The sequence below is a fragment of the Microbacterium oleivorans genome, assembly GCF_001644225.1.
GTDB classification, from domain to species: domain Bacteria; phylum Actinomycetota; class Actinomycetes; order Actinomycetales; family Microbacteriaceae; genus Microbacterium; species Microbacterium gawkjiense.
The window spans coordinates 1-56,174 of sequence record NZ_LSTV01000002.1; the positions used below are offsets into that span (position 1 = coordinate 1).

The following is a 56,174-nucleotide window of genomic DNA, read 5'->3' on the forward strand; positions in this document are numbered from 1 at the left end:
GACGGAACCTACACCATCGGCCCCGCAGGATTCGCTGTCTTCCTCGTCCAGGGCGACACGATCGTCAACGACGTCACGGGAGACAAATACGCCCCAGCGGACTTGCGAGATTAGCCCTCCTCAGCCCGCCCACCAGGCCACCGAAAACGCCCGCCGAAACCAGGTTCTGATTCACCTTTTCGGCGGGCGTTCTCGCGCGTCCGCGACCACTCAGTCGAAAACGATCGTTTTCGGCGCGGCCCGGGTTTGCGCCAATGGGGGTTTGGTGCGACGTTCTGTCGCGGGTTGCACTGCTCAGGTCGCCCATAAACCCTCGTCGTAGGTTGGGCGCGTGTCACCCGCCCGAACTCGAGCCACTCACCGCTTCCGGGGTGTGCTGGGCGCGATGATTGCCGGCAGCCTTGCAGCCGGCCTAGCGGCATGTGCTGGAGAGAACGAGAACCTGGCGAACCAGTACCGCGAGGGCAACACTCAGGGCTTCATCTCTAGCGATGGCCGTGTCGAGGAGTTTGCTGACGATGAGCGAGGTGAGTCCTTATCCTTCTCAGGGACGGCGGTCGATGGTTCGACCATCTCAAGTCAGGATTTCGCTGGCGATGTTCTCGTCTTGAACTTCTGGTACGCCGCTTGCGGTCCTTGCCGCGCGGAGGCGCCTTTCCTAGACCAGGCATATGAGGAGACTGCCGACAGGGGAGCTCAGTTTCTGGGCGTGAACATTTACGACGGTCCTGAGCAGGCAACGGCCTTTGAGGAGACCTACGGCATTCCTTACCCGTCGATACTCGCCCGGGGCGACGTCGACCTGAAGCTGGCCTTCGCAGAATGGACCTCGCTGCAGGCAGCGCCCACAACGCTCGTCGTAGATCGCAAGGGTCGCGTGGCCGCGCGGTTGTTCGGTCAGTTGGAGGATGCATCGACGCTGCGCACCCTCGTCGAGGATGCGCTGGCCGAAAAAGGATGACCCTCCCGCTGAGGACGCCGTCTCCCTCGTAGCTGGTTCTCACTCTCAACTAGGGCGACTTCCTCAAACTGGGCGCCGGATCGCCCTATCATCGCTACGTGACGATGAATCAATTGCTGCCGGACAAGCTCCCAGGTGAAGCCAGCGACATCTACGCGCACCTTTTTCAGGCTCTGAGCGAACGGTCACGTCTCGCTGTGCTGCAACACCTCTCCCTCGGCGAGCACAAGGTTCGCGACCTCGTTGCGCACCTTGGATTGGCGCAGTCCACGGTGAGCCGGCACCTCGCCTTCCTCTTGGAGTGCGGTCTTGTCAGGGTGCGCCCTGACGGCCGTTCATCCTGGTATTCGATCGCTGAGCCAGCCGAGCTGGCCGGCTTGTTCGACGCTGCCGGGGCGCTCCTGCGAACCGTAGGCGATGACGCTGTCCTCAAGGGGCATCTCCACAGCCACTCGACGTCCACCGCCCCAGGCGGCGCGCTCTGATGGGCGCCGGTCACAACCACGCCCCGTCCGAGGCGGGCGCGGTGCCGGGTGATTTCCGGCGGAAGCTGTGGATCGCTTTTGCGATTACCGCAACTCTCGTCGCGGTTCAGGCTGTTGGCGCCTTCGTGACAGGCAGCCTTGCGCTGCTCACGGATACCGCGCATGCCGTGACGGACGCGTCAGGACTGCTTGTGGCGTTGATCGCAGCCAGTTTGATGCTGCGGCCCGCGACGGCGAAACGGACGTGGGGGTTCCGTCGCATCGAGGTGATCGCTGCCCTGGGGCAGGCATCACTGTTGCTGGTTGTGGGGACATATACCGCAGTTGAAGGTGTGCGGCGGTTGTTTGAGCCACCCGAGGTTCCTGCCGGTGAGCTCCTGATCTTTGGGGTCGTCGGGCTGGCGGCAAACATCGTCGCGATCGTCATCTTGTCCTCCAGCAGGGCGGCGAACTTCAACATGCGCGCGGCGTTCTTGGAAGTCCTCAATGATGCTCTCGGTTCTCTGGGGGTGATCGTCGCCGCCATCGTCATCGCGACCACAGGGTTCCTGCAGGCGGACGCAATCGCTGGCTTGTTCATCGCTGCACTGATCGTGCCCCGCGCTTTCAAGCTGATGCGCGAGACCGGCAGTGTGCTGATGGAGTTCACGCCTCAAGGTCTGGACCTCGACGCCGTGCGGGCGCACATCCTTGAGCTGGATCACGTGAAGGATGTGCACGATTTGCACGCGTCGACGGTCGCCACGGGCCTACCGACGATTACTGCTCACGTCGTCGTGGAGGACGAATGCTTCACCGATGGCCACGCCGCCGACGTTCTGAAGAGCGTCAAGGAATGTGTTGCTGACCACTTCCCCGTGTCGGTCCTGCATTCGACGTTCCAGATCGAGACCGCGCACATTCAGGACTCCGAACCGTCGTCGACGCGACACGCCTAGGCGAGTTCCGTCGTGATTACATCACTGCGAGAAGCGCCGCGCATGCCTCCTCGCAGTCGCGGCTAGCGGCTAACCGGCCGCGACATCGAGCGGTGACTGCTCTGCCCTTGCACTCTTGGACGTACGCGGCGCGCGTGACACGGCAGGCCATAAGAGCGGCTCGGATACGCTCTCGGTCGGATGACGATGGGCGTCCGAGGGCGACCGCCACCTCCCCACACGCCTCAGCCCACTCAATTCCTCTGTCCTCGCAAAGGTCACGGTCGTCGACGTTCTCGTCTTGGGGTTGAGTGCTCTCGGGCGCTCCCGCCGCGCGCGCGAATCTTAGGAACGCCTCGATGTACGCCGCTCGCTGCGCGATAGTCAATCGACCGTCGATGGGGCGCAGCTGCAAAACGTCGCCAATCTGGGTCATGCGAGGGCCCACCGGGTGCGGTTTTGCGCGCGCGACCTACACATTCCCGTCGCCCTTTCGCCGGAGCGATGTGAGGTATGAGTTGTACGCGTCGAGCTCAGGGTCGCCGTGCACGTCGGCATACCGTGCGTCAGCGGCGTCGCGTGCGGTGCTGACGCGGAACCACCGGTGCATTGCGAACATCAGCATCAGGAGGGTGGGAGCTTCCCCGTAGGACCAGGCCAGCCCACCCGCTACCTGCTGATCTGCGAGCGGATCGATTCCGAGCGTCAGCGAGGACGCCTCGAACGAACTGATGAGCAGGCTGGGCGCCACCATTAGGAAGACGCCGAAAAACGCGTGCAGTGCTGTTTCGACGAACACGTCTAACGCCCGCGCGCCTTCACTCATCCGCACGGGGAGCGGGTCGTCGGAGAGCACCGGGATGGTGAACACGATCCCCGCAATGAGGAACCCGATCTCCAGGGCGATGTGCCCGAGAGGGTTCGCGAGGATGGGGTCGGCAAGGTTGACGAGATAGAGACCGTAGAACGCAGACAGATAGACCGGCAGCGCAACCCACGGGCTGAGCACCCATTGTGCGGCGCGGCTGCGGAGGCCTCCATGCGCCGCCCGTAGCATCACACGTCCCACCCCGCGGTGAGGTGTCGCACGGAGCAGCAGTGTTCCCGGCGATCCGAGCACCAGAAGTGGCGGGATGGCCATCATGAGGGTGAGCTGCTGAAACATGAACACTGAGAACAGTGCGTAACCGTACGCCTCGACGCCTAGCCCGGTGACAGCCGCGAGGGCGATGCACCCAAGCAGAAAGCTCACCGATCGCCATACAGGCCAGCGTCGTCCCGCCTTCCACAGCCGTATCGCACCGGCAAGGTACCCCGCCGCGAGCAGTATCCCCACGGCGGGAAGTACCGGGAACTCGAGCGGGATGACACCGACGAAATCGCTTAACGTCGGCGGGCCGCTCAACGCCGACCCCCTCATGCGTATCGCAGCTGAGCCCTGCGACCCGCGCTGGCGGCATGAAGAGTCACGGGCGGCGCACCTTGATGAGTGCCCCGGCGATCAAGAAGAGGACGGCGGCGGCTGGCTGCGCCGCTGACCAGATCTCTCCCGAGAAGGGAAGGGGGTAGGCCGGGTTCCAGATGATGGCGACAGCAACAAAGGCCGGTATCCACCACCACTGCTTGGCTTGGAACGCGAACCACGCCACGATGAGCGCGAGGATCGCGACGATGAAGAGCACGAGCAGGAACCACGGTCCGCCAAGCAGGACGGGCGCCAGGAAGAGGATTGCGGCCGCTATGAGACTGGGAGCGAGCGCGTTGCGCTGATAGACGGACGGGGCGCGTTTTTTCGCCATCACTGGGCGTGTCCCACTGTTGGCGCTGCGCTGCCCGGGCTTGATCGTCTCGCCGCGTCTGCTTGGCGCACTCGGCTCTGAGACCACAGCGTGGCCATAAGGATGATCGCGCCCACGGCAAGGGCGAGGTCAGCGAGGTTGCCGATGAACAGGGTGCCGTAGGCAAGGAAGTCGGTGACGTGCCCCACCCCAAACCCAGGTGGCGAAAAGAGCCGGTCAACTGTATTGCCGATCGCTCCGCCGAGAATGATCCCGAGCCCCACCGCCCACGGTGTTGTGCGTGCACGGATCATGGCTGTCGCGATGAGAGCGATCGAGACGAGTCCCAAGGCGGTGAGCAGCCATGGAGCCTGAGCCCCGAAGGACAACACGCCGCCCGGGTTGAAGGCCAGCCGCAGCGTCACGAGATCTCCGAGCAGTGGGAGACCTTCAGTTGCACTCAACCCGGCGATAGCCGCCGCTTTGGTTGCTTGATCAGCCACCACCACGAGGCCAGCGGCAACGCACGCCAGCGCAAACCGCTTCTCCCGGCTGTCAGTCATCCCGTTCGCTTCCAGTAACCGTATTAGTCGTCGCGTTGGCGCGGTCGCGGCGTCGGCGTGCGCGGCCGACCATCATCACGGCGACCAGTGCGCCACCGATCAGACCTACACCCGCGATCACCATCATGATCGGCAGGAACTCGGTTCCCTCTCGAGGCCCGGAGTGAACGTCTGCGGGCTGTGTCGCCGTTGCCGTAGGGGCCGGGGTTGGGTCCTGGTCGGCCTCGGAGCTCGACGGCGATGATGGGGTCGATTCTTCAGTACCGGTGCTCTGCGCGAGAGTGTAGGTGTACTCGTCGCTGATGGGGTGGCCGTCGCTGGAGACAACCCGCCACTGCACGGTGAAGGTGCCGGGCGTCGCGGCCTCGGTGATCGGTTGGGTGACGGTGTTGCCGTCGATTGCAGGAGACCCGGCGACGATGTCCTCACCGTCTGGTGTGATCACTGCGATCTGGACCGCACTTCCTGCCGTGAAGACTTCATCGCTGAATGTCAAAGTGACCTCGGCGGGTGGCTCAGTCGTTGTGGAGTCCGCCTCGGGACTCGCGGAGAGGAGACTGTCGTGTGCGGTCGCAGAGGTCGCGCCGGCAGTCATCCCCCAGGTGAGAGCGGCTGCACTGGCGACAAGCAGTGTTACCAGGCGCACCGATCGTGGTTTCCGGCTGAGTCGGCTAATGGGCGTATGGGTCATGTTGTGCGGTTCCTTCACGTGCAGTTGATGATCAGGGGGAAGGGGGTTGGGTCTCGTCAGCGGGTTTCAGTGGGGTGGGACTGTAGGTGCCGAGTCGCCGATGGCCGCGTCAGCCGTGGGTCAGGCTTCTGCTGCGCGGCTGGGCTCACGGGCTTTTCAGCCGAGCGCGTCACACACGTACTCCCCGGTTTCGGAGGTGCGCTGCGGGATCCACTCGAACGCCGTCGCGATATACCTCGAAATGCAGATGGCATCCTGTGGAGGCTCCGGTAGTACCGGCGTAGGCGATGAGCTGGCCTGCGCGTACCCGTTGGCCATAGCTGACGTTGTAGCCCCCGTTGAGGATGTGCGCGTATGCCGTGGTCGATCCGTCGCTGTGGAGGATCTTGATGTAGTTCCCCCACGAGCCGCTCCACCCGGCGAAGGTCACTGTTCCTGATGCTGCCGCGTAGATGGGTGCACCGCAGCTCGCTGCGAAATCGAGCCCACGGTGCCCGCTAGCGGTGCAGTAGCCATTGCTGCAGATGGTGCCGCGTGATCCAAAGTAGGAAGTCACGCCGCCGTGCGCTGGACGGACCCAACCGGAGGGTTGTACTTGTCCGCCACCGCTGGCAGCGCCGCCGCCAGCGCTGTTCCCGCCAGTACCACCACCTCCTGCGTTTGCTGCCTGTTCACGCTCCTCTTGCCGTCGGCGCTCTTCTTCTCTTGCGCGCGCTGCGGCGGCTGCGCGTTCGCGGCGAATCCGCTCCGCTCGTTCCCTGCGGCGAACCTCAACACCCGTCTGGTAATCGGCCACCGTGATCGCGGTCGTATCTCGAAGGGCGGCGAGTTGTGCTTCGAGAACATCTCGGTGCTCGGATTGGGTTTCCAGCGCGACGAGGGCTGCTTGGGCTGCGGTTTGAGCCGCTTGCATCTTCTTCTCGGCGTCGTTCTTCCGCCGGTCACGCTCGGCGCGGGCGACTTCGGCCTGGGCGCTCAGGCTCTGGGCGTTGTCTCTGGCGCCGGCGGCATCGGCATACACCTCACGGTTCGCCTCGACGAGTCTGTCCATCGTGCCCAGGCGCGACAAGAGATCATCAGCACTACCGGGTTCTCCCGAGAAGAAGAGTTCCAGGGCGGGGTCGCGCTTGCCGGAACGGTATTGCTCCGTGATGAGGATGCCCAGTTTTTGCGCGGCAGCTTCTGCCCGGGCGGACTCCGCATCAGCTTGCGCCTGGAGCGCTTCTGCCCGATCGACAGCGTCCTCATATGCTTCGACGGCGAGCACGTGCTCCTGGCCGAGTCGCTCGGCTTCAGCTTGCTTGGCCTCCACATCGGATTGCAGCGACCGGATGAGCGTCTCGATGCGGGCGATCTCCGCGTTCTTCGACGCCTCGTTACGTCGTGCCCTTTCCACGTCGTCCCACGTCGGGTACTTGGCGGCAAAAGCCGGGTCGCCCGGTCCTGACGCGAACCCCGCGATAAGGGCCCCGAGAGCCCCAGCGACAACGACGGTGCGGCGGGTGACACCCCCGTGGAGGGCACGCAGTTCGGACGGGGTGGGCCCGCATCCGCAGTCTGACTCAACTGGACCGCTTCTCATCTCGGCTCCCGCACCGCTGTGCTGACAGGCTCAGGGAGTACACGAACCCGGCGATCGCGGCGCGTGGAATGCTTCCGCACGTACAGGAGGACTCCGAGGCCGAACCCCACGCCGATGAAAATGTCGGCCAGGTTGCCGATGAAGAGGTTGCCGTAGGCGAAAAAGTCGATGACGTGCCCGTTGCCTCCGCCCGGGGGCGCCAGGAAGCGATCGAGGAGGTTGCCTGACGCGCCTCCGAGCACGAAGCCGATCGCGGTCGACCACCCCTTTGAGCGGGCGCGGGTCGCGCCGATGAGGAGCGCTGCGCACGCGATCGCGGAGACCGTCGTCAAGACCCAGGTGGAGTCGGCGCCGAGCGACATGACAGTGCCCGGATTGAACGCCAGCTGCAGCCCGAAAAGGTCTCCCAGGAGAGGGACACGTCCGCGGGGGGCGAGCTCCATGATCGCGGTCGCTTTCGTTGCTTGATCGACTAACGCGGTGAGCGCGGCAACGGTGACGGTCAAAGAGAACAGCGAGACCCGCTGCGCTCCGGTGAGCGCCGTGGATGTGGATTTGGTGATCATCGGTCAGCTCAGTCCTGAGTACGAGTGGAGACCTTTGAAGAACATGTTCACGACTGTGAAGTTGAACAAGACTGCGGCGAAGCCCACGATCGACAGCCATGCTGACCGCACTCCTCGCCACCCTTTGGTGGCGCGAGCGTGAATGTAGCCCGCATACAGAACCCAAATCACGAAGGTCCACACCTCCTTCGTGTCAAAGCCCCAGTAGCGCCCCCACGAATCATTTGCCCAGATCGCGCCGGCGATGAGGGTGAATGTCCACGCAACGAATCCGACGATCGCGAAGCGGTACGCCAACGCTTCGAGAGTGTCCGCAGGAGGAAGGGTGTCGAGGTAGCTTCGCTTTCTCGCAGCCACGGAGGGTTCGAGCGGCGCGATTTGCCGACGGGTCGGTGCCGTGTGTCGTTCTCGTCTGGACTGCAGGAGCTGCGTGACCGATAGTCCGCAGGCGATGGCGAAAAGTGCCGTCGCGAGGGAAGCGACGAAGACGTGGATCACCAGCCAGACGCTCTTCAACGGATCCATCAAGGGAGTGACTTCGACGTAGAACGACAGCGCCGCGCCCCCGAGGAGCAGGACCACCATTCCGATCAAGAAAGCACCGAGGAATCGGAGATCGTACCGTCGCAACACGGCGAGGTAGACGGCAACGATGAGAAGCGTGCCCGTCAGAGCGAACTCATACATGTTCGCCCACGGCACACGGTCCGCGGCGACTCCTCGCGCGAGGGTACCGCCCAGATGGAGGACAAACCCGAGGGTGGTCAGCGTGGTGCCGATCCGTGCCCACACATAGCGAGATGCTTTGTCACTTGCGAGGCGATCACTGGCCGCCGCAGTACTGTGCGGATCGTCTTCTGGTGAGGGACCCGTCGCAGGCCCGGTTCGCGAACCTGCCAAGACCGGCATCCGATGAGGCGTCACCGTGGACGCTGAGCGGCGGGAAAGGTCGGTCGCGTACGCCAAGAACCCGAGGGCGTAGACCGCAATAGCCGTCCACACCAGGAGCAGCGAGATGTCATCAAGCGTCAGAGTCGTCGGATTAGCCATGAGGGACACGATCCAAGCCGTTGTGCGGTGTCGATGTGTCGACCATCAGTCAGAGACCGCCTCATCAAGCGCATCGGTGAGATCGCTCAGCTGCGTAAGTTCGAGCACCTCGCCGTCCAGGAAAAACGTGGGTGTTCCCTGCACGTCCCATGCAATGCCTTCGTTGTAGTCGAGCTCCACGCGCGCTCGTGTTTCCGGGTCTGCGACCGCCGCGTCGAACGCGGTCATGTCGAGCCCGAGTTCTTCAGCGAAGGTGCGGAACCGGGGCGCCTCTGAGCTTTGGCGCTCCCCCCACTCCGCTTGCGTTTCGAACATGCGGTGGTACATGTCCTCGACCTTTCCCTGCTGGGCGGCGGCTTCGACGGCGAGGGCAGCGTTCATCGAATTGGCGTGAGAAGGGATGGGGAAGTACCGGATGGCGTAGTTGATATCGCCGCGGTACTGCTCGCGGACCTGCTCAATCACGGGGTAGAGACCGCCACAGGCCTCGCACTCAAAATCGAGGAACTCGACAAGCGTGGGAGCGTCGGGGCCGGCCTCATCCAGGATGTGTGTGTTGGTCCGGGTGCCTGGAAGGGCACTTCCGCTGGGTTCAGGTTCGGGGGCTGCAGGCCGGTTCATCACCGCGATGAGGATCGCTCCGATGACCACCGCGATGAGACCGGCGAGGACGAGGATCGTCACTTTCGCGGGTGTTTTCATGATTCGTGTCCTTCTTCCGTCTGCGCAGATCGCGCGCGCCAATGAGAGCCATGGACGGCTCAGATGCGGTGACCTGTGAGCAGCGCGTGCCGCAGAGACCGCGTCGGCTAGTTATCGCGGACGGGACTTGGATGCCGCGATCGAAGAGGTAGCAGGACGGGTCAGAGCGAGGCGTACGGGAGGCGCGGTCAGGGTCTACGCGAGTGCCGTCAGCTACCAGTCACGTCCGCGAGATGCTCAACAGAGAAGGCGTCGGGGCTCGGGGCGGCGCCTGAACCCAAGGAATCAGCGACAGGGGCAGGGGGCGCAACCGAGCGTAAACGTGCACTCGTCGTCGCTGTACTCCGCCTTGGGGTGTCAAGAGGATGAGCAGTCCGCAGAACAGGCCGATCGCGCACAGGACAAGACCGAAGCCTTCTGCCTGCGTCGCGGTAGGAACGGTGACAGCGTTGTCGGACCGTGGTTCTTCCTGATCGGTCTGCACCGTACCCGAATACGGGGCACTCACGTCCGCGGCCTCCGCATGACCGATACCGGCGCCGGTGAGGAGGAGCAGTAACGACAGCGCGACACACGTCACGATTCTCGTTATCAACAAACGGTCACGGGTCGCATCCGGTGCGGACGTCGAGATGCGAAACATGTAGTTCAAAGTTATCTCAGGTACTCAGCGACCTCGGTGATTCAGTGGCCATGAGGATACGGAGGTAACAGCCCCAGCGGGGACCGTCACAGCGGAGTTCGCGGCGGTGATCCTTGCCCAGTAGCTTCCGATCCACCGGCCTGATCCTGGGATGCGTCGTTGTCGCACGAAGCGTCATGAGAGTGCCCGGGCGCCTGACGCTGGGTAGCAGCCAACCTCACGATGATGACGACGCCGACAATGAGGACGAGCGCAAGAAGTGCGGTCGACGACAGAGCGAAGATGAGGCTCGCGGAAGTCCAGCCTGACTGCACCGTACTCACGACCTGCGCAACATTCATTTCGCAACCAGTTCAGGTGGAGTCGGCGCTGACAACGTTGGCGTTCTGGATGAGATCGGTGCTGACAGTCCCCGGAGGGCGACGGGGCGGCGTGCTGCTCGGATGCCGTTGACGATCACGACCAGCTCCGCGATCTCGTGGACGAGGACGACCCCGGCGAGCCCGAGTACCCCGAACAGGGCCAGGGGGAACAAGACCACGATGATCGCTAGTGCGAGGCCGATGTTGGTGGTCATGATGCGTCGGCCGCGGCGTGCGTGGGCGAGCGCGCCCGGGATGAGGCGCAGGTCGTGCCCGGTGAATGCGACGTCGGCGGACTCGATCGCCGCAGCGGATCCCTTCACGCCCATCGCGATCCCGACTGTCGCGGTCGCGAGGGCGGGGGCGTCGTTGATGCCGTCGCCCACCATCGCGGTCGGACGGGAGCCGACGAGTTCGGTGATCGCGGCGGCTTTGTCTGCGGGGAGCTGCTCGGCGCGGATGTCGGTGATCCCGGCGTCGTGGGCGATCGCGTGTGCGGTGCGGGCGTTGTCGCCGGTGAGCATGACGGTCGAAATGCCCTGCGCGTTCAGGAGCCGGATCGTCTCGGCCGATTCGGGACGCAGCTCGTCACGCACACCGATCAGGCCCGCGGTCGTTCCGTCCGCTTCGACGACGACGACGGTCATTCCCTGCGCGGCCATATCGTCGGCCGCGTGCGAGAGGTTGCCGGGGGTGAGCCATCGGACGTTCCCCACGCGCACACGCCGTCCGTCGACGTGCCCGGTGATGCCATGCCCGGCGTCTTCCACCACGTCCACCGCCCGCGGCGCCGTCGGGGCGGCAGCGGTGATCGCCGCGGCGAGCGGGTGCGTGCTCGACGCTTCTACCGACGCAGCCCACGCCAGCACGTCCTCGCGGGTCACCCCGGACGCGGGGCGCACATCGACCACGGCAGGTTCGTTGCGCGTGAGCGTGCCCGTCTTATCCATTGCAACGGTGCGGATCGTGCCGAGCTGCTCGAACGCTTCACCAGATTTGATCACCACACCGAACTTCGATGCCGACCCGATCGCGCTGATCACGGTCACCGGCACCGCGATCGCCAGCGCACACGGCGACGCAGCCACCAGCACTACCAGCGCCCGCTCGATCCACGTACCAGGGTCGCCGATCACGACACCGAACAGCGCCACCAGCGCGGCGGCGATGAGGACGGTGGGGACCAGGGGCCTGGCAATCCGATCCGCCAGTCGCGCCCGCTCCCCTTTCCGAGCGTGTGCCTGCTCGACGAGCGCCACGATCTGCGTCAGAGAGTTGTCGCGACCGTCCGCGGTCGCCTCGATTCGAAGCGTGGCCGACCCGTTCACGGACCCCGCGGCGACGGCCGTGCCGGGACCAACCTCGACCGGGATCGACTCACCCGTGATCGCGGAGGTGTCTAGGCTCGAATGGCCTTCCACAACAATGCCGTCGGTTGCGACGCGTTCGCCGGCACCGACCACGAGCACATCGAGCTCACGGACCTCCGATGCGGGAATCGTCTCATCGCCGGACAGGCGGGAGACCCGCACGGTCTCGGGAATCAGAGACAGCAATGCGCGCAGTCCCTCTTTCGCGCGATCCATCGCGCGATCCTCGAGAGCTTCCGCCAGCGAGAACAGGAACGCCAATGTCGCGGCTTCACCGACATGCCCGAGGGCGACGGCGCCGACGGCGGCGATCGTCATCAGCAACCCCACACCCAACCGGCCACGGATCAGGCGACGGACCGCGCCGGGAACGAACGTCGACGCCCCTGCCAGGAGCGAGAGCCCCAACAGGATGAGGGCCGGGAGTTCGCCGCCTGACCACTCGAAGACGTACCCCACGAGCAACAGCACCCCGGCTACCGCGGAGGGAAGCAGGGCCGCATCTCGCCACCATGCAGGGCGCACCTCCAACTCCTCTCTATGAGGAGCCGTGTCATCGGGACCGCAGCACGCGTCGCCTTCCGCGCCGGCGGGCGAGACGCCGTGAGTCGCACCGGGCGCGCAGCAGGAGTCATCCGAACGGTGCGTGGGCGGGGCGGTCAGTTCGATCCGCCGGACTGTCGACTTCTGAGGCTCAGCGGGGCCGCAGCACTCTTCGCTCACTGCGCGACTTCCGCCGAGCCGGTGGGCGCGCAGCACTCGCACCCATCCGCCGTGCAAGCCACGCCCTTGTCCACCGCGACGACCGCCTCGAGCAACTGCCGCAAGCCCAACGCGAGATGCGGGTCCGCGACCTCATATCGCGTGCGTCTTCCCTCCGGGGAAGCGACAATCAGCCCACACCCCCGCAAGCACGCCAGGTGGTTCGACACATTCGTACGCGACAGGTCGAGCTCGCGCGCCAACTCCGCCGGATACCCAGGCGCATCCAGGAGTGACAGCAGGATCCGGGAACGCGTCGGATCAGCCATCGCCCGACCGAGACGGTTCATGACGTCCACACGCGAAGCAAGAGTCAGCATGCAATGACTATACATCCGGCGCTGACCTATTTTTGGGCAGAGTTCTCCCCTGGAAGTGGCGTATGAGCGATTTTCTGGTGTCTGCAGTTACTTCCGCTTGGCGCGCTGCAGCTGTCGGGCGCGCTTGTTCACGCGGTCCGACAGCAAGGGCAGGGCCTTGCAGATGAATACGGTCATCGACGTGATGACCGTCGCAGGCACCGAGATGATGTAGACCATGTGGTCCATCTCGCCACCTCCTTTTCGGAGTGTCCGGCCGTGGCCGAAGCGTGCCTAACCGTCGATGCGGGAAGGCATAGAAAAAGCCGGTCCCAGAGGGGGCCGGCTTGCTACGCCAAAAACGAAATCCCGGTGGGCTCACCGGGATTTTGGGCGCACTTCTCTAACACGTGACACATTACGCGACTCCACGTCCGCGAGCGGCGTTGGAGACCGGCGTGTCGAGACCTCGGCGCTTGCCGCTGGGCGCCGAAAACCCTTACCGAAACCAAGTTCTGGACCACGTTTACGGCGGGCGTTTCAGCGTCTTCCACGCGATGCGGCCGAAAACAATCGTTTTCGGCGCATCGCGTGGCTCGGTTCGGGTAATTGAGCCGGAAACCATGCCTCAACACCTGCATGCCACGATGAGACATGCGACCTTACGACGACATCTTGCGAAGCATCGATCGGCTGGTTGATGAGGAACGCCAGCGAATGATCGCGAAGTACTCGCAGCACTCGACCCTCGGCCCCGATGCCGAGGGCGACGGCTTCATCGCAGACATCCTCGTCGGCTACCGCGCAGGACTTCATAGAGCGCTGATGCCGCTGCTGAGCGAGCCGGGGTTGCAGCGCGCCATCGAAGGATACGAGCGCGGCTCAGACCCGGATAAGGCCGATCGCATGCGGCGGGCACTTGAAGCGGCGGTCGAAATTCCCGAGTGAGCGTCGGGCTCATGTGCCGGCGCCATTCCGCCGTAAACGATCGTTTTCGGCGGATGCACCCGAAACGCCGAACTCGGCGCGCCGTAAACGGCAACCGCTACCGCGTTTCGGCGGCCGTTTTCGGTTGGCCCGTAGTCGAGTGAGCGGGGCCGGCTGAAGACGATCGTTTCCGCAGGTCCGTTGAACTTTGGCTACCTGCCGAGGTGTCCGATCGCTCTCATCACGTCGGCTAGCCACACCAGTTCAAACGTTAACGTCGACTCGGGAACGCGGCTGTTGAGCCGCTCCCATTGCTCCTCTAGGGAGCCGATCGTGAGTTCTGGTTGCTTGGAACGGGTCGCCTGGTAGATCTCCGGGAACGGGACGGAGAAGAAGTAGTCCTCGTAGACCTTGATTGTGCCGCCATTCATCGACTCGACGTGGTCAAGAACTCGCGCAAAAACCTCGCGCAGTTGCGTTGTCGAGATCTCTAGCGGCGCAAACGAATCCATGAGAGCCATGGTAAGGAGAGCGCGCCGGGGCCAGACACTTGCTCGTACGTGACGGCTGCGTACTACCAAGGTTCAGGTGTAGCGGGTCTGCGTAAGCCGGTCATGGTCCGCCCTCAAGCTTCGACTCGCTCGCAGGCGTGTTTATGCCAAAGTCGAATGGTGCAGCTGAGTGACGAGGACCAGAAAAAGGAACTCCCAGAAGGTTTGCCACCTCTGGTGCGAGCTGCCGCCGTGGGCGATCTGGAGCAGGTGTGCGCCCTCCTTTCGGCCGGCGCCTCCGCGAATGAGGCCGACTCGACAGGATGGACTGCGTTGCATGCTGCAGCTGCACGCCGTCATCCCCGAATCGTTGACGCTTTACTCGCGAGTGGCGCCAGTCCCGAGGCCGCCGACTCGGCCGGTTTCACGCCCCTTCTCAACGCGTCGGGTCCAGGGGACGCCGATAGCGTGAAAGCGCTCCTGGATGCTGGGGCCAACGTCACGGTCATGGACTTCGACGTTGGTTGGACGCCACTCAGCCGTGCCGCTGAGTGGGACAATTTCGAGGTCCTCACCCTCCTTCTAGCCGCGGGTGCTGACCCCAACCGGGGCGCGCCGCTCGTCGACGCCATTGAGGCGGGCAGCTTGCGTTGCGTTCGCGCGCTTGTAACCGCGGGCGCGGATACGTCGATGCGAGTCGATGACCACAGTGCGGCACAACTCGCGCGGACTCACAGCCACCATGATGTGGCGGATTACCTCGAGAGTTTGGGCCCCACCGGAGGGTGAGGTGCGCTCGATCTTCCGCAGCGGATTTGACCTTACTTCTCGATCCAGCGCACCTCGCGGGCGGAAATGTTCAGCATCGGGAAGCGTGAGACCTCGCGCCAGGGGGTGCCGACGGACGGGTCGTACTCGATGAGCTCGTAGCTCCGACCGCATTCTCTCCAACTTGTGCATGGTGCGACGTTTGGACTCTCGTCCCACGGCATACCTGCCAGCCGGCTGAGCTCTGCCAGTGCGTCATCTCGAGACGCGAACTCCCAGAAGATGTCCTGATGGGTCTCGTCTCCGATGACAAAGACCGTTCGCTCCGCTCCGCTCATTCGAGCAATCTACGCCGCTGACACACGCGTCGCGCAGTCTGCCGAAAACGATCGTTTTCGGCGCGACCGGCCGGGCATCGCCAGCGAACGCGACACGCCGAAGATCGACCGACCGAAAACCCCCGCCGAAACCGGATCGCGCCGAAACCCCTGCGGCACGTTTTCGGTGCGGTCCTCAATCAGCGTGCGAACACCCCGAGCTCGGTGACGGTGGCGGATGCCGCATCCCACCGCCTCAGCCCGCGAGCGACACCGACGATCGGCTCACCGAGCAGCGGCAGCGCGCGCTCGAGGTCGGCGATCTTCAGCCTGCGCGCGAGGGTGACGTGCGGCATCCACTCGCCCGGAGCGGTGTGCGGAGCGTCGTCACCCGGACCGGCGGCCTCGTGCACCGCCGCGTGCAGGGCGAGCAGCTCGGCCGACGGCACGACCGATCGTGCGAGCACCCGCCGCTCCCCCGCGCCGAAGAGCACCACGGCACCGAGCGTCATCGGGAACGCCGCAGGCAGCGGCACCGACGCCAGCGATACCGACGAACGCACCAGCAGCGTCGCATGCGGCGCGTTCGAGGGCGACGTGTGCGCGGCGAGGCTCGAGAGCCCGGCGTCGGCGAGCGCCTGCCACTCCGCGCGCACGGCGCGCTCGGTCGCCGCATCGAGCTCGAGCTCGATGCTGACGACCGGCGCGCCGCGCATCGCGGTCACCAGATCGTGACGCGCTTGTCCTCGTCGAGCCAGAGCTCATCCGACGGGGTCACGTCGAACGCCGCGTAGAACTCGTCGATGTTGCGGACGATCTGGTTGCAGCGGAACTCGTTGGGCGAGTGCGGGTCGATCGTCAGCAGGCGGATCGTCTCGGCATCCCGTCCCTTCTGCTGCCAGATCTGCCCCCAGCTCAGCAGCAGACGCTGGATGCCGGTGAGCCCGTCGATCACGGGACCGTCGGCATCCGTCGAGCCCGAGGACTTCAGGTGCAGCCGGTACGCCTTGATCGCGATGCCGAGACCGCCGAGATCACCGATGTTCTCGCCGATCGTCAGAGAACCGTTGACGGTGTGATCCGCCGACAGCCCCTGCGGCACGAGCGCGTTGTACTGCTCGATGAGGGTCTTCGTGCGCTCGGTGAACGCCGCGCGGTCCTCGTCGGTCCACCAGTCGTTCAGGGCACCGGTGCCGTCGAACGCGCTGCCCTGGTCGTCGAAGCCGTGACCGATCTCGTGGCCGATGACCGCGCCGATGCCGCCGTAGTTCGCGGCCGGGTCGCGCTCCATGTCGAAGAACGGGTGCTGCAGGATCGCCGCCGGGAAGACGATCTCGTTCATCAGCGGGTTGTAGTACGCGTTGACCGTCTGCGGGGTCATGAACCACTCGTCGCGGTCGATCGGCGCCCCGAGCTTTGCGAGCTGCTGGTCGTGCTGCCACGCGTTCGAGCGGCGGACGTTGCCGATGAGGTCGGATGCGTCGATCTCGAGGTCCGAGTAGTCCTTCCACTTCACCGGGTAGCCGACCTTGGGCGTGAACGCCTCGAGCTTCTCGAGCGCGCGCTCGCGCGTGGCGGGCGTCATCCACTCGAGCGACGAGATCGACTGCCGGTACGCCTCGATGAGGTTGTCGACGAGGACGTCCATCTCCTCCTTCGCGCGCGGCGGGAAGTGACGCTCGACGTACACCTTGCCGACCGCTTCGCCGAGGGCCGCCTCGACGAGCGAGACGCCGCGCTTCCAGCGCTCGCGGTTGACGGGCACACCGGTCATCTCGGTGCCGTAGAACGCGAAGTTCGCGTCGACGAACGCCTGCGATAGGAACGGCGCCGACGAGCGGATGATCTGCAGGCGCAGCCACGCCTTCCAGTCCTCGAGCCGGTCCTCGACGAGCAGCGTGCCGAGGCCCTCGAAGAAGCTCGGCTGGTTGACGTCGACCTCCTCGATGACGCCCGCCTTGCCGGGGGCGACGGCGTCGCGCCAGGGCGCCAGGTCGACGCCGGTGAGCTGCACCGCGGCATCCCAGCTCATCAGGTTGTAGGTCGCGACGGCGTCACGGCTGCGGACGTTGTCCCAGTGGTGCGACGCGATCTCGGTCTCGAGCGCGAGCACACGGTCGGCCTGCCCCTCGGCGTCGGCGACACCGGCGAGCTCGAAGACGGTCGCGACGTACGCACGGAAGGCGGCGCGGGTCTTCTCGAAGTTGTCGAGGCGGTAGTAGCTCTCGTCGGGAAGCGACAGGCCACCCTGTACGAGGAAGAGGATGTACCGCTGCGGGTTGCCCGGGTCCGGCTCGATGTACGTGCTGAAGACGCCTGCGACGCCCTCACGCTCCAGCGTTCCGGAGGTCTGCAGCAGGCTCGGGATGCCGGTGACCTGGTCGACGTACGTCAGCTGCGGCGCGATCGCCTCGGCGCCCTTCGCCTCGATCGCGGCGGTGTCCATGAAGCTCGCGTAGAGGTCGCCGATCTTGCGGGTCTCGGAGCCGGGCTCGGCACCCGTCGACTCCTCGATGATCGTCTTGACGTCCTTCTCGGCCTGCTCCGCGATGAGGTGGAACGACCCCCAGCGCGCCTTGTCCTCGGGGATCTCTGTGCGCTCCAGCCACGCGCCGTTGACGTGACGGAAGAGGTCGTCCTGCGGCCGGATGCCGGGGCTCAGCTCGTCGAGCTCGATGCCGGAGGGAAGCGTGTTCTCGGTCATGCGTCCACCCTATGGGCGTGCTCCGACCGCCGGCTCATTCGCGGGTGGTCGAGCACTCCTCGGGTGCCGGCTCGCCCGCGAAGCGCGCGGCCGTCCAGTCGATGAGCTCCTCGAGAAGCGGGGACGGACGCTCGACGACCGCCGCATGCTCGTACCCGTCGTAGATGCGGTAGTCGACGACCTGGCCGGCCGCGCACATCCTCTCGACGTAGGCGGTCTGCGTCGTGACCGGGATGACGCCGTCGGCTCCGCCGTGGGCGACCAGCAGCGGCGCGTTCTGTCGCAGCGGCGCGGCGTTGGCCCGCAGGTGGATGCCGAGAGGGCCGGTCGCCGGTGGCGTCGAGAACAATCGCGGGTCGCCGCTCATCCCCAGCGCCGCCGCGACGGACACGACGATCGCGGGGTCGGACAGGCATCGCTCCGACATCTGCCGGAGAACGGTGTCGGCGCCGGGCCGGACGTAGTCGTCGTACGAGACGTCGTCGTAGATCGACGAGAACGAGGCGAACGCGTACGAGGCGAAGATGCTGCCGCCCGTGACGCTCGAGATGTTCTGCACGAGCGCGGGCGGGTCGCTGGCCGGTGCGAGCGCCGCGACCCCCTGCACGTACAGCTCGGGCGCGTACTCGCGCGCCATCGCGCCCGCCCACAGCGCGGCGCCGCCGCCCTGCGAGTGCCCCCAGATGACCGTGCGGACGCCGAGGTCGGCATCCTGCAACTCCCGGGCGGCGCGCACCGCGTCGAGCGACGCCGTCGCGCTGGGAGGGCCGATGAGGTACGGATGCGGGCCCTCGGTCCCCAGCCCGATGTAGTCCGTCGCCACCACGGCCCAGCCCTGCCGGATGATCGTCGGCAGGTTGTAGAGCGCGCCCGACCAGAGCCCCCGCGGCTGCAGCGACGGTGCGCAGTGCTCGGAGTAGCCGGTCGTGCCGTGGTTCCAGTCGATGATCGGCCACTGCCCGTCGCCCTCTTTCGGGACGACCACGACACCGCTCGCGACCCGCACCTCGCCGTCGACGCCGGTGGTCGTGTACAGGATGCGCCAGGCCGTCGCCGACACCGGGATGCCGTTCGTGAAGAGCTCCGCACGGATGAGGCGCCCCGGCTCCCCGGGCATGTCGCGGGGGGCCGCGTAGAAGTCGTCGACGACGGTCGATCCTTCGCGCAGCGGCACGGTGACGAGCGCGGTCGTGACGGCCAGCGCGACGGAGACGAGGGCGGTGACCGTGCGCCCCCAGCGGCGCAGGCGCTGCGGCTGGTGGCGGCGCTCCCGCTCGGTGTCGCGGCGCCGTCGCACGCGCGTCCACAGGTCGGCGACCCCGCTCATGATGAGGCGCGCGCCGAAGACGACCGCCACCACGAGCAGGGTGATGTCGGGCCAGAACAACGCGAGGACGCCGAAGATGACGCCCGAGACCGAGAAGGCGGCATCCGCGATGCGCGCATCGATCGTGCGCCCCTTCGCGAAGACCGCGATCACGCCGAGCGCGCCCGCGACGAGCAGCAGGATGCCGACGAGGGTCGCCACGACGCGCACGGTCAGTCCCGGGGTCAGCAGGACGACGAGCCCGCCGACGAGCCACGCGCCGCCCGTCAGCGTGCGCCAGCGAGGACGCACTCCCTCCGTGTCGCGGCCGGTCAGCTCGATGACGCCCGTGAGGACCATGCCGCCGCCGATCAGCCAGGCGAGGACGCCGAGCGCCGTCGTCGGCCGGATGACGATGACCACGCCGAGCACCACGGCCGAGGCCGCGACGACCAGGCGCACCCATTCGGGCAGGCGCGCGTAGAAGCGTCCGAGCGCGAGGCGCTGCAGCTGCCGCATCCGGTCCCTCCTCCGTGCGTCGGCGTCGATCCTCCACGTTATCCGCGGGGGCCGGATGCGCCCGAGTGCTCGACAGCGGGCGCATCGACGTGAGATGGCGCCCGCTACAGTGAGCGCCATGGGACGGGCCGGGACGACACGCGCCGGTGTGCGCGACGTCGCCGCGCGGGCAGGGGTGTCGACGCAGACCGTGTCGCGCGTCATCAACGACAGCCCGAACCTGCGCCCCGAGACCCGCGCCCGCGTCGAGGCCGCGATGGCCGAGCTCGGCTACCGCGTCAACAACGCCGCCCGCGCCCTCGGCACCTCGACGACCCGCACCGTCGGCGTCGTCGCCTCGGACGCGACCCTGTGGGGCCCGGGCGCCGGCATCGCCGCGCTCGACGCGGCGGCCCGCGAGGCGGACCGCTGGTTGGCGACGGCCTACGCGGATGCCGCGGACCCGGCATCCGTCACCGATGCCGCCCAGCGCCTGCTGTCGCAAGGGGTCGACGCGCTGATCGTCGTCGCCGCGCACACCGCGACGCTGCCCGCGCTGCGCGAGGTGGCGGGCGGGACCCCGCTCGCCGCGCTGCACACCGGCGCGGGCGCCGAGCGGCAGCGCGCCGGCGCGGCGCTCGCGATCGAGCACCTCGTCGCGCTCGGCCACCGCCGCATCGCGCTGCTGGCGGGACCGGCGGACTGGCTCGAGGCGACAGCCCGCGACGAGGGTGCCGCGGCAGCCCTGGCGACCGCCGGCATCCGTCCCGCGGCGATGTGGCGCGGGGACTGGAGCGCGGCGACGGGCGCGACCGCGGCGCGCGAGGTGGCCGAGGCGGTGCGCCGCGAGGACGGGCCGACCGCGGTCGCGGCGGCGAACGACCAGATGGCGCTCGGGCTCATCGCAGGCCTCGTCGCCGAAGGGCTGCGCGTGCCGCAGGACGTCTCGGTCACCGGATTCGACGACAACGCGGATGCCGCCTTCTACACGCCCGCGCTCACCACGGTGCACGTCGACACGGCCGGCGAGGCACGGCGCGTGGTCGCCGAGGCGCTGGGCCTGCCGGCCACGGCGGAGGTCGCCGAACCGGTGCTCGTCGCGCGCGCGTCGACCGCCGCGCCGCGCGGCTGACCCGCGGAACCCGAGCGTGGCGGAATGGGGATGTTACCGATAACATCGACCTCATGACCGATCTCGATGAGGCGATCGCCGCCGTCCGCGCGGACGTCGCCGCCCTCCACGCCGAACTCGTCCGCTACGGCCTCGTCATCTGGACCGGAGGCAACGTCTCGGGGCGCGTCCCCGGCGCGGACCTGTTCGTCATCAAGCCCTCCGGCGTCTCGTACGACGACCTCGCGCCCGAGAACATGATCCTCTGCGACCTCGACGGCAACGTCGTGCCCGGCAGCCCCGGCAGCGACCGCTCGCCCTCGAGCGACACCGCCGCGCACGCCTACGTCTACCGGAACATGCCCGAGGTCGGCGGTGTCGTGCACACGCACTCCCCCTACGCCGTGGCCTGGGCCGCGCGCGGCGAGGAGATCCCCTGCGTCATCACCGGTATGGCCGACGAGTTCGGCGGACCGATCCCGGTCGGACCGTTCGCGATCATCGGCGACGACTCGATCGGCCGCGGCATCGTCGAGACCCTGAAGGGCCACCGCTCGCGCGCCGTCCTGATGCAGAACCACGGGCCGTTCACGATCGGCGTCAGCGCGAAGGATGCCGTCAAGGCCGCCGTCATGTGCGAGGACGCCGCCCGCACCGTGCACTTCGCCCGGCAGGGCGGCGAGCTGATCCCCATTCCGCAGGACAAGATCGACGCCCTCTACAACCGTTACCAGAACGTGTACGGCCAGAGCTCGGACGACCGCCGATGAGCGCCGCATCCGTCATCTCCTCCGGTGGCGCGGTCTTGGGCATCGAGCTCGGCTCGACCCGCATCAAGGCGTGCCTCGTCGATGCGAGCGACCCGACCACCGTGCTCGCCGTCGGCAGCCACGAGTGGGAGAACGCGCTCGAGGACGGCGTGTGGACCTACGCCGAGAACGCGATCTGGTCGGGCCTGCAGGCCGCCTACGCCGACCTCATCGCCGACGTCCGCCGCCAGGGCGCCGAGCTGACCGACCTCGCCGGCATCGGCGTCTCGGCGATGATGCACGGCTACCTCGCATTCGACGCCGAGGGGAACCTGCTCGTGCCGTTCCGCACGTGGCGCAACACCTCGACCGGCGCCGCCGCGGCGGAGCTGACCGAGCTGCTGGGCGTCAACATCCCGCTGCGCTGGTCGATCGCCCACCTGCACCAGGCCGTCCTCGACGACGAGGCGCACCTCGCCTCGCTCGCGAAGATCAACACCCTCGCCGGCTGGGTGCACGAGAAGCTCACCGGTCGCTTCACGCTGGGTGTCGGCGACGCGTCGGGCATGTTCCCGATCGGTACCGACGGGCAGTACGACCGCGACCGCGTCGCCGCGTACGACGCGCACGCCGCCGCGTTCCTCGCCGGCCGCAGCCTCACGCACCTCCTGCCCGAGGTGCTCCCCGCGGGAGCGGATGCCGGGGCCCTCACCGCCGCCGGCGCCGCCCTGCTCGACCCGACCGGCACGCTCCGGCCCGGCGCGGTCGCCGCGCCCGCCGAGGGTGACGCCGGCACCGGCATGGTCGCCACGAACGCGGTCTCGCCGCGGACGGGCAACGTGAGCGCCGGCACGAGCATCTTCGCGATGGTCGTCCTCGAGCGCCCGCTCGCGCGCGTCCACACCGAGATCGACCTCGTCACGACGCCCGCCGGCGACCCCGTCGCGATGGTGCACTGCAACAACGGCGCGAGCGAGCTGGCATCGTTCGCGTCGCTGTTCGCGCGGTTCGCCGCGGCATCCGGTCAGTCGCTCTCGACGGATGCCGTCTACGAGACGCTCCTGCGCGAAGCGCTGCAGGGTGCTGCGGATGCCGGTGGGGTCCTCGCGTACAACCACCTGAGCGGCGAGCCGATCGCCGGACTCGACGAGGGCCGCCCGCTGGTCGTGCGCACGCCCGACGCGGAGTTCTCGCTCGCCAACGTCATGCGCGCGCAGGTCTACGGCGTGTTCGCGACGCTCGCGATCGGCATGCAGACCCTCGCCGAGGAGGGTGTCGCGCTCGACCAGATGTTCGCGCACGGCGGCGTCTTCCGGACGGCCGGCGTCGCGCAGCGGTTCCTCGCCGGGGCGCTCGACGCGCCCGTCACGGTCGGAGACACCGCGGGCGAAGGCGGCGCGTGGGGCATGGCCGTGCTCGCCGCGTACGCCGCCGCGAAGACTGGCTCCGACCTGTCGACGTACCTCACCGACCACGTGTTCGCGGGGGCGGCATCCGTCACCGCCGACCCCGACCCGGCCGACGTCGCCGGGTTCGCCGACTACCTCATCCGTTACCGCGCCGGACTCGCCGCCGAGGCCGCCGCCGTCACCGCACTGCCGCTGCGCGGCATCCGCTCATCGAACGAAGGAACAGCATGACCCTCTCCACCAGCCTCGAGCAGTACACCGTCTGGTTCGTCACCGGCAGCCAGAACCTCTACGGCGAGGAGACGCTGCGCCAGGTCGCCGAGCAGTCGCGGGCCGTCGCCGCGGGCCTCGCCGGCCTTCCGGTCAAGGTCGAGTGGAAGCCCGTCCTGAAGGACTCGGACTCGATCAAGCGCCTCGCCCTCGACGCGAACGCCGACGACTCGGTCATCGGCGTCATCGCGTGGATGCACACCTTCAGCCCCGCCAAGATGTGGATCTCGGGCCTCGACGCGCTGCGCAAGCCGCTGCTGCACCTGCACACGCAGGCCAACGTCGAGCTGCCGTGGAACGACATCGACTTCGACTTCATGAACCTCAACCAGGCCGCCCACGGCGACCGCGAGTTCGGGTATATCCAGACGCGCCTCGGCGTGCCGCGCAAGACCGTCGTCGGCCACGTCTCGAACCCCATCGTCGTGCAGCAGATCGAGGACTGGGAGCGCGCCGCCGCGGGCTGGCAGGCCGTCAAGACCCTCAAGCTCGCCCGCTTCGGCGACAACATGCGCTACGTCGCCGTCACCGAGGGCGACAAGACCGAGGCCGAGCTGCAGTTCGGCGTGCAGGTCAACACGTGGGGCGTGAACGAGCTGGCGGATGCCGTGGCCCAGGCATCCGAGGCGCAGATCGACGCCCTCGTCGAGGAGTACGTCGCCTCGTACGACGTGGCCGACGAGTTGCTGCCGGGCGCCGAGCGGCACCAGTCGCTGCGCGACGGCGCCGCGATCGAGATCGGGCTGCGCTCGTTCCTCGAGGCGGGCGGGTTCGGAGCGTTCACGACGTCGTTCGAGGACCTCGGCGCGCTGACGCAGCTGCCCGGCCTCGCGGTGCAGCGCCTGATGGCCGAGGGCTACGGCTTCGGTGCCGAGGGCGACTGGAAGACCGCCATCCTCGTGCGCGTCGCGAACGTCATGGGCTCGGGCCTGCCCGGCGGGGCGAGCCTCATGGAGGACTACACCTACGACCTGGTCCCCGGCAACGAGCGCATCCTCGGCGCGCACATGCTCGAGGTGTCGCCGTCGCTCTCGACGTCGAAGCCGCGCCTCGAGGTGCACGAGCTGGGCATCGGTGGCAAGGCCGACCCCGTGCGCCTGATCTTCACGGCCGATGCCGGCCCCGCCCTCGTCGTCGCGATGAGCGACATGCGCGACCGCTTCCGCCTCGTCGCGAACGTCGTCGAGAACGTCGACGCCCCTGACCTGCCCAAGCTGCCGGTCGGCCGCGCCGTGTGGAAGCCGTCGCCCGACTTCGCGACCTCGGCCGCGTGCTGGCTCGCGGCCGGTGCCGCGCACCACACCGTCATGACGACGGCCGTGGGCATCGAGGTCTTCCGTGACTTCGCCGAGATCGCCGGCACCGAACTGCTCGTCATCGACGAGGACACGACGGTGCGCGGCTTCCAGAAGGAGCTCCGCTGGAACCAGGCGTACTACCGCCTCGCCCGCGGGCTGTAACCCGCACGCGACGAACGCCCCGGTGCCGCTGTGCGCCGGGGCGTTTCGCGTGTCGGGGGTGTGGTCGGGTGTCGGGGTGTCGCGGGATGCAATGGATGCTGCGCGACACGCCGCGGCATCCGTCCGGGCATCGGCGTGTCGCGGCAGATCTCTTGCATCCGCGAACGCGAGCGAGGGTCAGTGCCCGCCGTGCCCGGGCATGAAGACCTCGTTGACCTCGGCGCCGGGCGCATCGCTGCCGATGGGGGTGGCGGCGAGGGCGGGGGTCACGAGTCCTGCCAGCAGGAAGGCACCGACGATCAGGCCGCCGACGCTCGTGCGGGCGGCCGTGCGAGCAGCGGGGTGCGACGGCCGACGACCGGCGCGACGCATCGCGATCGCCGAGACGACGCCGACGGAAAGACCCAGCACTGTGGAGACGACGACGGGATAGATGCTGGTCTGCGGCGGGCCGATCACCAGCAGCGCGGTGACGGCGACGAGACCGGCGAGCGAGACTCCGACGCCCGCGGGTGGAGCGACCACGCGCCCCCGCATCAGCGCCGTGACGCCCCAGGCGATGGTCGCCGCCCCGACGGCGGCGAGCAGGACGCCGATGCCGCGGTCCGCAGCATCGGCGCCCTTCACGATCGCGCCCGCGCCCAGTCCGAGCTGCAACAGCCCTGCGCCCCACGCGGCGAGCGCGGGCCACGAACGGACCAGGACGGACGGCGACATCAGACGGCCGCGCGGGGGGAGACCTGCTTGTCGGCGGCGATGCCGACGCCGAGCAGCACGAGCGCGCTGGCGAGGTGCAGGAAGTGGTCGGCCGTGTTCAGCGCCAGGATGTTCGCGGCGGTGCCCACGAGGAAGAAGCCGACGACGCCGAGCAGCAGGTAGGCGGCACCGACGACGATGTTCACGCCCTTGGCGGCGCGGACGTTCGACAGGCCGCCGATGAGCAGCGCCGCACCGATCAGGAGGTGCGCGACGTTGTGCAGCGGGTTGACCATGAAGATGCCGAGCAGCAGGCCGCCATCGGTGGCGATGAAGTCGACGCCGCCGGTCACGGCGAAGCCGAGCAGCCCGACGAGGATGTAGACGGCGCCGAAGATGACGGCGACGAGGCGGTTGGGTGAGCTGGTCATGGGATTGTCCCTCCGTGTGATGCGGCGGATGCCGCGACCTGCAGACATGTGGTGCTGCAAGACATTCGGTGCGACGCCTCGAACGGATTGCGCTCGATGCGTCGTCGCCGACTGTAGGGACAGGTCAGGGCGCTCACTCAGGGGTTGTGAGAAACCTGAGCGACTGCTAGGAGCGAGCTGAGAGGCGGTCGCGATCGGCGCTGCGCGCGTCGCTGTACACCATGGCCGTCGATCCGCCGACGGCGAGCACGATCGCCATGGCGCCGATCGGCGAGGGCAGCGCCGGGGAGACGACGAGCGCGATGAGGATCGCCAGCACCGGCGGCAGGGCGTTCGTCACCGGCGAGACGACCGACGCGCGTCCGCGACTGAGCGCCATCACCAGCAGCAGGGCGCCCACGGCGTTCAACAGCTGCGTCGCCGCCGTCAGCACCGGCGCCTGCCACGGCGCATCGACCGGGATGCCGCCCATCATCGCGATCGCGACGGGCACCAGCAGCAGCCCACCCACCGTCATCCAGAGGAACGTCGTCGCATCATTCACCCCGTCGACGGCGGCCGCGCGCATGAGGAACGCCTGGATCCCCCAGGCGAGGCAGACGCCGACCGCCAGCGGCATCCACGGTCCGGTCCCGGCGGCCTCCGACGGGCTCGTCACCCCGAACAGCACCAACGCCACGAGCACGGCACCGAGCCCCGCCAGCGCGAGCACCGACAGTCGCTCCCGCAGCAGCAGGACGGCCAGGACGACGGTCACCGCCGGCGAGACCGACACGATCGGGAAGACGAGGTAGGCCGGCCCGATCACGAGCGCGTGGAACAGCAGCAGCTGCCCGCCGGCACCCAGCAACCCGATGGTGAGACCTCGGACCGTCGCCGATATCCGGCGGTCGATCCGCTGCCCACGGGTGATGACGGCCGCCGGGACGAGCATCGTGACCGCCCAGATCACGTAGATCATCTCCTGCGGGTATCCGTAGAGCTCGCTCGGCGCCGCCGAGAACGCACCCCACACCCCCCACGTGACCACGAGCAGCGCGGCGTAGGGGATCCACGACCGCGGCGACGTCACGGCTGCGGTGTTCACACAGGGAGGACGTCGGGCACCACGACGCCGGCGCAGCGCATGGCGTACAGCGCGCTCCCGAGGTCGGGGCTGTAACGCGGCGCGACGACGGTGTAGGCGCCGGCACGGGTCAGCGCTTCGACGAACAGGTCGCGGTACAGCGGGGCCGAGAACATCCCGCCGGAGTACGACACGACCACCTCTTCGTCCTCCGCATACTCCAGCGCGGTGCGGGCGGCGGTCACGAGTTCGACGAGCGCATCAGCGCCGTCCACGAGAACGGCTCGCGCCGCGGGGTCGCCGGCCTCGGCGGCATCCATCACCGTCTTCGACAGGTCGGCGATCGCGGTGCGCTGCGCGCCCCACTCCCCCATCACCGTGCCGATCGCGTCGAGATCCTCCGTGACACCGAGTCGCGTGCGCATCGCGTCGTAGAGGTGCGTGCGCGGGCTGCGCCCGTCGGCCATCCGGCTGAACAGGGTGAGCCCGCGGATGCCGACCCAGTACCCCGATCCCTCGTCGCCGAAGATCTCGCTCCAGCCGCCGACCCGGTGGCCGACCCCGCCCCGCTCGCCGTAGGACATCGACCCGGTGCCCGCGATGACGTTGATGCCGTCGCGCCCGCCGAGGGACCCCGCCCAGCCACCGAGCATGTCGTTCCCGCAGGTGTAGCGCTCGTGGCCGAGGACCCTCCGGGCGATGTCCTGGACGCGCGGGACGTCGGCGCTCGCCTCACCGTACCCGGGCACCCCGAAGAAGGTGTGCGCGATGTCATCGGTGCGGATGCCGGCATCCGCCGTCACATCGGCGATGCCGTCGCGCAGCACCCGCTCGAGGACGCCGATACCGCCGCCGAAGTAGTACGAGGTGGGCTGGGTCGAGGTCGCGAGTGTCGCGCCGTGCTCGTCGATCAGACGGAAGGCGGTCTTGGTCCCGCCCCCGTCGACCCCGAGATAGGCGGTCATCGCGCGGCGTCCTCCGACCGGGGGTGCGGGTAGACGGTGACACCCTGGACGACGCGGTTGACCGTCCCGCCGGGGAACGGGTTGTCGGGCGTGCATCCGGCCTTCACCGACGCGTGGAGCGCCAGCAACTGCGCGAACACCACGGCGGTGAGACCGCGGTAGGCGTCGGGGAGGCCGTCGACGCCGGGGAGCGGGTAGTCGGTGGCCGACCCCTCGCCCGCACCGCCGACACGCACGACCCGTCCGGGGGCGACACCCTGCAGCTCGGTCACGATGTCGTCGTCGTAGCGCGCCGTGTAGGCGTCGGCGGAGCGGTACACGACGACGAGCGTCGTCTCGTCGACGACGGCCTTGGGTCCGTGGCGGAATCCGAGCGGCGAGTCGAAGAGACCGACGACGGTGCCCGCCGTCAGCTCGAGGAGCTTCAGCGCGGACTCCCGCGCGAGCCCGGTCAACGACCCGGCGCCGAGGTAGACGACGCGCTCGATCCGGCGGTCGAGGAGGGCCCCGATGCGGTCGTCGAGCGCGAAGAGCCGCTCGGCCTCGTCGGCGAGCGCGTCGACGACACCGTCGCGCTCCTCCTCGAAGAGGAGCAGGCAGGCGAGCACCATCGACGTGAAGCTCGACGTCATGGCAAATCCGGAGTCGTTGGTCTCCTCCGGCATCCCCACGACGAGCGAGGTCGCCGTGTCGGCGTGGGCCCGCGCGAGATCGCCCGACAGGTCGCACGTGATCACGACGTGCGACACGTCCGTCAGGAAGCGGTCGGCGAGCTCGGTCGCCGCGGCGCTCTCGGGGCTGTTGCCCGACCGCGCGAATGAGATGAGCAGAGTCGGGAGATCCTCGGCGAAGACGGTTTCGGGGCTGGCGACGATGTCTGTCGTCGCGACGGCGTCGACGCGGCGGGCGAGCACCGTCCGCAGTGCGGGGGCGATGACGTCGCCGGCGAAGGCCGACGTGCCCGCGCCCGTCAGCACGATGCGCAGCGACGGGTCCGCGAGCCGGGGCGCGAGGAAGGCGGCCACCTCGTCGCGGCGCGCGCGCAGCGCCGCCGCCGTCTCGTGCCACATGCGCGGCTGGCGGCGGATCTCGGCGTACGTCGCGGTGAGTTCCCGGACGACCTCGGCGTCGTTGTGGATGATGGTCATCAGCGTCTCACTTTCCGTCGTTGTCGTCTGCCGTCGCGGCCGCGTACACGCGCAGCACGTCGCGCACCCGGTCGATCGCCAGGTCGGCGGGGTCCGCGGTCAACTCGCCGGCGCGCACCCGCTCGAACTGGGCCGGCAGGTACTGGCTGAGCAGGGGTTCGGGGATGCCGCAGGCGCGCAGGTTCGTGAAGAGCCGCTGCACCGCGGCATCGATCGCAGGGACCGGCCAGTAGTACCGGACGCGGTCGCTGTAGCTGTAGGCCCGGGCGAGGGCCTGCTCGGTGTCGGTGCCCTCGTAGTAGGACTCCCACCACGAGGGGTCGGCGAGCATGGTGCTCTCGATCGTCTCGCGCAGCTGCGACTGCTCGCCGGTCGGCACGATCTCCCGCTCGATGGCGGCGAGGGCGAACAGCGCCTCGCGAAGGGCGAACGTCAGGCCCGGCCCGACCTTCAGGACGGCCCAGTGCGCCCGCACGAGTTCCCGCAGCAGCTCCTGCCGCTGGTAGTCAGTGGAGTGGGCTTCGAAGACCATGCCGGGCTCATCGTCGAGGACGTGACGGAGTTCGGTGGTCGCCTCGGGCTTGTAGTCGACGACGTCGAGGTGGTCGAACTCGACGGCGGGCTGCACGACGAGGGCGATGACCCGGGGCCACACGTCCGCGAGCCCGGCGTCGGCGATCGCCCGCCGGTGGATCTCGAGGGTGCGGCGCGCGAAGGCGGGCGTCGTGGGCTGCAGATCCTCGAGCTTCTCGGCGGCGCCGCCGGGCGTCGGGACCTCGGTGCCGATGACGTAGACCAGCGAGGCGGGGTCGACACCGGCATCCGCGGCCGCCTGCTCGGCCACGGCGAGAAGGCGGACGGCGCGTGCGGCGACCACCTCATCCGACAGCGGAGCGGTCTCGCCGGCGCAGGGCATGCTGCAGTCGAGGTGGATCTTCGAGTAGCCGGCCGTCACGTACGCCCGGACCAGGTCCTCGGCCTTGCCCATCGCGGACTCGGCGTCCTCTTTGCGCCACCGGTTCGGTCCGAGGTGGTCGCCGCCGAGGATCAGCCGGTGCTGCGGGAACCCCTCCTCCGCCGCGATGGCCTCCACGTCGGCTCGGAACTGGGCGGGCGTGCGGCCGGTGTACCCGCCGAACTGGTCGACCTGGTTCGAGGTCGCCTCCACGAGCAGCGGCGTGCCGTCGGCGACGCTCTGCCGCATCGCGGCGCGCAGCACGAGCGGGTGCGCCGAGCACACGGAGTAGATGCCTTCACTGGCGCCCGACTTGTGTCGCTCCACGAGGGAGATCAGTGGATTGCTCATACGCTCACTTACTTGTCCGGTGGTGGCCGACGATGGTGACGGTCGGCTTTGCCAGTATGAGCGAACGCGTAGGATGCCTGTCTGAGACCGCGTCAATCGCTCACAATTTCTGCTCGTCTGAGCGTCAGAGTGATCGAAATGTCCGTTCGGCTCCAGAACGCGCAGTCGCCGTGCGTGTTCGATCAGGACGCATGACCGAATCCTCCGGCACCCTCGCCGCCCGGATCGAGGCGGGTCTACCGTGACGCCCGACGCCCCGACCGTGGGCGCTGACAAGGAGAAGATCGTGCCTCATTCCCCCCGCACATCGACTCGGGAACGCCTCCGTTCCCGGGTGATCGTGGCATCGGTGGCCGCGCTGGCCACCGCCGCCGCCGGCCTGCTCGCCGCCGCGCCGGCATCGGCCGCCACCACCACGCTCGCCCCCACCTCGCTCACCACGACGGCGGGAGCCATCGGATCCGGTCAGACGGTGTCCGCCCTCGCCGTCAAGGACCACACCGGCACCCAGGACGTCTGGGACAAGTACGTCGAGTTCACCGGGGCCTACGCCGGGTACCGCACCTACACCGTGCCGTCCTCCGTCGCACCGTCGAGCGTCACCGGCATCCAGGTGTCGGCGAACTACCGCGGACCCGCGCCGGCGCAGCAGACGTGGACCTGGTCGCTCTACAACTGGTCGACCAGCAGCTGGACGAGTGTGGGGACGAACGCCGGTGCGCCCTCGTGGGGATCGTGGAAGACCCTCACGTTCGCCTCTCCCACCGCCGCATCCGCGTTCGTGAACAGCTCCGGATCGGTGCGCGTGCAGCTGAAGGCCGGCAACTCATCGGATGCCGCGAACCTCGACTGGGAGTCGCTCACCGTCACGTCCTCGGGCGGCTCGACGCCGACACCCACGCCCACGCCGACCCCCTCGACCGGCGTCACGCTGCCGCCCGCCAACGGCGGCTTCTCGTACCAGCTCGGCGGCGCCTACACGCCGGAGTCGGGGGTGAGCGTGGTCAGCCGTGACCGTCTCGTCGCCCCGGCCGGATCGAGCTTCTACAACATCTGCTACGTCAACCTGCTGCAGACCCAGCCCGACCAGGCCGGTCAGTCCACGACCAACCCCGGATACGGCACGACGCAGTGGTGGAAGAACAATCACCCCGACCTGCTGCTGCGCGACGGCAGCGGCAACCTCGTGATCGACGCCGGGTGGAACGAGGCGATCTTCGACGTGCGGACGGCCACCAAGCGCGCACAGCTGCTCGAGATCCAGAAGCCGTGGTTCGACGCGTGCAAGGCGTCGGGCTACCAGGCGATCGAGCCCGACAACCTCGACGTGTTCCTCCGCTCGAAGAACTACCTGACGTTCGCTCGGACGCGCGACTACCTGAAGCTCGTCATCCCGTACGTGCACTCCATCGGGCTCGCGATCGGCCAGAAGAACACCGCCGAGGCCGGCCAGGGGTACGGCGGCATCGGCAAGACGTTCGTCGACACCGTCTCGCCGGCGCAGGGCTTCGACTTCGCGATCGCCGAGGAGTGCGCCGCGTACTGGGAGTGCGCCTCTTACACCTCGGTCTACGGTCCGCTCGTGTTCGAGATCGAGTACACCGACAACAACCCCAACCGCGTCCACAACGGGACGACGAAGACCTCGTTCCAGGCGATCTGCGCCGATGACGGGGCGAGCCGCGGCATCATCCTCCGCGACCGAGACGTCGTCCCCGCCGGAACCGCGGGATACTCGTACCAGTCCTGCTGAGGGCACCAGCACGGGGGCGCCGCACGGATTCCGTGCGGCGCCCTCAGCGTGTGGTGTGGACGACGCGCACGAATCGGACGACGAGGTCGTCGGCTCCCTCGGCGAGGGCGACGCGCAGGCGCGTACCCGCCGCGAGCGCACCCTCGGGGAGGGCGATCGTCGCGGTGCGCCAGGCGCCCGAGTCGGTGCGGTCGACGGCCGCCGTCGCCCCGGCATCCGTCTCGAGCGAGAACGAGCCCGTGCCGCGATCCAGGAACGTCACCTTCACGACATCGCGACCGGCGGATGCCGCGGCGAACCGCTCGTCGACCTCGAAGACGAACCCCGTGTCGCCGTCCGCGACCGACGTCGACAACCCTTCGTACGCGGTGCCGTTGTCCTCCTCGAAGACGTGGACGTGCGCATCGACGTCGGTGCGGTGTGCGACCGACCCGGGCTCGTCGACCTGCACGAGCCAGCGTTCGAGGTTGCGGACCCAGGGGCGGGCGGGCCAGGCGGCGGGGTCGTCGAAGGGCGGCGGCGGGTCGTCGCCCGCCCAGTACCGGTCCTCCGCGTCGCGCAGGGCGGCCCAGGCGTCCGCCGACGTGTCGGCCTTCTGCCCGATCGACAGCCGCAGCCAGTCCCAGTGCTCGGGGTACTCGGCCATGTACGAGGGCCCGGGGACGACGTACATCCAGTTCACACGTAGCTGCAGGGCCTTCAGGTTCGACATGACGACCGCGTAGTACGGGTCGTCGGTCATGTAACCGCAGTCGGTGTAGCACTCGTTCTCGGTGCCCACGACGAACCGTCCCGAGTGGATCGGCAGCGACTCGTCCACGGTCATGTGCCCGTCGGGCTGGATGTGGGAACCGTAGGCGGGCGCCTCGCTGAGGTGGAAGTTGAAGAGTTCGGTGATGCCGGTCCGGATCCCCATGCCGGCCTCCACCGCCTCCTTCGCGAGCAGGTTCTGCGCGTCGCCGAACGGGCCGAAGGGGTAGTCCTCCCCCGTGAAGACGAGCTTGTGCGCGTTGTCGCCGAAGAGCTCGACGAGGTCGGTCCAGGCGTGCCGGTACCAGGTGAGGTAGGTCCGCTCGTCGAGCGTCCCCGCGTCGGCAGCGGCCTGGATCATCTCGTAGTCGTACTCGGCCCAGGTGAAGGCGCCGGGGACGTAGACGAACCGCAGCCGGGGGTTGTCGGCCAGGCCCCCGTCGACGAAGAGCTCGCGGTAGGTGTCGAGCAGGTGACCCCACACGCACTCGTCCCAGATGGGCAGGTGCCGCTGGCCGTCGTAGTCGGGACCGACGGATGCCACGCCGCAGTCCGCAGCGACCCACTCCGGCGCCCAGTCCTCACCCGAGGCGAACACCCGCATCCAGAAGTCACCCCGCTGTTGCAGCTGCGCGTCGAGGCCGTCGAAGCTCAGCCCCTGCGCCTCACCGCGGGACTCGCGGTCGAGGCCGCCGTCCGCGGTCGGCTGGATCTGCCGCCACGAGACGTCGACCGATCTGACCGCGACGAGCTCATCGGCATCCTCCTCCTCGGAGAAGTAGCCCGAGTTCGGTGCGGGGCGCGTCCACTCCGGGAGCGACCAGTCGTCGCCGTCCACGACCGTCGGGGTGCCGGGAGAGGCGTCGACGAGATTGTGGCGCGGGCCGATGTCGAGGTCGACGCCGCTCGGCTCGGCCGTCGGGAGCGACGTCCGGTCGGGCTCTTCGTCGGATGTCACCGTGCACCCGGCGAGCAGAGCGGCTGCGACGAGCGCCACGATCGCGGGGCGCGCACGCCTCATCCCTTCATGCCCGACATCGTCATCGTCTGCACGAAGTGCTTCTGCGCGAAGAGGAAGAAGAGCACGAGCGGCAGCGTCGCGACGACGTTCGAGGCCATGAGCAGCGACCACTGCGTGCGGCGGGTGCCCTGGAAGTTGGCGATACCGAGCTGGATCGTGAAAAGGTCATCGTTGTTGATCGCGATGAGCGGCCAGATCAGGTCGTTCCACGAGCTCAGCAGGGTGAAGATCGCGAGGGTCGCGATCGCGGGCTTCGCCAGGGGCAGCACGATCCGCAGGAACGTCTGCAGGCGGTTCGCGCCGTCGATCGCGGCGGCCTCCTCGACCTCCTTCGGCAGCGACAGGAAGAACTGCCGCATGAGGAAGATGCCGAAGGCCGACGCGAGCCACGGCACGAAGGCGGCGGCGAGGGTGTCGATGAGGCCGATGCGTGTGAACAGGATGTACGTCGGGATCATCAGCAGCTGTGTCGGGATCATGATCGTCGCGACGATCATGAAGAAGCCGACGTTGCGACCGCGGAAGTGCAGCCGGGCGAAGCCGTAACCCGCGAGCGAGCACAGGATGACGTGCGAGACGATCGCGACGACCGAGACGATGACGCTGTTGAGCAGCCAGCGCAGCACATCCGTCGTCGTGAACAGCGCGACGAAGCCGTCGAGGGTCAGCGCGGACGGGATGAACGGCGGCGGGAACTTCACGAGGTCCGACGCGGGCGAGACCGACGCGAGCACCATCTGCGCGAACGGGATGACGAACAGCAGCGCGACCGGGGCGAGGACGAAGTGCCATCCGCTCACGCGCCGGCGACGGGGACGCGGCGCCTCGAGGTCGGGTGTGCGGGTGAGGGTTGCGAGGGCCATCAGAACGCCTCCATGTTGCGGCGGCGGGCGAAGACGACCATGCCGACGGTGATGAGCAGGGTGACGGCGAACAGGACGTACGCCGCGGCGGATCCGTATCCGAAGTCGAGGCTCTTGAACGCCTTCTCCCACAGGAAGTAGACGATCGTCTTGGTCGAGTCCAGCGGACCGCCGCGCGTGGTCGTGTAGACGAGGTCGAACAGCTGGAGCGCGCCGATGACCTGCCACACCGTGACGAACACGGTGACCGGTCCGAGCCCCGGCCAGACGACGCGCCAGAAGGTCTGCCAGCGGTTCGCGCCGTCGATCCGGGCGGCCTCGAGCAGTTCGGTGGGCACGTCCTGCAGGGCGGCGAGGTAGATGACGGTCGTGAAGGCCGCCTGTCCCCACAGCGACATGATCGCGATGACGAGCATCGCCTGCGACGGATCCTCGAGCCATCCCTGCGGCGGCAGGCCGAGCACCCGGAAGACGTTGTTCGCGAGACCGAACTGCGGGTTGAAGAGATAGGTGGAGAGGATGCCGGTGGCCGCCGCCGAGGCGACGAAGGGCACGAAGATCGCGGTGCGGTACACCCCGATGAAGCGGATGTTCCGGTTGAGGGCGACGGCGAGGAACAGTCCCGCGAGGACGGATGCCGGGACGAAGAGCGTCACGTAGAGACCGGTGTGTCCCACCGCCTCCCAGAACTCCCCGTCGGTCATGAGCGAGGTGTAGTTCTCGCCGCCCACGAACTCGGCCGGAGCGAAGCCGTTCCACTCCTGCAGCGAGAGGAGGAAGGCCCACGCCGCGGGGAAGAACGAGAGGCCGACGATGACGATCATCGCGGGGGCGACGAACCCCCACCCCGTGAGGGTCGCCGTGATCTTCCGCCGCCGGACCGGGCGGGGCCGGATCGGCTGCGGTTCCCGGACGACGACGGCGTCGGCCGGCGCGTCGGGAAGGCGGTGGAGAGTCGTCATCGTCGGGTCCTCATTCGTTCCAGCGTGCGGGTCAGTCGGAGAGCGCGTCGTTCGCCTTCTCGGCCGCCTCCTTGAGGGCGTCCTCGGGCGTGCCGTCACCCTGCAGCACACGGGAGATCGCGTCGCCGACGGCTTCGGACAGGCCGACGTAGCCGGGGACGGTCGGTCGTGCGTTCACGGCGTTCGCGTTGTTCTCGGCCATGATCTCGAGGCCGGGCAGTTCCTTCGCCTGCGCCTGGAACTCCGGCGAGCTCTGCTCGCTCGAGCGCAGCGGCAGGTTGCCGTAGGCGACGTTCCAACGCAGGTCCTGCTCGGGGGCCGTCAGCCACTCGACGAACTCGTAGGTCCAGTGGTTCTCGTTGACGTCACCGGTGTCGAACAGCGCCCAGAGGTCGGGGCCGGAGACCGTCTGGTGGTCGCCGTCGGTGCCGGGCAGCACCGTGACCCCGTAGTCGGTCTTGGCGGTCTTCAGGTCCCACAGCTGCCAGGGCCCGGAGGTCATCATGCCGATGCGGTTCGCGGCGAAGAGCTGGGCGAACTTCGTGTCGGTCTGATCGAGGTAGACGCTGCCGTCGTCCACCGCCATGCCCCGCAGGAACTCGAGCGCCGTCACGCCGGCCTCGCTGTCGAAGGCCGCCTGCTTCTGGTCGTCGGTCAGGATCTCCCCGCCGTTCTGCCACAGGTGCGGCCAGAACTGCCAGGTCGTCTCCTCGGAGCCCGAGACGGAGTACGCGTAGCCGTAGGTCTCGGTGGCTTCGTCGGTGAGGGCGGCGGCCGCCTCGCGGAAGTCGTCCCAGGTCCAGTCGGCCGTGGGGTAGTCGACGCCGGCGGCGTCGAAGACCGTCTTGTTGTAGAAGAGCGAGATGTTGTCGACGAGGGCGGGGAACCCGATGATCTTCTCGCCGGTGGGCTGCGCAGTGGCGCGGGCGGCCTCGGAGAACTCGTCCCAGCCGACCGCGGGGTCGCTCACCTGCTCGCGGATGTCGAGGGTGCGACCGGAGGATTCCAGCTCGCTCGCCCACGACCCGAAGGAGTAGGAGATGTTCGGGTAGCTGTTCCCGGCGAACCCGGCGGAGAGCTTCTGGATGAGCTCCTCGGTCGACGACGCACCGGAGGAGGCGTCGATCGTGACGTTCGGGTGTTCCTTCTCGAACTCGTCGGCGAGGCTCCGCAGGAGCTTGGCCGCCTCGTCGTTCTGCCCGGTCCACCACGTGATGGTCACGTCGGCGTCGGTGTCGAGCTCGGTGGCACCCTGGGGACCGGCGCAACCGGCCAGCACGAGGGCGGAGATCCCCGCGATGCCGACGGCGACAGCGCGGGTGGTTCGGGTGAATCGGCGGTTCATGAGCGTCCTCTCGATCGGGCGACGTCGCCGGATGCTTTTCGCCATTATTGAGCCCAGGTTGATCGTTTGTAACCGATAATGAGCGAATCACTCACTAAATGTGAGCGTATCGTTGCGCGATCCGACAGGCTGCCGGATCGTGGAGGCATGCCCGAGCCGACGCATCCCCTCGACGACCTCCGCCTGCGGGAATGGACCCCGCGCAGCATGCTGCGGGCGCCCGCCACCGCCGTCGACCTGCCGCACACGCCGTGCATCGACATCCACAATCACCTCGGTCGCTGGTTGACCGAGGGCGGCGGATGGATGATCGACGACGTCGACGACCTGATCCGCACGATGGATGCGCGTCACGTGGACATCATCGTCAATCTGGACGGGATGTGGGGAGACGAGATCGACGCGAACCTCGACCGGTACGACCGTGCCCACCCCGGGCGGTTCGTGACCTTCTGCCAGCTGGACTGGAACCTGCTGGCGGAACCGGATGCCGAGAGTCGCCTGATCGCGCAGCTCGAGGACAACGCCCGCCGGGGCGCGCGCGGAGTCAAGGTCTGGAAGTCGCTCGGCCTCACCTTCCGCGATGACGCCGGCGCGCTCGTGTCGCCCGACGATCCGCGCGTCGTTGCGGTCCTGCGTCGCGCCGGGGAGCTCGACCTGCCGGTCCTCATCCACACGGCGGATCCGCGCGCGTTCTTCGAGCCGCTGGACGCCGGCAACGAGCGCCTCGACGAGTTGCGCGGCGCCCGCGACTGGTGGTTCGGCGACGCCTCCGTGTACCCCACCTTCGACGAGCTGCTCGACGCGCACGCGCGCCTCGTGCTCGCGTGCCCGGGAACCACCTTCATCGGGGCGCACGTCGGCTGCGCCGCCGAGGACCTCGACCGCGTCTCGGCGCTCATGGACGCGGCTCCGCTCTACCACGTCGACATCGCGGGACGCATGGCCGAGCTCGGCCGCCAGCCCCGGCGCTTCGCGGCTCTCGTGGAGCGGCATCCCGACCGCGTCCTCTTCGGGACCGACATCTACCCGGCCGAGGACGAGCAGTACGCCCTGCACTACCGGTTCCTCGAATCCGCGGACGAGGGCTTCGAGTACGCGCCGGGGGCGCCGATCCCGCCGCAGGGACGGTGGGCGGTCTCGGGCGCCGCACTGTCGCCGCGGCTGCTGCCCGCGCTGTACCGCGACAACGCGCGGCGCGTGCTGGGCCTGTGACTCAGCCGCCGACGACGGCGGCGAGGCGCGCGACCTCGTCGCGGGTGGCCTGGCGCACCCCCCGCAGGTAGCTGCGGGGATCGACGGCGTCGGGGCGTTCGGCGAGTTCGCGCCGCAACGCCGCCGTGCCGACGACACCCAGTGCCGTCCCGATGTTGACCTTTCGGATGCCGGCGGCCACGGCCTCGGCCAGCAACAGGTCCGGCACCCCCGAACTGCCGTGCAGGACGAGCGGGACCGGCACGGCCTCCGCCAGGCGGGCGATGAGGTCCAGGTCGAGTACGGCGGTGCGCTCGGTCATCGCGTGCGAACTCCCGACCGCGACGGCGAGGAGGTCGACTCCGGTCTCGGCGACGAACTGCTGCGCCTCGGCGGCGTCGGTGCGCACCCCGGGGGCGTGCGCACCGCCCTTGCCGCCGACCTCGCCGAGCTCCCCCTCGGCCCACAGACCCCGATCGTGCGCCGCCCGGGCGACGCCGGCGGTGAGCGCCGCGTTCTCGGCGTGCGGGGCGGTGGCCTTGTCGAACATGAGGGAGCCGACTCCGAGCTCCTCGGCACGCGACAGGACGGCGTGGGCGAGATCGGGGTCGTCCAGGTGATCGACGTGGACGGCGATGCCGACGTCCGCGTCGCGGGCGAGCTCGCGGCAGGCGGCCAGCAGCGGCGCCATGCCGTGGCGGAAGGCGAGCGCGTTCTGGCTCACCTGCAGGAGCGCCGGAACTCCCGCATCCGACACTCCCAGGACGACGGCCTCGGCCTGTTCGATCGTGATGACGTTGAACGCCGGCACGCCGGCACCGCGCGCTGCCGCGGCGCCGACGACGTCCGCGGTCGTCGAGAGCGTCACGACGACTCGGCGAGCGTGCCGCCGAGGGCGGCGGGCAGGAGGTGCGCGTGCGCGCGGGTCAGCTCGTCGCAGAGGTCCCAGATCTCGGCGGGCGTGAGCGAGGAGCTCGCGTTCGGGTCGGTGAGCACGGCGCGGCGGACGAGCTCGGGATCGCCCTCACGGGCCGCACGGATCGTCAGGTCGGCGACCGACAGGTAGGTGCGGTTGAGCGCGGCGCCGGCGTCGGGGACCGGCCCCCAGTGCGGGGGGCGGACCCCGTCGCCGTCGACCGTGGCGGGCACCTCGACGACGGCCCCCTCGGGCAGGTTGTCGATGAGCCCCGTGTTCGGGACGTTGACGTGGATCTCGCGCGGCGTCCCCGTCAGGACGGAGTGGATGATCTGCGGCGCGTACTCGGCGGCATCCTCCCCGTCGTGGAGCGGCAGGTCCCCGCCCGCGTCGAGGATCCGCTTCGCCTCATGGAACTCGGCGACGTTGTCCTCGGAGATGCCGATGTACTGCAGCGGCTCGAGCCGGAAGCGCTCGATCTGCTCGTCGGAGCGGAGGAACCAGCTGAGGTACTCAGAGGAGTGCTCGCTCGTCTCGGTGGGGTAGTAGCCGATGCGTCGGAAGATCTCGACGCGCACACGACGCTCCAGCTCGGGGTCGGCCGCGATCCGCTCGCGCAGCAGCGGGTACAGGTCCCGCCCCTCGTGCGTCCACTCCGTGAGCCATGCCTGGTGGTTCACGCCGGCGGCCCGGTAGTGAGTCTCCTCGAGCGGCACACCCACGAGGTCGCACAGGTCGTTGACCGTCCAGTAGACGCTGTGGCACAGTCCGTACGCCTTGAGGGAAGGTGCGACGACCGACATCCACCAGATGTTGAGCGCCATCGGGTTCGTGTAGTTCAGGAAGTACGCGTCGGGGCAGAGGTCGAGCATGTCCCGCGCGATGGCGCTGAGCACGGGGAACGTGCGGAGGGCGCGGAACACCCCGCCCACGCCGGTGGTGTCGCCGATCGTCTGCCGCAGCCCCCGAGCGGCGGGCAATTCGAGATCGATGCGGGTCGCGTCGATACCGCCCACCTGGATCATGTTGACGACGAAGTCGGCGCCGGACAGCAGCTCCCGTCGATCGAGGGATGCCGTGAGCCGGATGTCGCGGCCCAGCTGCCGCGCCACGTTCTCGGCGCTGCGCTGCGCGACGTCGAGACGGTCCGCGTCGATGTCGTGCAGACGGATGTCGAGCGTGGGCAGGTCGGAGAAGCGAAGCAGGTCGGTCAGCAGCTGGCGCGTGAACACGACGCTCCCCGCTCCCAGGAAAACGATCGTCGGCATGTCTCGATTGTGAAAATGCGGCGCGGTATGCGCAAGTAAATGAGCGAATTGACGCTCAATCGCTCATCTGACATGATCACTGCCATGTCCACTGCGAACAGTCCGGTATCACCGTCGATCCCCGGAGGCTCTTCGAAGCGGTCGCGACGGATGACCGACATCCTCGATGCGATCGCCGAGCAGGGCGAGGTCTCCATCGGCGATCTCGCCGAACGCTTCGCCTCGTCCGCGGCCACCCTGCGCCGCGATCTCACCACGCTCGCCGATCAGGGACTGATCGTCCGCACGCACGGCGGCGCGAAGGCGGCCGGGGTGCTCTCCGAGCTTCCCGTCGCCCTGCGCGACACCCGTTTCGGCGACGCGAAGCGTCGCATCGCCCGCGCCGCCGCCCTGACGATCCCGCGCGAACGCCACGCGGTCGCCCTCAGCGGCGGCAGTACGACCGCCGGCGTCGCCCGAGAACTCGTCAACCACCGCGATCTGACGATCGTCACGAACTCGCTGTCGATCGCCTGGGTGGTCAACTCGTTCCCGCGGCTCAAGGTCGTCATGACGGGCGGCATCCTGCGACCGCAGTCCCTCGAACTCGTCGGCGTCCTGGCCGAGGGGACCTTCACCGCGGTCAACGTCGGCACCGCCATCCTGGGCGCCGACGGGTTCACGGCCGAGGCCGGTGTCATGACGCACGACGAGACCGAGGCGCGCACGAACAACGCGATGGTCTCGAAGGCGGTCCGCACGATCGTCGTCGCCGACGGGTCCAAGATCGGTCGCACCGCACTCGCGCAGATGGCGACGACCGATCAGGTGGACATGCTGATCACCGACGACAGCGCCGACCCCGAGGAGCTCGACCGCATCCGCGCGGCCGGCGTCGAGGTCACCGTGGTCTGATCGTCCGCGTCCGCACCCCGTCCGCCCAGACGACCTCGACCGCGTCATCCTCCACGCGGACGGACACGTCCGTCCGGACGGGCAGCCCGGCTCCCCGCAGGTCGACGACGACGACAACCACCCGGCCGACGGCGACGTCGAGGTCGACGACGGGCACCGCACTGCAGGCGCCGAGCGGACCGGCATCCGTCCTCGTCACGACGTGGGCCTCCCCTCCCGAGAGCGAGCGGATGCCGCTGCGCAGCGCCCCGGCGACGGCGACCGCCTCGAGCCCGTCGACGTGCTGCTCGGGTTCGTCCCCGGCCACGGCCCAGCCGCCGACGCGCAGGCGGAGGTCCGCCGCGGTCAGTTCTGCGGCGAGGTCCTCGACACCGACGAGCCGCACCTCGAGACTGCCGCGGACGAGCGAGTCGACGCGCAGGCGTCCCGCGCGGCGCGCGGCCCCGGGGAAGCCGGAGCCGTGGTTGCGGTCGGGCGCGTCCCCCGTGATCCAGTGGGCGTCCCACACCGCCGAGGCGACCCCCACGGCATCGTGTCCGGCGCCGTCGATCCGGACGTCGAGCAGGCGCATGCCGGCGCGGTGCGTGGCCTGCCCGTCGGCGTCCCGCAGGGCGACCGACTGCTCGAGCGGCTCGTGCCACCCGCGGGCGTCGAGGAGCGGCGCCGTCGCCGTCGAGTAGCCGATGCGGGCGTAGAGCGGCGAGTCGGTCACGACGCCCCCCGGCTGCGCGTGGTCGGTGCCGTGGTTCAGGACCCGGACGACACCGTCGTCGCGCGTGCCCGACACGATCCAGCCCGGCGACCGCACAGCCCGCAGGACGTCGCCCTGCTCCACGGGCAGCGGCTCGGCGGGTGCGGTCCACACGGGGTGATCGGCGGGCAGCATCAGGCCCATGAGCCCCTTGACCGCCCAGTACGGCGAGCCCGGCCCCGAGTACGACTGCGCCAGCGCACGCCACGGACCGTGCCAGCCCATCGTCAGCACGCCCTCCGCGTCCGGCACGTCCCGGTCGGCGAAGTGGCGCACGACCGCCTCGGCCGCGTGCCGCAGCCGCCCGGGCGCGTGCGACGGCACCTCGGCGATCACCCCGACCCAGAAGGCGGCGGCCGCCGCGGAGCGGTAGATGAGGCTGCGACCCTGCACGAGCGGCGATCCGTCACCGCCGACGAGCGCGAGGGCGTCGTCCAGGAAGCGGTCCAGCCGCGCGACGTCGCCGGCGGTCCTGCCCGCGGCGAGCTCGGCCGCCCCCGACATCCGGGACCACAGGACCGGGTACGTGTGCAGCGCCCACCCGACGTAGTGGTCGTACGAGCGGTCGTCACCATCCGAGAGCCAGCCGTCCTCGCGGACGAACGAATCGTGGCGGGCGAGGTCGGCCGCGATGTCGTCCGGCGACCACGGCCCGCCCACCGAGCGCAGGAAGGTCTGCACGACGATCCGGAACCACACCCAGTTGTTGCGGGGGTAGCCGTCGTCGCCCACGACCGACGCGAACCAGGCGATCGCCCGCTGCTGCGTGACGGCACCGAGCGTGTCCCACATCCAGGGCCGGGTCAGGTCGAGGACGAGGGCGAGGGATGCCGCTTCGACCTTCGCCTGCCCGTGCTCGTCCGGTCGCACCCACCGGTCGGGCGCGGCCGGATCGACGCCCGCCGCGATGCCCCGCCGCACGAAGGCGATGAGGTCGTCGACGCCCTCCCCGCGGGCACCGGCGATCCGGAAGCCGGCCAGCAGCAGGGTCCGGGCGAACCCCTCGAGACCGTCGATGTCGTGGCCGTACCCGCCCTCGGCCCCCGGGAAGTGGATGCGGCCGCCTCCCGGCGTCGCGTGCCGGCGCGCGGCATCCAGCAGCCGGTCGGCGTACGCGACCCAGTCCTCACGGGACCACTCCCGCCGTCCCTGCTCCGCCTCGGCTGGCATGCGTGTGCCCCGTTCAGGCGCTCCGTGTCGCGAGGCGGCGCCCGGCCTCGGCCAGCCAGCGAGCCGGATCGGCCATCGACGCGGCGGCGCCTCCGGCGAGATCGGTGAGCGAGATCGTGTGCGCGAAACCGGCGGTGTCGGCGTCGGCGGCGATCCGTCCCGCGACGACCGCGACGGGCACCCCGTGCGCCGCCGCGAGCCCCTGCACGAACGCGGGCACCTTGCCGGCGGCGGACTGCCCGTCGAACGCGCCCTCCCCCGTGACGACGAGGGATGCCGCGGCCACCGCGCCGGCCAGGTCCACGAGGTCGGCGATGCGCTGCGCGCCGGGCACGAGGTCGGCACCCCACGCGGCGAGCGCGAACCCGGTGCCGCCCGCGGCCCCCGCTCCCGGCAGGAGCGGGTCGGCGGCCGGCACGCGCCGGGCGATGCAGGCTGCGTACCGCTCGAGCACGCCGTCGACGACCTCGACGTCGGCGGCGGTCAGCCCCTTCTGCGGTCCGAACACGGCCGCGGCGCCTGCGGGCCCGGTCAGAGGGTTCGTCACGTCGCTGAGCACGGTCACACCTCCCGCCGGCGGGGTCCGCAGGTGCGAGAAGTCGATCGCCGACACGGCAGCGAGCCCGCGCGCGCCGGCGGGGACGTCGCGCCCGTCGGCGTCGACCATGCGCGCGCCGAGAGCGCGCAGCATCCCGCTCCCCCCGTCGGTCGAGGCGGACGAGCCGATGCCGAGGACGAGCCGCTCGACCCCCGCGTCGAGTGCGGCGGCGATCGCCTGCCCGAACCCGGTCGTGTCCGCATCCCACGGCAGGCGGTCCTCGCCGAGGAGCTCGATGCCGCTCGTCGAGGCGAGCTCGACGACCCCCGTGCCGTCCGGCAGCAGCAGCCACGCCGCGTCGACGAGCGTGCCGCGCGGGCCGCGTACGCGGACCGGGCGGCGCTGCGCTCCCGGCACGGCGGCGGCGAAGGCGTCGAGGGTGCCCTCGCCCCCGTCGGCCATGGGGCGCAGCACGATCTCGGCCGCGGGATCGACCTCACGCCACCCGTCCGCGAGGGCGGCGGATGCCGCGGCGGCGGGCAGCGAGCCCTTGAGACTGTCGAGGGCGACGACGACGCTCATGCGCGCGGCGGGGTGCTCTCGCGCAGCAGCACGTCGAGTCGCAGGTCGTCGGGATGCGGCTCCCACTCGGCGTCGGTCGCGGCGCGGAACGCCTGGTAGCCGACCTCTTCGAGAGGCACGTGCACCGTGGTGAGGGCGGGGGTCACGTCGCGTCCCGTCGGGATGTCGTCGAACCCTGCGAGGGCGATGTCGGCGCCCGCCGTGCGTCCGGCCGCGCGGATCGCGGTGAGGGCGCCGATCGCCACGACGTCGCTGATGCCGAACACGACCGTGCCGGTCTCGACGCCGTCCGCGAGCGCCCGGGTCATCGCCTCGTAACCCGCTTCGCGCGTGAAGCCGCCGCGGTAGACGCGGGGTTCCTCGCCCCCGGCCGACGTGAAGCCGGCGCGGAAGCCGTCGAGGCGCGAATCGCTCGTGGCCGTGCCCTCTTCGGCCGCCAGGACGACGGCCCGGCGGTAGCCGCGGTCGACGAGCGCCCGCCCGAGGGCCTCGGCGCCCGCGCGGTTGTCGAGGATGAGCGAACGCACGCCGCCGGCCCCCGGACCGAGGGCGACGACCTGGCCGCCCATCGCGCCGAGCAGGTCCAGTTCGCGGGTGAGTTCGGGCGCCGGGCCCGCCGAGGTCCGGGACGCGGCGAGGATGAGCCCGCGGGGCCGCTGCCCGCGGAGCGCCCGCACGAGCCGCACCTCGCGCTCGGGATCGCGCTCGGTGATCGCGACCGTCACCACGAGCCCGGCCTCATCGGCTCCGCGCGCGACGCCCGAGGCGATGAGCCCGAAGTAGGGGTCGGCGATGTCGGCGACGAGGAGGGCGAGGATCGCCGACGTCCCCCGCGCGGTGGCCTGCGCGGAGAGGTTCGCGGTGTAGCCCAGCCGCGCCGCGGCGGCCTCGACGCGCTCGCGATAGGAGTCCGCGACCTTGCGCGTCGAGCCGTTGAGGGCGCGCGACGCCGTGGCGAGCGAGACGCCCGCCTCGCGCGCGACGTCGTCGAGGGTCACCGCGCCCGAGGGCCCGGGTCGACGCAGGGTGCGGTCGGTCATGGTGCGAAGTCTACGGGCGGCCGTCGGCGTGGTCGGAGCGGCCCGTCATCGACCGCTGAGGAACGGTGAGACGGATGCCGCGAACCCCGCCGCGGTCCGGCGCACCGCCTCGAGCGGCTCGGTGGCCCACACGTCGGCGTTGAAGATCTCGACCTCGACGTCGCCCGTGTAGCCGGTGTCGACGACGGCGCGGGTGAGGCCCGCGAGGTCGATGACGCCGTCGCCGGGGTAGTGCCGGCCGAGCAGGACGTCCGCCGGGAGCGGCGTCTTCCAGTCGCAGACCTGGTACGTCGCGATCCGACCCTCCCGGCCGGCGCGCGCGATCGAGTCGAGCACGTCCGGGTCCCAGAAGATGTGGAACGTGTCGACGGCGACACCCACGACCGACGGGTCGAAGTCCGCCGCGAGGTCGAGCGCCTGCCCCAGGGTCGAGACGACGCACCGGTCGGTCGCGTACATCGGGTGCAGCGGCTCGATCGCGAGCGTCACGCCGGCCTCGGCGGCGTGAGGAGCGAGTTCGCCGAGCGCGTCGCGGACGCGCTCGCGCGCTCCGACGAGGTCGCGGGAGCCCTCGGGCAGTCCGCCGGCGACGAGCACGAGCACGGCCTCCGAGCCGGGCGCACCGGCGGCGGCGAGGGTCGCGGCCTCGTCGATGGCGACGAGGTTGTCGTCGATCGACGCACGGCGGGGCGGGCCCTCGGGCATCGTGAAGAAGCCCGATCGGCAGTGGGTCGAGAACCGCAGGCCGGAATCGCTCAGCATCGACGCGGCCGTCGCGAGCCCGACCTCCTGCACCGGCTCGCGCCAGAGCCCGATGCTCTGCACCCCGGCCTCCGCGGTCACGCGGAGCGCGGTGGCGAGGTCGGCGTGCTTGATCGTGCCCTGGTTGATCGACAGGCGCGGGTCGACGGCGCTCACGCGTCGAGACCGTTCAGGCGCAGCATCCCGTTCCACCGCTGTGCGGCGAGCTCGGGACGTTCGAAGGCCTTCGCCTCGTTCGCGAGCTCGACGATGCGGGACAGGTGCGGCAGGCTGCGCGCCGAGTGCAGTCCGCCCACCATCTGGAAGGCGGGCTGGTGCCCGTTCAGCCACGCCAGGAAGGCGACACCCGTCTTGTAGTAGAACGTCGGCGCCGCGAAGACCTGACGCGACAGCGCCTCGGTCGGGGCGAGCACCTCGAGGTAGCGCGCCGGGTCGCCCGCGTCGAGCGCCTGGATCGCCGCCGAGGCGACGGGGGTCAGCGCGGCGAACGCGCCCAGCAGCGCGTCCGAGTGCTGCCGAGCGGATGCCGGGTCCCGCGTCGGCTGCGGTGCGTCGGGCACGTCGGCGCCGCCGATCAGGCCGACGTAGTTGAAGTCGTCACCCGTGAACATGCGCACGGACTCGGGCAGGCGCTCGCGCACCGACACCTCGGAGGCCGCGTCGAGCAGGCTCATCTTGACCCCGGCGACCTTGTCGACGTTTTCCTCGATGACCTCCAGCAGCACGGCCGACGCCGTCTGCCAGTCGGCCGCCCCGAAGTATCCCGCCAGCTGCGGGTCGAACGCGGTGCCGAGCCAGTGGAGCACGACGGGTCCGGAGGCCCGCGAGAGCACGGCGTCGTAGACGCGACGGTAGTCGTCGGCGCTCTCGGCGACGCGGGCGAGGTGGCGGGAGGCCATGAGGACGGGCCCCGCCCCCTGCTCCTCGGTGAAGTGGAGCTGCTCGAGGTAGGCCGAGACGACCTCGTCGAGCGAGATGCGCTCCTCGTCGATGTGGTCGGTGTTCACGCCGACGACGACGGAGCCGCCCTCTTCACGGGCGACCTCGGCGGAGCGCGAGATCAGCTCGCGGGTGGCCGCGGCATCCAATCCCATGTTCCGCTGCGCGGTGTCCATGGCGTCGGCGACGCCGAGCCCCCACGAGTAGACGTTGCGACGGAAGTCGAGCGTCGCGTCCCAGTCGATCTCGGCCGGCTGGCCCGGGGTGTTGTCGGCGTGGGTCTTCGGCGCGACGTGCGCGGCCGCGTAGGCGACGCGGCTGCGCAGCGGCCCCTCGGGACGGGTGTAGCCCGACGTGTCGACGAGCGGGACGCGGCGGAGGGCGCCGTCGCCCGAGAGCAGGGTGAGGTCGGTCATCGATCAGTCCAGCGAGAGTGCGTCGAGCTCGATCTTGCGTCCCTCGCGGCTCGAGCGCAGGCCCGCCTCGGCCAGCTGCACGCCGCGAGCGCCGGCGAGGAGGTCGAACTCGTAGTCGGTGTCCTCGACATACGAGACGAGGAACTCCTCCCACTGCTGACGGAAGCCGTTGATGAAGACGTCGTTCGTCGGCACCTGCTGCCAGTCGGCGTCGTAGTCGTGGCTGTCCTCGAGGTCGGGGTTCCACACCGGCTTGGGGGTGGCGTTGCGGGGCTGGATCTTCGCGCCGAACAGGCCCACGACGGCCGAGCCATGCGTGCCGTCGACGTGGAACTCGACGAGCTCGTCGCGGTTGACGCGCACGGTCCACGACGAGTTGATCTGCGCGACGACGCCGCCCTCGAGCTCGAACACGCCGTAGGCGGCGTCCTCGGCGGTCGCGGTGTAGTGCTCGCCCTTCTCGTCCCAGCGGTCGGCGATGTGCACGGCGGCCTGCGCGTAGACCGAGTCGACCTTGCCGAAGAGGTTCTCGAGCACGTAGTTCCAGTGCGGGAACATGTCGACGATGATGCCGCCGCCGTCCTCGGCACGGTAGTTCCACGAGGGGCGCTGCGCCGGCTGCCAGTCGCCCTCGAAGACCCAGTAGCCGAACTCGCCGCGGACGGAGAGGATGCGGCCGAAGAAGCCCGAATCGATGAGGCGCTTGAGCTTCTGCAGGCCCGGCAGGTAGAGCTTGTCGTGCACGACACCGGTCTTGACGCCGGCCTCGGCCGCCAGCTTCGCGAGCTCGAGGGCCTCCTCGAGGGATTCGGCGGTCGGCTTCTCGGTGTAGATCGTCTTGCCGGCGGCGATGGCCTTGCGCAGCGCCGTGGCGCGCGCCTTCGTGACGAGGAAGTCGGCGTAGATCTCCCAGCGCGGGTCGGCGAGTGCGGCATCCAGATCGGTCGTGTAGTCCTCGATGCCGTGCTTCGCGGCGAGCTCGGCGAGCTTGGCCTCGCTGCGGCCGACGAGGAGGGGCTTGACGGTGATCTTCGACCCGTCGGGCAGCTCGATGCCGCCCTGCTCGCGGATGGCGAGGATCGAGCGCACCAGGTGCTGGCGGTAGCCCATGCGGCCCGAGACGCCGTTCATGATGATGCCGATCTCGCGGACGGCGGGGGCTGCTGCGGCGGCGGCAGCCGGTGCGGGGGCGGTGATGGTCGTCTCTGACACGTTCGGTCCTTCGTCTGGTTATCCGCGCATCGGGTGTCCCCGCGTCGTGCGGGTAAGCGCTTTCCCCCAGTGTGTCATCGGGCGGGGGTTTCCGCAAGGACGATCGGATGCGGCGCTGCGGGCCCTCTCGGGGGAGGATGGAGAGCGGTTGTCGCAAAGACGTTACATATCCGACACAGGTAAGCGCTTGCCGCCGGACCGCCGCGGGGTTACCGTATGAGCACCCCTTGTCATGACATGCCGACAAATACCCGGTTGACCCGCTCATGACTCACCCCGCGCTCACCGAGGAGCGCATGCGAAGGAGAAGCAGTGAAGAGTTCCCGCACCATCCGTACCGCCACAGTCATCGCCGCAGCGGTGGGCGCTCTCGTGCTCGCCGGTTGCTCGTCGTCGGGCAACGGCGGCGGCACCGCAGGTGAGGACGTCACCCTCGAGTTCGTCCAGTCGGGCGACGCGGCGCAGGGTGGCGGCTACGCCATGCTCGCCAAGAAGTACGAGGAGGAGACCGGCGTCAAGGTCAAGGTCGTCGAGGTTCCCGGCGACGACCTCCGCACCCGCCTCCGCACCGCATCGCAGGCCAACGACCTTCCCGCCCTGGCGGCCGCCCCCGACGCCGACCCGGCGTGGACCGACCGCATGCTCGACCTCACCGACATCGCCGAAGAGGCCAAGGTCATCCCCGCCCTGCGCGTCGAGGACCCCGAGGACGGCAAGGTCAAGGCGCTCCCGACGACCCTCACCGGTGTCGGCATGTTCCTCAACAAGACCCTCTGGGACGAGGCCGGCGTCGAGTACCCGACCTCGCTCGACCAGGAGTGGACGTGGGACGAGTACGTCCAGAAGGCCACCGAGGTCGTCGACAAGACGGATGCCGAGTTCGGCGGCGTCATCGACAGCTCGGCGCACCGTCTGCGCGCGTTCCTGTTCGAGTTCGGCAGCCAGGGCGTCACCGAGCAGTCGGACGGCACGTGGGCGCTCGACGAGGAGGGCGCCAAGGCCCTCGAGTACTTCAAGAAGCTGAACGACGACGGATTCCTGCCCAAGGCCGTCTGGGCCGCCGGTGACGACCCCAGCGCGACCTTCAAGAGCGGCCGCGTGGCCGGCTACATGTCGGGCGTCTGGCAGATCGCCGACTTCCAGGCCAACATCAAGGACTTCGAGTGGATCTCCGTGCCGCTGCCGCAGCAGCCGGTCCGCTCGACGAACTACGGTGCCGCATCCTGGATCGTCGCCTACGACGGCACGGGTGTCGAGAAGGAGACGCTCGACTTCGTGAAGTGGATGTACCAGCCGGAGAACTACACCGAGTACTGCGAGATCTCGGGCTGCCTGCCCGCCCTCGAGGGCCTCGACATCGAGTACAAGGACGACGCCTACGCGTTCGACCTCTACAACGGTGAGATCGCCGCGTCGCCCGAGATCGCTGCCCGTCAGACCGTCGACGGCCTGAAGAACAGCTACACGGGTCTCGCGATCGACAGCGAGCCGCTCAAGGACGAGACCATCAAGTACCTCAACGGCGAGCAGACGCTCGAGCAGACCGTCGAGAACATCAACACGGTCTCGACCGACCAGATGAAGTGACCTCCCTAGGGAACCTCGCATGACTGCAACCATCACGCCGGACGCCTCCGCCCCCACGGCGGGGGCGCCCGGCGCGCCCTCCCGCCGCCGCAAGCGCACCTTCGGCCGGTACCGGATGGCGCCCTTCCTGTTCACCGTCATCACGGCGGCCCTGTTCGCCCTGTTTTTCCTCTGGCCGGGCGTCCTCGGATTGTCCTACTCGCTGACCGACTTCCGCGGCTGGGGCGACGCCAACTTCGTCGGGCTCGACAACTACCGCGAGCTGCTCAGCGACCCGAGCTTCTACGCGGCCCTCGGCCGCACCTTCGTCTTCGCACTGTTCTCGGTGCCCCTCAGCTACGCGCTCTCCCTCGGGATGGCCGTCGCGATCAACGCGACGCACGCCCGCGGCAAGACGGCCGCGCGCATCATCTTCTTCCTGCCCTGGCTCGTGTCCCCCATCGTCACCGGTGTCATCTGGCGGTGGATGTTCGGCGAGAGCTTCGGCTTCGTGAACTTCATGATCAGCGTGTTCGGCGGAGACCGGGTGCCCTGGTCCTCGAACGCCGACCTCTCCCTGCTGGTCGTCATCGTGGCATCCTCGTGGGGCGGCGCGGCCTTCAACATGCTGCTGTTCGTCGCCGCGCTCAACAACGTGCCGAAGTCGTACTACGAGGCGGCCGAGCTCGACGGCGCCAACGGCTGGCAGCGCTTCCGCAGCATCACGCTGCCCTCGATCGCCCCGACCTCGATCCTGGTGATCCTGCTGTCCACACTCGGGCACATGAAGGAGTTCGCCCTCATCCAGTCGCTCAACGGCGGTGGACCGGGGACGCAGAACCGTCTGATCGTCCAGTACATCTACGAGACCGGCTTCAAGCAGTCCGAGATCGGCTACGCCAGCGCGGCGTCGATGATCCTCCTGGTGATCCTGATGGTCATCGCGATCGTCCAGCTGCGCATCAGCCGGAGGAGCAACAACTCATGGTGACCACGTACGCCATCACCGTCCCCGACGAGAAGACGCGCGAGCGCTTCGAGCGTCGCCGCCGGTCGAAGAACCTCCGCCGCCGCGCAGTGGTCCCCACCACCATGCTGTGGGTGCTCGCACTGCTCATGCTGTTCCCGCTGGCGTGGTTCCTGCTGTCCTCGTTCAAGCCCGGCAGCGAGCTCTTCAGCTACCCGCTGTCGTTCTTCCCCAAGGAGTGGACGCTCGACGGCTACTCCGCGGCGCTCGAGCGCATCGACTTCGCGCGCTACTTCTTCAACACGGCGCTCGTCGCGTCGATCACGACGGTCCTGACCGTGTTCCTGTGCGCGACGACCGGTTACGCGCTGGCGAAGTACAAGAACCCCTGGCTGAGCGTCCTCGGCCTGTTCATCCTCTCGATGACGATGCTCCCGGGCGAGGTCATCCTCAACCCGATGTTCATCGTCATCCGCGACCTCGGTCTCTACAACCAGCTCGCCGGTGTGATCATCCCCTCGATCGTCACCCCGACCGGCGTGTTCATGTTCCGTCAGTTCTTCATCACCATCCCCGACGAGCTCATGCAGGCGGCGCGGATCGACGGCGCGAGCGAGTACGGCATCTTCTTCCGTATCATGCTGCCCCTGGCGCGCCCCATCGCGTTGACCCTGGCGATCATGTCCTTCCAGTGGCGTTGGAACGACTACATCTTCCCGCTCATCATCCTCGGTGACCCCGAGCAGTTCACGCTCCAGATCGCCCTGCGGGCGCTGGTCGGTGCCGAGAACATCGAGTGGACGATCCTGCTGTCGGCATCCGTGCTGTCGATGATCCCGCTCGTGGCGCTCTACCTGGTGTTCCAGAAGTACGTCACCTCGTCGAACATCAACGCGGGACTGAAGGACTGATGCCCTCGCGGGACCACCTCGTCCTGGAACGCGTCGACCGCTTCATCGGGGAGTACCTCGATGACGCGGTCGTCGCGGATCGTCGTCCCCTCCGGGTGTCGGCCTGGCAGGTCCCCGACCACGGGGATCTGCCGGGCGAACCGGTGTCGGTGGAACAGATGCGGCAGGACGCCGCCTTCGCCCCCGTCGAGCCCGGGCACCGCTGGGGCCGCGCCTGGGGCACGACGTGGTTCACCGTCGAGGGCGAGGTGCCGTCCGCATGGGCCGACCGGGACGGTCGCATCGAGCTGTCGCTCGACCTCGGCTTCTCGCAGGCCAAGCCCGGATTCCAGTGCGAGGGTCTCGTCCGCACGCCCGGCGGGACCGTGGTGAAGGGGCTCGAGCCGCGCAACCACCACGTGCCCGTGACGAGCGCCCCCGGCGAGCACGTCGCGTTCACGATCGAGGCGGCCGGGAACCCAGACCTCTCGGGCGGCGACGACTTCAAGAGCCCCCTCGCCTTCGCGCCGACGCCGCTCGGCGACCCCGCCACGGCGGGCGCCGATCCGCTCTACCGGCTCGGCCGCATGGAGCTGCGCCTCGTCGACGAGACGGTCGAACGCCTCCGCCGCGAGGTCATCGTGCTGGTCGGCCTCGCCCGCGAACTCGTCGACTCCGACCCGCGCCGGTCCCGCATCCTCGACGGCCTCGAGCGCGCGCTCTACACGATCGACCCCGACGCGCCGGCCGCGGGGGCAGCGTCCGCGCGGGGCATCCTCGCTCCCCTGCTCGCGGCGCCAGCGGCCGCATCCGCCCACCGCATCACCGCGACGGGACACGCGCACATCGACTCGGCGTGGCTGTGGCCGACCCGCGAGACGGTGCGCAAGGTCACGCGGACCTTCGCCAACGTGCTCGAGCTCATGGACGCCGACCCCGAGGCCGTCTTCGTCAGCTCGGCGGCGCAGCACTTCGAGTGGGTGCGCCGGAGCGACCCCGAACTGTTCGAGCGGGTGCGGGCGCGCGTCGCCGAGGGCCGTTTCATCCCGGTCGGCAACATGTGGGTCGAATCCGACGTGAACATGCCCTCGGGCGAATCCCTCGCCCGCCAGCTGCTGACCGGTACGCGCTTCTTCGAGGAGCACTTCGGGGCGCGCAGCGACGTCGGCTGGCTACCGGACTCGTTCGGGTTCCCCGCCGGGCTCCCGCAGCTGCTGCGCGGCGCGGGCCTGGAGTGGTTCTTCACGCAGAAGATGTGCTGGAACGACGTCGACACGATGCCGCACCACTCCTTCGTGTGGGAGGGCCTCGACGGCTCGCGGATCTTCACGCACTTCCCGCCGAACAACACCTACAGCGGCGACATGCGCCCCACCGAACTCGCGCGCAGCGTCCGCAACTTCGCCGACCACGCCGACAGCTCCCGCTCGCTCATGCCGTTCGGCTTCGGCGACGGCGGCGGCGGCCCGACTCGCGAGATGATGACCGACGCCCGGCTGCAGGCGGACCTCGAGGGCTCCCCCACGGTCGCCTTCGGCACGCCGCGCGAGTTCTTCGTCGAGGCCGCCGCCGAACCGGCGGACCCGCCGGTGTGGTCGGGCGAGATGTACCTGCAGTTCCACCGCGGCATCTACACGTCGCAGATGCGCACCAAGCGCGGCAACCGGCGCAATGAGGCCCTGCTCGTCGAGGCGGAGCACTGGAGCGCGGCGGCCGCGGTGCGGCGCGGCATCCCCTATCCGGCGGCCGAGCTCGACGAGCTCTGGCGGGAGGTGCTGCTGCTGCAGTTCCACGACATCCTGCCCGGCAGCGCGATCGCCTGGGTGCACCGCGAGGCGGAGCGCTCGCATGCCGAGACGACCGACCGGCTCGAGCGGATCATCGCGGATGCCGTCGCCGCCCTCGTGGGCGACGGTTCGGAACGCCTGGCGCTCAACCCCGCCGCGGCCGCCTTCCGCGGGATCGCCGCGGGCGGCGCGGGCCCCGCACCGCAGCCGACGACGGCGACGGCTGAGCCCGTCGAGGGCGGCTTCCGGCTGCGCTCGGACCTGATCGACGTCCTGATCGGCCCCGACGGCACCCTGCGGAGCGTCGTCGAGCTCGCCACCGGGCGCGACCTCATCCCGGCCGGCCACCGCGGCGGCCTGCTGCAGCTCCACGTCGACGCCCCGTCGAAGTGGGACGCGTGGGAACTCGACGCCTCGTACCGCCTGTCGACCACCGACGTCGACGGCGGCACCGCCGAGTTGGTCGACGGTGTCGTCCACGTCGTGCACCCTCTGCCGAACGGCACCGCCGAGCAGTGGATCGACCTCCACCCCGAGGGCGGCGCCGTCCGCATCCGGACCCGCGTCGAATGGCACGAGCGGCATCGACTGCTGAAGCTCGCGTTCCCCGTCTCGGTGCACGCGCAGGATGCCGCCTACGAGACGCAGTTCGGCCACGTGCGCCGGCCCCTGCACACCAACACGTCGTGGGACGAGGCGCGCTACGAGGTCTGCGCGCACCGGTGGGTGCACGTGGGCGAGCCGGGCACCGGCGCCGCGATCGTGAACGACGGCATGTACGGGCACGACGCGACGCGCACCACCGACGCGGACGGCACCGTCACGACGGTGCGCCAGTCGCTGCTGCGCGCGCCGAGGTTCCCCGACCCCGACGCCGACCAGGGCGTGCACGAGTTCACGTCCGTCTTCGCCCCCGCCGAGACCACGACGGATGCCGCCCGCTGGGGCTCGCTCGTCGGTTCGCCGCTGCGCGAGGTCACCGGCGCCGCGCCCGTCGCCCCACTCGTGACGAGCACCGTGCCCGGCATCGTCGTGTCGGCTGTCAAGCTCGCCGCCGACGGCAGCGGCGACCTCGTCGTGCGCGTCTTCGAGCAGCGCGGTGCCCGCACCGGCGGCATCCTGCGGTTCGACGTCCCCGTCGCGGCGCTCGAGGTGTGCGACCTCGTCGAGACCGTCGGGCGCGGCCGCACCGAGGCCGCGCACCTGGACGGCGACACCACCGTCCGCCTCGATCTGCGCGCCTTCGAGGTCGTCACCCTGCGCGCCCGCCTGCACCGACCGGAGCCGTCATGACCCCCGACCGCATCGACACCGACCAGACCGACACCTTCATCGCGGACGTGATCGCCGCGGCGGATGCCGAGGCCGCACGGCTCCTGCAGTCGCCGGCCGACGTGTCGACGGCGCCGCTCGGCCCGCACCGCGAGTCGATGCGCCGGGCGAAGCTGCTGACGGCGGTCTTCCTCGAAGAGGGTTCGGCGTTCGCCGGTTCGCCCGCCGTCGTCGAGCTGGCCGAGACGTACGCGCGGATCCTGCACGACCTGCAGTCCCCCACGGGCCTGTTCCTCGGCGGCGACAACCTGGAGTCCCCGCCCGACACGGGCTTCACGATCAACGACCTGGGCGACATCCTCGAGCTGGCCCGGCGGTCGGGCGACACGCGCCTCGACCGCGTCGCCGAGGTGCTCGGCGGCATCGCCGACCGTGCGGCGCCGGCGCTGCTGGCGGGTGGCGTGCACACGCCCAACCACCGGTGGGAGCTCAGCGCGGCGCTCGTGCGCCTGCACCGGCACCGCCCCGACGCGCGCCTCGAGGCGCGGGCGCGCGAGTGGCTCGCGGAGGGCGTCGACATCGACGCCGACGGCCTGTACTCCGAGCGCAGCGCGAACTACGCGGTGTACGTGTCGAACCCGTCGCTGCTCGTGATCTCGGACGTCCTCGACCTGCCCGAGCTCCGCGACGTCGTCGCGCGCAACCTCGAGTCGACGCTCGGCCTCATCCATCCGGACGGCTCCGTCGAGACGGTCCACTCGCGCCGGCAGGATCAGCGCGAGCCCCGGTTCCCGCTGGCGCCGTACGCCTTGCACTACCGGCAGCTCGCCCTCGAGACGGGGCGCGGCGACCTCGCCTGGGCGGCGCGGGTCGCGGCATCCGCTGCCGTCATCGACCCGCAGACGGCGCTCGCCGACATGCTGCTGCACCCGGCGCTGCGCGAGCCGCTGCCGGCGGCGACAC

The 56,174-nt window shown here is 69.2% G+C and carries 51 protein-coding genes (1 of these 51 running past the window's edge); 17 read left to right on the forward strand and 34 right to left on the reverse strand.

Annotated features, from left to right (window positions below; genetic code table 11):
* The first annotated feature begins 385 nt into the window (after nucleotides 1-385).
* The 3 genes from AYL44_RS06615 (at nucleotide 386) to AYL44_RS06625 (ending at nucleotide 2,384) form a co-directional block, all read left to right on the forward strand.
* Nucleotides 386-961, forward strand: coding sequence for a TlpA family protein disulfide reductase (locus tag AYL44_RS06615; RefSeq protein ID WP_064002884.1), 576 nt, complete (start codon nucleotides 386-388; stop codon nucleotides 959-961).
* Between the two features lie 104 nt (nucleotides 962-1,065).
* Entirely contained in the window at nucleotides 1,066-1,446 is a 381-nt protein-coding gene (locus AYL44_RS06620) for an ArsR/SmtB family transcription factor (RefSeq protein WP_064002885.1), read from the forward strand.
* Nucleotides 1,446-2,384 carry a cation diffusion facilitator family transporter gene (locus tag AYL44_RS06625; protein WP_064002507.1) on the forward strand — a complete coding sequence of 313 codons (939 nt, stop codon included), beginning with the start codon at nucleotides 1,446-1,448 and terminating at the stop codon, nucleotides 2,382-2,384. Before AYL44_RS06620 ends, AYL44_RS06625 begins: the two co-directional genes overlap by 1 nt.
* A 451-nt stretch (nucleotides 2,385-2,835) precedes the next feature.
* Here AYL44_RS06625 and AYL44_RS06630 read toward each other — a convergent pair whose 3' ends face one another.
* The 11 genes from AYL44_RS06630 to AYL44_RS14535 form a co-directional block, all read right to left on the reverse strand.
* A complete protein-coding gene (locus AYL44_RS06630) occupies nucleotides 2,836-3,783 on the reverse strand; it encodes a cytochrome c oxidase assembly protein (protein WP_064002508.1) in 948 nt (315 codons plus the stop codon).
* Nucleotides 3,784-3,829: 46 nt separating this feature from the next.
* The gene (locus AYL44_RS06635) at nucleotides 3,830-4,165 is read right to left on the reverse strand and encodes a DUF6804 family protein (RefSeq protein ID WP_419865916.1); all 336 of its coding nucleotides are present in this window, start codon (nucleotides 4,163-4,165) and stop codon (nucleotides 3,830-3,832) included.
* On the reverse strand, nucleotides 4,162-4,704 hold the full coding sequence (locus AYL44_RS06640) for a signal peptidase II (protein WP_064002509.1): 543 nt from the start codon (nucleotides 4,702-4,704) through the stop codon (nucleotides 4,162-4,164). The genes AYL44_RS06635 and AYL44_RS06640 overlap by 4 nt, the downstream gene beginning before the upstream one ends.
* Nucleotides 4,697-5,413, reverse strand: coding sequence for a copper resistance CopC family protein (locus AYL44_RS06645; protein WP_157532577.1), 717 nt, complete (start codon nucleotides 5,411-5,413; stop codon nucleotides 4,697-4,699). Before AYL44_RS06645 ends, AYL44_RS06640 begins: the two co-directional genes overlap by 8 nt.
* Nucleotides 5,414-5,564: 151 nt before the next feature.
* Complete coding sequence (locus AYL44_RS14380) at nucleotides 5,565-6,791, reverse strand: M23 family metallopeptidase (protein WP_331709482.1); 1,227 nt, start codon at nucleotides 6,789-6,791, stop codon at nucleotides 5,565-5,567.
* Between the two features lie 182 nt (nucleotides 6,792-6,973).
* On the reverse strand, nucleotides 6,974-7,543 hold the full coding sequence (locus AYL44_RS06655) for a signal peptidase II (protein WP_064002512.1): 570 nt from the start codon (nucleotides 7,541-7,543) through the stop codon (nucleotides 6,974-6,976).
* A 3-nt stretch (nucleotides 7,544-7,546) separates the two neighbouring features.
* Complete coding sequence (gene ccsB, locus AYL44_RS06660; protein WP_064002887.1) at nucleotides 7,547-8,593, reverse strand: c-type cytochrome biogenesis protein CcsB; 1,047 nt, start codon at nucleotides 8,591-8,593, stop codon at nucleotides 7,547-7,549.
* 45 nt (nucleotides 8,594-8,638) lie between these two features.
* Nucleotides 8,639-9,295: a DsbA family protein gene (locus AYL44_RS06665; protein WP_064002513.1), complete on the reverse strand. Its 657-nt coding sequence runs from the start codon at nucleotides 9,293-9,295 to the stop codon at nucleotides 8,639-8,641.
* Between the two features lie 980 nt (nucleotides 9,296-10,275).
* A complete protein-coding gene (locus AYL44_RS06675) occupies nucleotides 10,276-11,988 on the reverse strand; it encodes a heavy metal translocating P-type ATPase (protein WP_419865917.1) in 1,713 nt (570 codons plus the stop codon).
* Nucleotides 11,989-12,389: 401 nt separating this feature from the next.
* On the reverse strand, nucleotides 12,390-12,752 hold the full coding sequence (cmtR, locus tag AYL44_RS06680) for a Cd(II)/Pb(II)-sensing metalloregulatory transcriptional regulator CmtR (RefSeq protein WP_064002516.1): 363 nt from the start codon (nucleotides 12,750-12,752) through the stop codon (nucleotides 12,390-12,392).
* A gap of 87 nt (nucleotides 12,753-12,839) precedes the next feature.
* A complete protein-coding gene (locus AYL44_RS14535) occupies nucleotides 12,840-12,980 on the reverse strand; it encodes a hypothetical protein (protein WP_157532579.1) in 141 nt (46 codons plus the stop codon).
* 405 nt (nucleotides 12,981-13,385) lie between these two features.
* Between AYL44_RS14535 and AYL44_RS06685 the strand changes: the two genes are divergently transcribed.
* Nucleotides 13,386-13,679 (forward strand): hypothetical protein, encoded by a 294-nt coding sequence (locus AYL44_RS06685; protein ID WP_064002517.1) that lies wholly within the window; start codon nucleotides 13,386-13,388, stop codon nucleotides 13,677-13,679.
* Between the two features lie 191 nt (nucleotides 13,680-13,870).
* On the opposite strand, the gene AYL44_RS06690 is transcribed toward AYL44_RS06685, so the two are convergent.
* The gene (locus AYL44_RS06690; protein ID WP_064002888.1) at nucleotides 13,871-14,170 is read right to left on the reverse strand and encodes a hypothetical protein; all 300 of its coding nucleotides are present in this window, start codon (nucleotides 14,168-14,170) and stop codon (nucleotides 13,871-13,873) included.
* 156 nt (nucleotides 14,171-14,326) lie between these two features.
* Between AYL44_RS06690 and AYL44_RS14885 the strand changes: the two genes are divergently transcribed.
* Complete coding sequence (locus AYL44_RS14885; protein ID WP_419865918.1) at nucleotides 14,327-14,938, forward strand: ankyrin repeat domain-containing protein; 612 nt, start codon at nucleotides 14,327-14,329, stop codon at nucleotides 14,936-14,938.
* A 32-nt stretch (nucleotides 14,939-14,970) separates the two neighbouring features.
* Here the strand turns inward: AYL44_RS14885 and AYL44_RS06705 are convergent, their stop codons facing one another.
* From AYL44_RS06705 to AYL44_RS06720, 4 genes are all read right to left on the reverse strand, one after another.
* A complete protein-coding gene (locus tag AYL44_RS06705; RefSeq protein WP_064002520.1) occupies nucleotides 14,971-15,255 on the reverse strand; it encodes a hypothetical protein in 285 nt (94 codons plus the stop codon).
* Between the two features lie 179 nt (nucleotides 15,256-15,434).
* Complete coding sequence (locus AYL44_RS06710; RefSeq protein WP_231872759.1) at nucleotides 15,435-15,950, reverse strand: 2'-5' RNA ligase family protein; 516 nt, start codon at nucleotides 15,948-15,950, stop codon at nucleotides 15,435-15,437.
* Between the two features lie 5 nt (nucleotides 15,951-15,955).
* Nucleotides 15,956-17,938 (reverse strand): M13 family metallopeptidase, encoded by a 1,983-nt coding sequence (locus AYL44_RS06715; protein WP_064002522.1) that lies wholly within the window; start codon nucleotides 17,936-17,938, stop codon nucleotides 15,956-15,958.
* A 34-nt stretch (nucleotides 17,939-17,972) separates the two neighbouring features.
* Nucleotides 17,973-19,763 carry an alpha/beta fold hydrolase gene (locus AYL44_RS06720; RefSeq protein WP_064002523.1) on the reverse strand — a complete coding sequence of 597 codons (1,791 nt, stop codon included), beginning with the start codon at nucleotides 19,761-19,763 and terminating at the stop codon, nucleotides 17,973-17,975.
* Between the two features lie 118 nt (nucleotides 19,764-19,881).
* On the opposite strand from AYL44_RS06720, the gene AYL44_RS06725 reads away from it, so the two are divergent.
* Genes AYL44_RS06725 through araA form a run of 4 tightly spaced genes read left to right on the forward strand, consistent with a single transcriptional unit; the run spans nucleotide 19,882 to nucleotide 24,741 of the window.
* The gene (locus tag AYL44_RS06725) at nucleotides 19,882-20,874 is read left to right on the forward strand and encodes a LacI family DNA-binding transcriptional regulator (protein WP_064002524.1); all 993 of its coding nucleotides are present in this window, start codon (nucleotides 19,882-19,884) and stop codon (nucleotides 20,872-20,874) included.
* Between the two features lie 53 nt (nucleotides 20,875-20,927).
* Nucleotides 20,928-21,623 (forward strand): L-ribulose-5-phosphate 4-epimerase, encoded by a 696-nt coding sequence (locus AYL44_RS06730; protein WP_064002525.1) that lies wholly within the window; start codon nucleotides 20,928-20,930, stop codon nucleotides 21,621-21,623.
* Nucleotides 21,620-23,242: a xylulokinase gene (locus AYL44_RS06735; protein ID WP_064002526.1), complete on the forward strand. Its 1,623-nt coding sequence runs from the start codon at nucleotides 21,620-21,622 to the stop codon at nucleotides 23,240-23,242. The genes AYL44_RS06730 and AYL44_RS06735 overlap by 4 nt, the downstream gene beginning before the upstream one ends.
* On the forward strand, nucleotides 23,239-24,741 hold the full coding sequence (gene araA, locus AYL44_RS06740; protein ID WP_064002527.1) for an L-arabinose isomerase: 1,503 nt from the start codon (nucleotides 23,239-23,241) through the stop codon (nucleotides 24,739-24,741). Before AYL44_RS06735 ends, araA begins: the two co-directional genes overlap by 4 nt.
* Before the next feature lie 177 nt (nucleotides 24,742-24,918).
* On the opposite strand, the gene AYL44_RS06745 is transcribed toward araA, so the two are convergent.
* From AYL44_RS06745 to AYL44_RS06770, 6 genes are all read right to left on the reverse strand, one after another.
* Nucleotides 24,919-25,458, reverse strand: coding sequence for a hypothetical protein (locus AYL44_RS06745; protein WP_064002528.1), 540 nt, complete (start codon nucleotides 25,456-25,458; stop codon nucleotides 24,919-24,921).
* Nucleotides 25,458-25,868, reverse strand: a complete 411-nt coding sequence (locus AYL44_RS06750) for a DUF4383 domain-containing protein (protein WP_064002529.1) — start codon at nucleotides 25,866-25,868, stop codon at nucleotides 25,458-25,460. Before AYL44_RS06750 ends, AYL44_RS06745 begins: the two co-directional genes overlap by 1 nt.
* Before the next feature lie 166 nt (nucleotides 25,869-26,034).
* Nucleotides 26,035-26,955 carry an EamA family transporter gene (locus AYL44_RS06755; protein WP_064002530.1) on the reverse strand — a complete coding sequence of 307 codons (921 nt, stop codon included), beginning with the start codon at nucleotides 26,953-26,955 and terminating at the stop codon, nucleotides 26,035-26,037.
* Nucleotides 26,952-27,899 carry an N-acetylglucosamine kinase gene (locus AYL44_RS06760; RefSeq protein WP_064002531.1) on the reverse strand — a complete coding sequence of 316 codons (948 nt, stop codon included), beginning with the start codon at nucleotides 27,897-27,899 and terminating at the stop codon, nucleotides 26,952-26,954. Before AYL44_RS06760 ends, AYL44_RS06755 begins: the two co-directional genes overlap by 4 nt.
* Complete coding sequence (locus AYL44_RS06765) at nucleotides 27,896-29,047, reverse strand: SIS domain-containing protein (RefSeq protein WP_064002532.1); 1,152 nt, start codon at nucleotides 29,045-29,047, stop codon at nucleotides 27,896-27,898. Before AYL44_RS06765 ends, AYL44_RS06760 begins: the two co-directional genes overlap by 4 nt.
* Before the next feature lie 7 nt (nucleotides 29,048-29,054).
* Nucleotides 29,055-30,353, reverse strand: a complete 1,299-nt coding sequence (locus AYL44_RS06770; protein ID WP_064002533.1) for a D-tagatose-bisphosphate aldolase, class II, non-catalytic subunit — start codon at nucleotides 30,351-30,353, stop codon at nucleotides 29,055-29,057.
* A 349-nt stretch (nucleotides 30,354-30,702) separates the two neighbouring features.
* Between AYL44_RS06770 and AYL44_RS06775 the strand changes: the two genes are divergently transcribed.
* The gene (locus AYL44_RS06775; RefSeq protein WP_197471605.1) at nucleotides 30,703-32,106 is read left to right on the forward strand and encodes an endo alpha-1,4 polygalactosaminidase; all 1,404 of its coding nucleotides are present in this window, start codon (nucleotides 30,703-30,705) and stop codon (nucleotides 32,104-32,106) included.
* A gap of 43 nt (nucleotides 32,107-32,149) precedes the next feature.
* Here the strand turns inward: AYL44_RS06775 and AYL44_RS06780 are convergent, their stop codons facing one another.
* From AYL44_RS06780 to AYL44_RS06795, 4 genes are read right to left on the reverse strand one after another with little or no spacing between them, the layout of a single operon-like run.
* Nucleotides 32,150-33,877: a hypothetical protein gene (locus tag AYL44_RS06780; protein ID WP_064002534.1), complete on the reverse strand. Its 1,728-nt coding sequence runs from the start codon at nucleotides 33,875-33,877 to the stop codon at nucleotides 32,150-32,152.
* Complete coding sequence (locus AYL44_RS06785; protein WP_064002535.1) at nucleotides 33,874-34,740, reverse strand: carbohydrate ABC transporter permease; 867 nt, start codon at nucleotides 34,738-34,740, stop codon at nucleotides 33,874-33,876. The genes AYL44_RS06780 and AYL44_RS06785 overlap by 4 nt, the downstream gene beginning before the upstream one ends.
* Nucleotides 34,740-35,702, reverse strand: a complete 963-nt coding sequence (locus AYL44_RS06790) for a carbohydrate ABC transporter permease (protein ID WP_064002536.1) — start codon at nucleotides 35,700-35,702, stop codon at nucleotides 34,740-34,742. The genes AYL44_RS06785 and AYL44_RS06790 overlap by 1 nt, the downstream gene beginning before the upstream one ends.
* A 31-nt stretch (nucleotides 35,703-35,733) precedes the next feature.
* Nucleotides 35,734-37,047 (reverse strand): ABC transporter substrate-binding protein, encoded by a 1,314-nt coding sequence (locus AYL44_RS06795; protein WP_064002889.1) that lies wholly within the window; start codon nucleotides 37,045-37,047, stop codon nucleotides 35,734-35,736.
* Nucleotides 37,048-37,194: 147 nt separating this feature from the next.
* Here AYL44_RS06795 and AYL44_RS06800 point away from each other — a divergent pair, with 147 nt between their 5' ends.
* Complete coding sequence (locus AYL44_RS06800) at nucleotides 37,195-38,262, forward strand: amidohydrolase family protein (protein WP_064002537.1); 1,068 nt, start codon at nucleotides 37,195-37,197, stop codon at nucleotides 38,260-38,262.
* Between the two features lies 1 nt (nucleotide 38,263).
* On the opposite strand, the gene AYL44_RS06805 is transcribed toward AYL44_RS06800, so the two are convergent.
* The gene (locus tag AYL44_RS06805) at nucleotides 38,264-39,109 is read right to left on the reverse strand and encodes a class II fructose-bisphosphate aldolase (RefSeq protein ID WP_064002538.1); all 846 of its coding nucleotides are present in this window, start codon (nucleotides 39,107-39,109) and stop codon (nucleotides 38,264-38,266) included.
* On the reverse strand, nucleotides 39,106-40,425 hold the full coding sequence (gene melA / locus AYL44_RS06810; protein ID WP_064002539.1) for an alpha-galactosidase: 1,320 nt from the start codon (nucleotides 40,423-40,425) through the stop codon (nucleotides 39,106-39,108). Before melA ends, AYL44_RS06805 begins: the two co-directional genes overlap by 4 nt.
* A 150-nt stretch (nucleotides 40,426-40,575) precedes the next feature.
* On the opposite strand from melA, the gene AYL44_RS06815 reads away from it, so the two are divergent.
* On the forward strand, nucleotides 40,576-41,319 hold the full coding sequence (locus AYL44_RS06815) for a DeoR/GlpR family DNA-binding transcription regulator (protein WP_064002540.1): 744 nt from the start codon (nucleotides 40,576-40,578) through the stop codon (nucleotides 41,317-41,319).
* Here the strand turns inward: AYL44_RS06815 and AYL44_RS06820 are convergent.
* From AYL44_RS06820 to AYL44_RS06845, 6 genes are read right to left on the reverse strand one after another with little or no spacing between them, the layout of a single operon-like run.
* Nucleotides 41,306-43,240: a DUF2264 domain-containing protein gene (locus AYL44_RS06820; protein ID WP_064002541.1), complete on the reverse strand. Its 1,935-nt coding sequence runs from the start codon at nucleotides 43,238-43,240 to the stop codon at nucleotides 41,306-41,308. The two genes, AYL44_RS06815 and AYL44_RS06820, sit on opposite strands and share 14 nt — an antisense overlap.
* A 13-nt stretch (nucleotides 43,241-43,253) precedes the next feature.
* Entirely contained in the window at nucleotides 43,254-44,360 is a 1,107-nt protein-coding gene (locus AYL44_RS06825; protein WP_064002542.1) for a glycerate kinase, read from the reverse strand.
* Entirely contained in the window at nucleotides 44,357-45,400 is a 1,044-nt protein-coding gene (locus AYL44_RS06830; RefSeq protein WP_064002543.1) for a LacI family DNA-binding transcriptional regulator, read from the reverse strand. The genes AYL44_RS06825 and AYL44_RS06830 overlap by 4 nt, the downstream gene beginning before the upstream one ends.
* A gap of 45 nt (nucleotides 45,401-45,445) precedes the next feature.
* Nucleotides 45,446-46,318, reverse strand: a complete 873-nt coding sequence (locus tag AYL44_RS06835; RefSeq protein WP_064002544.1) for a sugar phosphate isomerase/epimerase family protein — start codon at nucleotides 46,316-46,318, stop codon at nucleotides 45,446-45,448.
* A complete protein-coding gene (locus AYL44_RS06840; RefSeq protein WP_064002545.1) occupies nucleotides 46,315-47,517 on the reverse strand; it encodes a dihydrodipicolinate synthase family protein in 1,203 nt (400 codons plus the stop codon). Before AYL44_RS06840 ends, AYL44_RS06835 begins: the two co-directional genes overlap by 4 nt.
* 3 nt (nucleotides 47,518-47,520) lie before the next feature.
* A complete protein-coding gene (locus AYL44_RS06845) occupies nucleotides 47,521-48,648 on the reverse strand; it encodes a Gfo/Idh/MocA family protein (RefSeq protein ID WP_064002890.1) in 1,128 nt (375 codons plus the stop codon).
* A 393-nt stretch (nucleotides 48,649-49,041) separates the two neighbouring features.
* On the opposite strand from AYL44_RS06845, the gene AYL44_RS06850 reads away from it, so the two are divergent.
* The 5 genes in view from AYL44_RS06850 to AYL44_RS06870 are tightly spaced (at most 19 nt apart) and all read left to right on the forward strand, a layout consistent with a single transcriptional unit that may run on beyond the window.
* Entirely contained in the window at nucleotides 49,042-50,316 is a 1,275-nt protein-coding gene (locus tag AYL44_RS06850; protein ID WP_064002546.1) for an ABC transporter substrate-binding protein, read from the forward strand.
* 19 nt (nucleotides 50,317-50,335) lie between these two features.
* Nucleotides 50,336-51,286: a carbohydrate ABC transporter permease gene (locus AYL44_RS06855; protein ID WP_064002547.1), complete on the forward strand. Its 951-nt coding sequence runs from the start codon at nucleotides 50,336-50,338 to the stop codon at nucleotides 51,284-51,286.
* Nucleotides 51,280-52,173: a carbohydrate ABC transporter permease gene (locus tag AYL44_RS06860; RefSeq protein WP_064002548.1), complete on the forward strand. Its 894-nt coding sequence runs from the start codon at nucleotides 51,280-51,282 to the stop codon at nucleotides 52,171-52,173. The genes AYL44_RS06855 and AYL44_RS06860 overlap by 7 nt, the downstream gene beginning before the upstream one ends.
* Nucleotides 52,173-55,232: an alpha-mannosidase gene (locus AYL44_RS06865; protein ID WP_064002549.1), complete on the forward strand. Its 3,060-nt coding sequence runs from the start codon at nucleotides 52,173-52,175 to the stop codon at nucleotides 55,230-55,232. The genes AYL44_RS06860 and AYL44_RS06865 overlap by 1 nt, the downstream gene beginning before the upstream one ends.
* Nucleotides 55,229-56,174, forward strand: the 5' portion of a protein-coding gene (locus tag AYL44_RS06870; RefSeq protein WP_064002550.1) for a hypothetical protein. Its footprint extends 758 nt past the window's final position; the window shows 946 of its 1,704 coding nt (coding positions 1-946); its start codon is at nucleotides 55,229-55,231; its stop codon lies beyond the right edge, outside the window. The genes AYL44_RS06865 and AYL44_RS06870 overlap by 4 nt, the downstream gene beginning before the upstream one ends.

What these genes read in the sequence shown, in the direction of transcription:
- AYL44_RS06615 (WP_064002884.1), top strand. Translation starts at nt 386, where the DNA reads ATGATTGCCGGCAGCCTTGCAGCCGGCCTAGCGGCATGTGCTGGAGAG.
- AYL44_RS06620 (WP_064002885.1), top strand. Translation starts at nt 1,066, where the DNA reads ATGAATCAATTGCTGCCGGACAAGCTCCCAGGTGAAGCCAGCGACATC.
- AYL44_RS06625 (WP_064002507.1), top strand. Translation starts at nt 1,446, where the DNA reads ATGGGCGCCGGTCACAACCACGCCCCGTCCGAGGCGGGCGCGGTGCCG.
- AYL44_RS06630 (WP_064002508.1), bottom strand. Translation starts at nt 3,783, where the DNA reads ATGAGGGGGTCGGCGTTGAGCGGCCCGCCGACGTTAAGCGATTTCGTC.
- AYL44_RS06640 (WP_064002509.1), bottom strand. Translation starts at nt 4,704, where the DNA reads ATGACTGACAGCCGGGAGAAGCGGTTTGCGCTGGCGTGCGTTGCCGCT.
- AYL44_RS06655 (WP_064002512.1), bottom strand. Translation starts at nt 7,543, where the DNA reads ATGATCACCAAATCCACATCCACGGCGCTCACCGGAGCGCAGCGGGTC.
- ccsB (WP_064002887.1), bottom strand. Translation starts at nt 8,593, where the DNA reads ATGGCTAATCCGACGACTCTGACGCTTGATGACATCTCGCTGCTCCTG.
- AYL44_RS06665 (WP_064002513.1), bottom strand. Translation starts at nt 9,295, where the DNA reads ATGAAAACACCCGCGAAAGTGACGATCCTCGTCCTCGCCGGTCTCATC.
- AYL44_RS06675 (WP_419865917.1), bottom strand. Translation starts at nt 11,988, where the DNA reads ATGACGATCGCCGCCGTCGGCGCCGTCGCCCTCGGGCATGTCGGTGAA.
- cmtR (WP_064002516.1), bottom strand. Translation starts at nt 12,752, where the DNA reads ATGCTGACTCTTGCTTCGCGTGTGGACGTCATGAACCGTCTCGGTCGG.
- AYL44_RS14535 (WP_157532579.1), bottom strand. Translation starts at nt 12,980, where the DNA reads ATGGACCACATGGTCTACATCATCTCGGTGCCTGCGACGGTCATCACG.
- AYL44_RS06685 (WP_064002517.1), top strand. Translation starts at nt 13,386, where the DNA reads ATGCGACCTTACGACGACATCTTGCGAAGCATCGATCGGCTGGTTGAT.
- AYL44_RS06690 (WP_064002888.1), bottom strand. Translation starts at nt 14,170, where the DNA reads ATGGATTCGTTTGCGCCGCTAGAGATCTCGACAACGCAACTGCGCGAG.
- AYL44_RS14885 (WP_419865918.1), top strand. Translation starts at nt 14,327, where the DNA reads ATGGTGCAGCTGAGTGACGAGGACCAGAAAAAGGAACTCCCAGAAGGT.
- AYL44_RS06705 (WP_064002520.1), bottom strand. Translation starts at nt 15,255, where the DNA reads ATGAGCGGAGCGGAGCGAACGGTCTTTGTCATCGGAGACGAGACCCAT.
- AYL44_RS06710 (WP_231872759.1), bottom strand. Translation starts at nt 15,950, where the DNA reads ATGCGCGGCGCGCCGGTCGTCAGCATCGAGCTCGAGCTCGATGCGGCG.
- AYL44_RS06715 (WP_064002522.1), bottom strand. Translation starts at nt 17,938, where the DNA reads ATGACCGAGAACACGCTTCCCTCCGGCATCGAGCTCGACGAGCTGAGC.
- AYL44_RS06720 (WP_064002523.1), bottom strand. Translation starts at nt 19,763, where the DNA reads ATGCGGCAGCTGCAGCGCCTCGCGCTCGGACGCTTCTACGCGCGCCTG.
- AYL44_RS06725 (WP_064002524.1), top strand. Translation starts at nt 19,882, where the DNA reads ATGGGACGGGCCGGGACGACACGCGCCGGTGTGCGCGACGTCGCCGCG.
- AYL44_RS06730 (WP_064002525.1), top strand. Translation starts at nt 20,928, where the DNA reads ATGACCGATCTCGATGAGGCGATCGCCGCCGTCCGCGCGGACGTCGCC.
- AYL44_RS06735 (WP_064002526.1), top strand. Translation starts at nt 21,620, where the DNA reads ATGAGCGCCGCATCCGTCATCTCCTCCGGTGGCGCGGTCTTGGGCATC.
- araA (WP_064002527.1), top strand. Translation starts at nt 23,239, where the DNA reads ATGACCCTCTCCACCAGCCTCGAGCAGTACACCGTCTGGTTCGTCACC.
- AYL44_RS06745 (WP_064002528.1), bottom strand. Translation starts at nt 25,458, where the DNA reads ATGTCGCCGTCCGTCCTGGTCCGTTCGTGGCCCGCGCTCGCCGCGTGG.
- AYL44_RS06750 (WP_064002529.1), bottom strand. Translation starts at nt 25,868, where the DNA reads ATGACCAGCTCACCCAACCGCCTCGTCGCCGTCATCTTCGGCGCCGTC.
- AYL44_RS06760 (WP_064002531.1), bottom strand. Translation starts at nt 27,899, where the DNA reads ATGACCGCCTATCTCGGGGTCGACGGGGGCGGGACCAAGACCGCCTTC.
- AYL44_RS06765 (WP_064002532.1), bottom strand. Translation starts at nt 29,047, where the DNA reads ATGACCATCATCCACAACGACGCCGAGGTCGTCCGGGAACTCACCGCG.
- AYL44_RS06770 (WP_064002533.1), bottom strand. Translation starts at nt 30,353, where the DNA reads ATGAGCAATCCACTGATCTCCCTCGTGGAGCGACACAAGTCGGGCGCC.
- AYL44_RS06780 (WP_064002534.1), bottom strand. Translation starts at nt 33,877, where the DNA reads ATGAGGCGTGCGCGCCCCGCGATCGTGGCGCTCGTCGCAGCCGCTCTG.
- AYL44_RS06785 (WP_064002535.1), bottom strand. Translation starts at nt 34,740, where the DNA reads ATGGCCCTCGCAACCCTCACCCGCACACCCGACCTCGAGGCGCCGCGT.
- AYL44_RS06790 (WP_064002536.1), bottom strand. Translation starts at nt 35,702, where the DNA reads ATGACGACTCTCCACCGCCTTCCCGACGCGCCGGCCGACGCCGTCGTC.
- AYL44_RS06795 (WP_064002889.1), bottom strand. Translation starts at nt 37,047, where the DNA reads ATGAACCGCCGATTCACCCGAACCACCCGCGCTGTCGCCGTCGGCATC.
- AYL44_RS06800 (WP_064002537.1), top strand. Translation starts at nt 37,195, where the DNA reads ATGCCCGAGCCGACGCATCCCCTCGACGACCTCCGCCTGCGGGAATGG.
- melA (WP_064002539.1), bottom strand. Translation starts at nt 40,425, where the DNA reads ATGCCGACGATCGTTTTCCTGGGAGCGGGGAGCGTCGTGTTCACGCGC.
- AYL44_RS06815 (WP_064002540.1), top strand. Translation starts at nt 40,576, where the DNA reads ATGACCGACATCCTCGATGCGATCGCCGAGCAGGGCGAGGTCTCCATC.
- AYL44_RS06820 (WP_064002541.1), bottom strand. Translation starts at nt 43,240, where the DNA reads ATGCCAGCCGAGGCGGAGCAGGGACGGCGGGAGTGGTCCCGTGAGGAC.
- AYL44_RS06825 (WP_064002542.1), bottom strand. Translation starts at nt 44,360, where the DNA reads ATGAGCGTCGTCGTCGCCCTCGACAGTCTCAAGGGCTCGCTGCCCGCC.
- AYL44_RS06830 (WP_064002543.1), bottom strand. Translation starts at nt 45,400, where the DNA reads ATGACCGACCGCACCCTGCGTCGACCCGGGCCCTCGGGCGCGGTGACC.
- AYL44_RS06840 (WP_064002545.1), bottom strand. Translation starts at nt 47,517, where the DNA reads ATGACCGACCTCACCCTGCTCTCGGGCGACGGCGCCCTCCGCCGCGTC.
- AYL44_RS06845 (WP_064002890.1), bottom strand. Translation starts at nt 48,648, where the DNA reads ATGAACGGCGTCTCGGGCCGCATGGGCTACCGCCAGCACCTGGTGCGC.
- AYL44_RS06855 (WP_064002547.1), top strand. Translation starts at nt 50,336, where the DNA reads ATGACTGCAACCATCACGCCGGACGCCTCCGCCCCCACGGCGGGGGCG.
- AYL44_RS06860 (WP_064002548.1), top strand. Translation starts at nt 51,280, where the DNA reads ATGGTGACCACGTACGCCATCACCGTCCCCGACGAGAAGACGCGCGAG.
- AYL44_RS06865 (WP_064002549.1), top strand. Translation starts at nt 52,173, where the DNA reads ATGCCCTCGCGGGACCACCTCGTCCTGGAACGCGTCGACCGCTTCATC.